53 protein-coding genes and 1 tRNA gene (2 of these 54 cut by a window edge) are annotated in these 55,481 nt (G+C 67.1%); 18 read left to right on the forward strand and 36 right to left on the reverse strand.

Features of this window, described 5'->3' with window-relative positions:
- The 10 genes from tam to BGO20_RS05875 form a co-directional block, all read right to left on the reverse strand.
- Positions 1–142: the beginning of a trans-aconitate 2-methyltransferase gene (tam, locus tag BGO20_RS05830; protein WP_291661951.1), read on the reverse strand. Its footprint begins 647 nt before the window's first position; 142 of the gene's 789 nt are visible here — the first part of the coding sequence; its start codon is at positions 140–142; the stop codon falls past the left edge of the window.
- Positions 143–241: 99 nt separating this feature from the next.
- Positions 242–1,399 carry an AGE family epimerase/isomerase gene (locus BGO20_RS05835; RefSeq protein ID WP_291661949.1) on the reverse strand — a complete coding sequence of 386 codons (1,158 nt, stop codon included), beginning with the start codon at positions 1,397–1,399 and terminating at the stop codon, positions 242–244.
- A gap of 8 nt (positions 1,400–1,407) precedes the next feature.
- Complete coding sequence (locus tag BGO20_RS05840; protein ID WP_291661948.1) at positions 1,408–2,193, reverse strand: amino acid ABC transporter ATP-binding protein; 786 nt, start codon at positions 2,191–2,193, stop codon at positions 1,408–1,410.
- 143 nt (positions 2,194–2,336) lie between these two features.
- Positions 2,337–3,173: a transporter substrate-binding domain-containing protein gene (locus BGO20_RS05845; RefSeq protein WP_291661947.1), complete on the reverse strand. Its 837-nt coding sequence runs from the start codon at positions 3,171–3,173 to the stop codon at positions 2,337–2,339.
- Between the two features lie 42 nt (positions 3,174–3,215).
- Positions 3,216–3,866, reverse strand: coding sequence for an amino acid ABC transporter permease (locus BGO20_RS05850; protein WP_291661946.1), 651 nt, complete (start codon positions 3,864–3,866; stop codon positions 3,216–3,218).
- Positions 3,867–3,873: 7 nt separating this feature from the next.
- Positions 3,874–4,542 (reverse strand): amino acid ABC transporter permease, encoded by a 669-nt coding sequence (locus BGO20_RS05855; RefSeq protein WP_291661944.1) that lies wholly within the window; start codon positions 4,540–4,542, stop codon positions 3,874–3,876.
- Positions 4,543–4,652: 110 nt separating this feature from the next.
- Entirely contained in the window at positions 4,653–5,414 is a 762-nt protein-coding gene (locus tag BGO20_RS05860; RefSeq protein ID WP_291661943.1) for a 3-ketoacyl-ACP reductase, read from the reverse strand.
- A gap of 1 nt (position 5,415) precedes the next feature.
- Positions 5,416–6,189 carry an enoyl-CoA hydratase/isomerase family protein gene (locus BGO20_RS05865; RefSeq protein WP_291661941.1) on the reverse strand — a complete coding sequence of 258 codons (774 nt, stop codon included), beginning with the start codon at positions 6,187–6,189 and terminating at the stop codon, positions 5,416–5,418.
- Positions 6,186–7,778 carry an acyl CoA:acetate/3-ketoacid CoA transferase gene (locus BGO20_RS05870; RefSeq protein ID WP_291661940.1) on the reverse strand — a complete coding sequence of 531 codons (1,593 nt, stop codon included), beginning with the start codon at positions 7,776–7,778 and terminating at the stop codon, positions 6,186–6,188. The genes BGO20_RS05865 and BGO20_RS05870 overlap by 4 nt, the downstream gene beginning before the upstream one ends.
- 21 nt (positions 7,779–7,799) lie before the next feature.
- Positions 7,800–8,852, reverse strand: a complete 1,053-nt coding sequence (locus BGO20_RS05875) for a LacI family DNA-binding transcriptional regulator (RefSeq protein WP_291661939.1) — start codon at positions 8,850–8,852, stop codon at positions 7,800–7,802.
- A gap of 166 nt (positions 8,853–9,018) precedes the next feature.
- Between BGO20_RS05875 and BGO20_RS05880 the strand changes: the two genes are divergently transcribed.
- From BGO20_RS05880 to BGO20_RS05915, 8 genes are all read left to right on the forward strand, one after another.
- The gene (locus BGO20_RS05880) at positions 9,019–10,182 is read left to right on the forward strand and encodes a dihydrodipicolinate synthase family protein (protein WP_291661937.1); all 1,164 of its coding nucleotides are present in this window, start codon (positions 9,019–9,021) and stop codon (positions 10,180–10,182) included.
- Between the two features lie 13 nt (positions 10,183–10,195).
- A complete protein-coding gene (locus BGO20_RS05885) occupies positions 10,196–11,344 on the forward strand; it encodes an acyl-CoA dehydrogenase family protein (protein WP_291661936.1) in 1,149 nt (382 codons plus the stop codon).
- A 313-nt stretch (positions 11,345–11,657) separates the two neighbouring features.
- Positions 11,658–12,695, forward strand: coding sequence for an ABC transporter ATP-binding protein (locus BGO20_RS05890; RefSeq protein WP_291661934.1), 1,038 nt, complete (start codon positions 11,658–11,660; stop codon positions 12,693–12,695).
- A gap of 54 nt (positions 12,696–12,749) precedes the next feature.
- Positions 12,750–14,039 carry an ABC transporter substrate-binding protein gene (locus BGO20_RS05895; RefSeq protein WP_291661933.1) on the forward strand — a complete coding sequence of 430 codons (1,290 nt, stop codon included), beginning with the start codon at positions 12,750–12,752 and terminating at the stop codon, positions 14,037–14,039.
- An 11-nt stretch (positions 14,040–14,050) separates the two neighbouring features.
- Positions 14,051–14,929: a carbohydrate ABC transporter permease gene (locus BGO20_RS05900; protein WP_291661932.1), complete on the forward strand. Its 879-nt coding sequence runs from the start codon at positions 14,051–14,053 to the stop codon at positions 14,927–14,929.
- Positions 14,926–15,789 carry a carbohydrate ABC transporter permease gene (locus BGO20_RS05905; protein ID WP_291661930.1) on the forward strand — a complete coding sequence of 288 codons (864 nt, stop codon included), beginning with the start codon at positions 14,926–14,928 and terminating at the stop codon, positions 15,787–15,789. The genes BGO20_RS05900 and BGO20_RS05905 overlap by 4 nt, the downstream gene beginning before the upstream one ends.
- Before the next feature lie 16 nt (positions 15,790–15,805).
- Positions 15,806–16,648 carry an endonuclease/exonuclease/phosphatase family protein gene (locus BGO20_RS05910; RefSeq protein WP_291661928.1) on the forward strand — a complete coding sequence of 281 codons (843 nt, stop codon included), beginning with the start codon at positions 15,806–15,808 and terminating at the stop codon, positions 16,646–16,648.
- Positions 16,645–17,469: an inositol monophosphatase family protein gene (locus BGO20_RS05915; protein ID WP_291661926.1), complete on the forward strand. Its 825-nt coding sequence runs from the start codon at positions 16,645–16,647 to the stop codon at positions 17,467–17,469. The genes BGO20_RS05910 and BGO20_RS05915 overlap by 4 nt, the downstream gene beginning before the upstream one ends.
- Positions 17,470–17,491: 22 nt before the next feature.
- On the opposite strand, the gene BGO20_RS05920 is transcribed toward BGO20_RS05915, so the two are convergent.
- The 4 genes from BGO20_RS05920 to exbB all read right to left on the reverse strand — a co-directional run bounded on the left by BGO20_RS05920 (position 17,492) and on the right by exbB (position 20,114).
- Positions 17,492–17,740, reverse strand: a complete 249-nt coding sequence (locus BGO20_RS05920; RefSeq protein WP_291661925.1) for a hypothetical protein — start codon at positions 17,738–17,740, stop codon at positions 17,492–17,494.
- A gap of 70 nt (positions 17,741–17,810) precedes the next feature.
- Positions 17,811–18,668: an energy transducer TonB family protein gene (locus BGO20_RS05925; RefSeq protein WP_291661923.1), complete on the reverse strand. Its 858-nt coding sequence runs from the start codon at positions 18,666–18,668 to the stop codon at positions 17,811–17,813.
- The gene (gene exbD, locus BGO20_RS05930) at positions 18,665–19,111 is read right to left on the reverse strand and encodes a TonB system transport protein ExbD (protein WP_291661922.1); all 447 of its coding nucleotides are present in this window, start codon (positions 19,109–19,111) and stop codon (positions 18,665–18,667) included. Before exbD ends, BGO20_RS05925 begins: the two co-directional genes overlap by 4 nt.
- Positions 19,112–19,115: 4 nt before the next feature.
- Positions 19,116–20,114: a tonB-system energizer ExbB gene (gene exbB / locus BGO20_RS05935; protein WP_291661921.1), complete on the reverse strand. Its 999-nt coding sequence runs from the start codon at positions 20,112–20,114 to the stop codon at positions 19,116–19,118.
- Between the two features lie 21 nt (positions 20,115–20,135).
- On the opposite strand from exbB, the gene BGO20_RS05940 reads away from it, so the two are divergent.
- Positions 20,136–20,594 (forward strand): hypothetical protein, encoded by a 459-nt coding sequence (locus BGO20_RS05940; protein WP_291661920.1) that lies wholly within the window; start codon positions 20,136–20,138, stop codon positions 20,592–20,594.
- Here BGO20_RS05940 and BGO20_RS05945 read toward each other — a convergent pair.
- Together BGO20_RS05945 and BGO20_RS05950 are read right to left on the reverse strand one after the other, a co-directional pair.
- A complete protein-coding gene (locus tag BGO20_RS05945) occupies positions 20,588–23,035 on the reverse strand; it encodes a penicillin-binding protein 1A (protein ID WP_291661919.1) in 2,448 nt (815 codons plus the stop codon). The two genes, BGO20_RS05940 and BGO20_RS05945, sit on opposite strands and share 7 nt — an antisense overlap.
- A gap of 137 nt (positions 23,036–23,172) precedes the next feature.
- On the reverse strand, positions 23,173–24,393 hold the full coding sequence (locus BGO20_RS05950) for an N-acetylmuramoyl-L-alanine amidase (protein ID WP_299856962.1): 1,221 nt from the start codon (positions 24,391–24,393) through the stop codon (positions 23,173–23,175).
- A 702-nt stretch (positions 24,394–25,095) separates the two neighbouring features.
- Here BGO20_RS05950 and BGO20_RS05955 point away from each other — a divergent pair.
- Both BGO20_RS05955 and BGO20_RS05960 read left to right on the forward strand, forming a co-directional pair.
- Positions 25,096–27,873: a ribonuclease E/G gene (locus tag BGO20_RS05955; protein WP_291661917.1), complete on the forward strand. Its 2,778-nt coding sequence runs from the start codon at positions 25,096–25,098 to the stop codon at positions 27,871–27,873.
- Between the two features lie 135 nt (positions 27,874–28,008).
- Positions 28,009–28,362, forward strand: a complete 354-nt coding sequence (locus tag BGO20_RS05960) for a hypothetical protein (RefSeq protein WP_291661915.1) — start codon at positions 28,009–28,011, stop codon at positions 28,360–28,362.
- Between the two features lie 4 nt (positions 28,363–28,366).
- Here the strand turns inward: BGO20_RS05960 and BGO20_RS05965 are convergent, their stop codons facing one another.
- The gene (locus BGO20_RS05965) at positions 28,367–30,658 is read right to left on the reverse strand and encodes a mechanosensitive ion channel family protein (protein ID WP_291661914.1); all 2,292 of its coding nucleotides are present in this window, start codon (positions 30,656–30,658) and stop codon (positions 28,367–28,369) included.
- Between the two features lie 110 nt (positions 30,659–30,768).
- On the reverse strand, positions 30,769–31,974 hold the full coding sequence (locus BGO20_RS05970) for a pyridoxal phosphate-dependent aminotransferase (protein ID WP_465245997.1): 1,206 nt from the start codon (positions 31,972–31,974) through the stop codon (positions 30,769–30,771).
- A 172-nt stretch (positions 31,975–32,146) separates the two neighbouring features.
- On the opposite strand from BGO20_RS05970, the gene BGO20_RS05975 reads away from it, so the two are divergent.
- From BGO20_RS05975 to accC, 3 genes are all read left to right on the forward strand, one after another.
- A complete protein-coding gene (locus BGO20_RS05975) occupies positions 32,147–32,956 on the forward strand; it encodes a DsbA family protein (protein ID WP_291661913.1) in 810 nt (269 codons plus the stop codon).
- A 341-nt stretch (positions 32,957–33,297) separates the two neighbouring features.
- A complete protein-coding gene (gene accB / locus BGO20_RS05980; RefSeq protein ID WP_291662585.1) occupies positions 33,298–33,756 on the forward strand; it encodes an acetyl-CoA carboxylase biotin carboxyl carrier protein in 459 nt (152 codons plus the stop codon).
- 29 nt (positions 33,757–33,785) lie between these two features.
- On the forward strand, positions 33,786–35,147 hold the full coding sequence (accC, locus tag BGO20_RS05985) for an acetyl-CoA carboxylase biotin carboxylase subunit (RefSeq protein ID WP_291661911.1): 1,362 nt from the start codon (positions 33,786–33,788) through the stop codon (positions 35,145–35,147).
- A 78-nt stretch (positions 35,148–35,225) separates the two neighbouring features.
- Here accC and BGO20_RS05990 read toward each other — a convergent pair whose 3' ends face one another.
- Positions 35,226–36,338, reverse strand: coding sequence for a M20 family metallopeptidase (locus BGO20_RS05990; RefSeq protein ID WP_291661910.1), 1,113 nt, complete (start codon positions 36,336–36,338; stop codon positions 35,226–35,228).
- A 404-nt stretch (positions 36,339–36,742) separates the two neighbouring features.
- Here BGO20_RS05990 and BGO20_RS05995 point away from each other — a divergent pair.
- Positions 36,743–36,816, forward strand: a tRNA-Gln gene (locus BGO20_RS05995).
- Between the two features lie 134 nt (positions 36,817–36,950).
- Here the strand turns inward: BGO20_RS05995 and BGO20_RS06000 are convergent.
- From BGO20_RS06000 to BGO20_RS06030, 7 genes are all read right to left on the reverse strand, one after another.
- Positions 36,951–37,781 (reverse strand): shikimate dehydrogenase family protein, encoded by an 831-nt coding sequence (locus tag BGO20_RS06000; RefSeq protein ID WP_291661908.1) that lies wholly within the window; start codon positions 37,779–37,781, stop codon positions 36,951–36,953.
- On the reverse strand, positions 37,778–38,833 hold the full coding sequence (locus BGO20_RS06005; protein ID WP_291661907.1) for a Gfo/Idh/MocA family protein: 1,056 nt from the start codon (positions 38,831–38,833) through the stop codon (positions 37,778–37,780). Before BGO20_RS06005 ends, BGO20_RS06000 begins: the two co-directional genes overlap by 4 nt.
- Positions 38,834–38,867: 34 nt before the next feature.
- Entirely contained in the window at positions 38,868–39,314 is a 447-nt protein-coding gene (gene aroQ, locus BGO20_RS06010) for a type II 3-dehydroquinate dehydratase (protein ID WP_291661906.1), read from the reverse strand.
- 31 nt (positions 39,315–39,345) lie between these two features.
- Positions 39,346–40,077 (reverse strand): amino acid ABC transporter ATP-binding protein, encoded by a 732-nt coding sequence (locus BGO20_RS06015; protein WP_291662583.1) that lies wholly within the window; start codon positions 40,075–40,077, stop codon positions 39,346–39,348.
- 67 nt (positions 40,078–40,144) lie between these two features.
- The gene (locus BGO20_RS06020; RefSeq protein ID WP_291661904.1) at positions 40,145–40,972 is read right to left on the reverse strand and encodes a transporter substrate-binding domain-containing protein; all 828 of its coding nucleotides are present in this window, start codon (positions 40,970–40,972) and stop codon (positions 40,145–40,147) included.
- A 58-nt stretch (positions 40,973–41,030) separates the two neighbouring features.
- Positions 41,031–41,672 carry an amino acid ABC transporter permease gene (locus tag BGO20_RS06025; protein ID WP_291661903.1) on the reverse strand — a complete coding sequence of 214 codons (642 nt, stop codon included), beginning with the start codon at positions 41,670–41,672 and terminating at the stop codon, positions 41,031–41,033.
- A 10-nt stretch (positions 41,673–41,682) separates the two neighbouring features.
- Positions 41,683–42,351: an amino acid ABC transporter permease gene (locus tag BGO20_RS06030; protein ID WP_291661901.1), complete on the reverse strand. Its 669-nt coding sequence runs from the start codon at positions 42,349–42,351 to the stop codon at positions 41,683–41,685.
- A gap of 283 nt (positions 42,352–42,634) precedes the next feature.
- On the opposite strand from BGO20_RS06030, the gene BGO20_RS06035 reads away from it, so the two are divergent.
- Positions 42,635–43,228 carry a TetR/AcrR family transcriptional regulator gene (locus tag BGO20_RS06035; RefSeq protein ID WP_291661899.1) on the forward strand — a complete coding sequence of 198 codons (594 nt, stop codon included), beginning with the start codon at positions 42,635–42,637 and terminating at the stop codon, positions 43,226–43,228.
- Between the two features lie 24 nt (positions 43,229–43,252).
- Here the strand turns inward: BGO20_RS06035 and BGO20_RS06040 are convergent, their stop codons facing one another.
- From BGO20_RS06040 to BGO20_RS06060, 5 genes are all read right to left on the reverse strand, one after another.
- Positions 43,253–43,696 carry a type II 3-dehydroquinate dehydratase gene (locus BGO20_RS06040; protein WP_291661897.1) on the reverse strand — a complete coding sequence of 148 codons (444 nt, stop codon included), beginning with the start codon at positions 43,694–43,696 and terminating at the stop codon, positions 43,253–43,255.
- Positions 43,697–43,824: 128 nt separating this feature from the next.
- Positions 43,825–44,556: an ABC transporter ATP-binding protein gene (locus tag BGO20_RS06045; protein ID WP_291661896.1), complete on the reverse strand. Its 732-nt coding sequence runs from the start codon at positions 44,554–44,556 to the stop codon at positions 43,825–43,827.
- Entirely contained in the window at positions 44,543–46,324 is a 1,782-nt protein-coding gene (locus tag BGO20_RS06050; RefSeq protein ID WP_291661894.1) for a branched-chain amino acid ABC transporter ATP-binding protein/permease, read from the reverse strand. The genes BGO20_RS06045 and BGO20_RS06050 overlap by 14 nt, the downstream gene beginning before the upstream one ends.
- Positions 46,321–47,196 carry a branched-chain amino acid ABC transporter permease gene (locus tag BGO20_RS06055; RefSeq protein ID WP_291661892.1) on the reverse strand — a complete coding sequence of 292 codons (876 nt, stop codon included), beginning with the start codon at positions 47,194–47,196 and terminating at the stop codon, positions 46,321–46,323. Before BGO20_RS06055 ends, BGO20_RS06050 begins: the two co-directional genes overlap by 4 nt.
- Positions 47,197–47,370: 174 nt before the next feature.
- On the reverse strand, positions 47,371–48,525 hold the full coding sequence (locus BGO20_RS06060; protein WP_291661890.1) for an ABC transporter substrate-binding protein: 1,155 nt from the start codon (positions 48,523–48,525) through the stop codon (positions 47,371–47,373).
- A gap of 162 nt (positions 48,526–48,687) precedes the next feature.
- Between BGO20_RS06060 and BGO20_RS06065 the strand changes: the two genes are divergently transcribed.
- Positions 48,688–50,067: a M20/M25/M40 family metallo-hydrolase gene (locus BGO20_RS06065; RefSeq protein ID WP_291661889.1), complete on the forward strand. Its 1,380-nt coding sequence runs from the start codon at positions 48,688–48,690 to the stop codon at positions 50,065–50,067.
- A 6-nt stretch (positions 50,068–50,073) separates the two neighbouring features.
- Here BGO20_RS06065 and BGO20_RS06070 read toward each other — a convergent pair whose 3' ends face one another.
- From BGO20_RS06070 to cyoA, 5 genes are read right to left on the reverse strand one after another with little or no spacing between them, the layout of a single operon-like run.
- Positions 50,074–50,832, reverse strand: a complete 759-nt coding sequence (locus tag BGO20_RS06070) for an SURF1 family protein (RefSeq protein WP_465245998.1) — start codon at positions 50,830–50,832, stop codon at positions 50,074–50,076.
- Positions 50,833–50,842: 10 nt separating this feature from the next.
- Entirely contained in the window at positions 50,843–51,226 is a 384-nt protein-coding gene (gene cyoD, locus BGO20_RS06075) for a cytochrome o ubiquinol oxidase subunit IV (RefSeq protein WP_291661888.1), read from the reverse strand.
- Positions 51,223–51,855, reverse strand: a complete 633-nt coding sequence (cyoC, locus tag BGO20_RS06080) for a cytochrome o ubiquinol oxidase subunit III (protein ID WP_440141857.1) — start codon at positions 51,853–51,855, stop codon at positions 51,223–51,225. Before cyoC ends, cyoD begins: the two co-directional genes overlap by 4 nt.
- A 9-nt stretch (positions 51,856–51,864) precedes the next feature.
- On the reverse strand, positions 51,865–53,865 hold the full coding sequence (cyoB, locus tag BGO20_RS06085) for a cytochrome o ubiquinol oxidase subunit I (protein ID WP_291661885.1): 2,001 nt from the start codon (positions 53,863–53,865) through the stop codon (positions 51,865–51,867).
- Positions 53,866–53,902: 37 nt separating this feature from the next.
- Positions 53,903–54,982 (reverse strand): ubiquinol oxidase subunit II, encoded by a 1,080-nt coding sequence (cyoA, locus tag BGO20_RS06090; protein ID WP_291661884.1) that lies wholly within the window; start codon positions 54,980–54,982, stop codon positions 53,903–53,905.
- Between the two features lie 179 nt (positions 54,983–55,161).
- On the opposite strand from cyoA, the gene BGO20_RS06095 reads away from it, so the two are divergent.
- Positions 55,162–55,481 carry the start of an MFS transporter gene (locus tag BGO20_RS06095; protein WP_291661883.1) on the forward strand. The gene runs 1,006 nt beyond the window's last position, so only the first 320 of its 1,326 coding nucleotides appear in the window; it begins with the start codon at positions 55,162–55,164; the stop codon falls past the right edge of the window.

Here is a 55,481-nt window from a genome sequence, read left to right on the forward strand (position 1 = left end):
TGTTGCCCGGACCGCAGCCGAGGTCGATGCAGCGCGCCGGCGCTGTCAGCCTGACGCCCTGGAGCAGATCCAGCGAGGGCCGCGTCCGCTCGTCCTCGAAGCGCAGATACTGATCGGCATCCCAATCGACCTTGGCGCTCATGGCGCATTCCCATCCGGAGTTCGAGCGGTCCGCGCCCAGCGCGTCGGAGCCGGCGCAATCTAGGGCCGCGGCCAGCGCGAGGCCAGCCGCCGGGGCAGCCTAGGACGCCGCCCTGACCGGCGCCGGAGGCAGGACACGCAGGGCCTCGGCCAGACACAGGAAGAGATGGTAGAGGACCCGGCTCGGCAACACGACCGGCAACGGCGTTCCCGCACGATCGAGCTGGTTGTGCCAAAGCCCCGTCGACGCGTCGACGAAGTACCGGAAGATCAGGGCGAGATGACCGGGCAGCCTGCTCGTCGCCGCCTCGTCGCCGGCAAATTCGATGCGTGCGGCGAGCGCCTTGACGAACTCGGTCTGCGGCCAGAGCAGCTTCGTCGCTGCGACCACGGCGCCGTCGGGCTCGATACCGTCGAGCACGAGCGGCGCGCAGCCGGGCGCGCGGTCGATGCCGTGTGCAAGGCCGAAGCGATGGAGCCCCTCGGCCAGCGCTCGTGCCGTTTCGCAGCCGGTCAGGCGATGGTGGTGATACAGCAGCCAGACCCACTCGAACTGGTGGCCGGGTTCGCGCAACCGGCCGGGAGCCCCGGCGACAGGCTGCCAGATCGTATCGAAATACTCTCCCAGCGTACCGTTCGCGTCGATGAAGCGTTCCGCCGCGAGCCGGACGATGCGACCGGCGGCGTCAAGCCAACGCTGATTGCCGGTCGCCTCCGCCAGGGCGTGGAACGCTTCGAGGAGGTGCATATGCGGGTTCTGGCGCCGCGGCAGCGTCCCCAGATCGTCCTCCGCATAGCCGCCATGCGGGGCGGTGAGCTCGCTCTCGATCCCGTCCATCGTCGCCTCCGCCAGGCGGATGGCCGCGGCCTCGCCGGTCGCCCGGTGATAGTGGGCGCAAGCGAAGAGCACGAAGGCGAGATCGTAGAGGTCGCGGCGCGGCACGCTCGCGCTCCCGTCCGGTCGAAAGCGCTTCGGAACATAGCCGTTCGCAGTCTGCGCTTTCAGCAGTAGCGCGAAACCGTGGCGGGCCGCCTCCAGCGCGCCCGCATCGCCGCGCAGCCGGCCGGCGTGGCTGAAGGTGTAGGTCAGGCGTGCCGTCGTCAGCGCGCCGCGATCCGGCGCTGCAACCGGTCGCCCATCCGCCGCGAACTCCTCGACGAATCCGCCGTCGGCACGATCGACCGCGCGCGCGATCCAGGCCGGAATCAGCGTCCCATAGGTCCAGCGCTCCAGACCGTCAGGCGAAAGATCGAGCATCGACCGGCTCAATGGGCCTGGGTCTGCGCGTGCAGGATCTGGCCGAGGAACTTGCGCGTCCGCTCGTTCTCCGGTGCCGAGAAGAAGCGTTCAGGCGGGGCGACCTCGACGATTTCGCCGGCGTCCATGAAGATCACCCGGTCGGCGACCTTGCGGGCAAAACCCATCTCATGGGTGACGCAGAGCATGGTCATGCCGCTCTCGGCCAGCTCGACCATGACGTCGAGCACCTCGGAGACCATCTCGGGGTCGAGCGCCGATGTCGGCTCGTCGAACAGCATGATCTTCGGATTCATGCACAGCGAACGGGCGATGGCCACGCGTTGCTGCTGCCCGCCCGAAAGCTGGACCGGGTATTTGTTTGCCTGTTCCGGGATATGGACGCGCTCGAGGATCTTGCGGGCGTTCGCCTCGGCTTCCGCCTTCGCAATGCCACGCACCCGCATCGGCGCGAGCGTGCAATTCTCCAGGGCCGTCAGATGCGGAAAAAGGTTGAAGCTCTGGAAGACCATGCCGATCTCGCGGCGAATGTCCTCGATACCTTTGAGCTTCGCGTGGACAGCGGTGCCGTCAATGACGATCTCGCCATTCTGGTGTTCTTCGAGCTGGTTGAGGCAGCGGATCAGCGTCGACTTGCCGGAACCCGACGGCCCGCAGATGACGATGCGCTCGCCGCGCGAGACCGTCAGGTCGATGTCGCGGAGAACATGGAAGTCGCCATAGAACTTGTCGACATGGCGCATCTCGATGATCACGTCGCCGATTGCATGATCGGCGGGGGCGCTGGCGGTCATCTGGAAAACCGTTCGGTACGGGGTGATGGAAGATGCGCCCGGCCGCAGCCGGGCGCATCCGTCTTTGCGATGTCGCAGCGATCCTGCAGAGCAGCCGATCTTCCTCGGTCAGGCCCGAGGCGAGGCCGCCGCTCCGCCGGACATCACCACTTGTCGCCGGAGAACTTCGGCATCGGCGGCAGCTTCTTGAGCGGGATGCCGAACCACTTCTGGTTGATCTTCGAGAGCTCGCCATCGCCCTCGATCTTGGCGATGAAGGTGTTGGCATACTCGGCCAGCGCCGTGTCGGCCTTGCGGAAGGCCATGCCGTTGGCCTGCTCCTTCAGCGTGATCTTCGGCTCGATGCCGAGCTGCGGATAGTCCTTGTTGAGCTGGGCCAGGATGGTGTTGCTCGCGCCCATCGCCTGGACCTGGCCGGAGATCAGGGCCTGCAGGGCGGTGGCGTCGTCGTCATAACGCTTCAGCGGCGTGCCCTGAGGCGCGATCGCGCTGATCGCGATGTCCTGCGTCGAGGCGCGGGCGACGCTGATCGTCACCGACTTCAGGTCTTCCGGCTTCTCGATCTTCAGGCTCTTGGGCGCGAGGACGTAGATCGTCAGCGTGCTGTAGGGGTTGGAGAACAGCACCTGCTTCTGGCGCTCCGGCGTGATGCCGAAGGTCGCGATCAGCACGTCGACCTTGTTGGTCAGCAGATACGGGATGCGGTTCGGTCCGGTGACCGGGACGAGCTCGAGCTTGACGCCGAGGTCCTTGGCCATCAGCGCCGCGACGTCGGCATCGTAGCCTGCCGGCTGCTGGTTGGCATCGGTGCCGCCGAAGGGCGGATAGTCGGTCAGCACGCCGACCATCAGCTTGCCGCGGGCCTTGATCTCGTCGGGCGTCGCCGCCTTGGCCGGCGCCGTATTGAGCGCCGAGGCGGCTAGGCCGGCGAGGACCAGCGCGCCGAAGCCACGCCGGCAAATCGATTTAAACAGGGACATGGGTCGTTCTCCTCTAGGTAGGCTGGTGTTGCGTCGACGTGTTCAGCGCGCGGCGACGAGGAGCTTTTGCTCCATCCTCTTGCTGTAGGCCGAGAGCGGCCGGCAGATGACGTAGTAGACCAGCGCGACGAGCGCGAAGATCGTGAACGGGCGGAAGGTGGCGTTGTTGATGATCTGTGCCGCCCGGGTCAGCTCGACGAAGCCGATGATCGAGGCGAGCGACGTGCCCTTGATGAGTTGCACCAGGAAGCCGATCGTCGGCGGAATCGCAATGCGGATCGCCTGCGGTGCGATGACCAGCACCATCTTCGGCCAGTAGCGCAGGCCGAGCGAGGTCGCCGCCTCCCATTGTCCGCGCGGTACCACCTCGATCGCACCGCGCCAGATCTCGCCGAGGAAGGCGCTGGCATGCAGCGACAGGCCGAGCGCCGCCGCCGTCCAGGGATCGACCGACCAGCCGAACAGCCCCGGCACGAAGAAGGCGAGGAAGAGCTGCATCAGCAGCGGCGTACCCTGGAAGAGCTTGATGTAGCCGGTCGAGACGATCCTCAGCCATTTGAAATCGCTGGTACGGGCGAGCGCGACCAGCGCACCGCCGAGCGCCCCGCCGAGGAAGGCGACGAGCGAGAGCAGCAGCGTCCAGCGGACCGCCATGATGATGTAGATGATGTCGCCTGATCCGAGCGTGCGCATGGGTCACCTACCGTGTCGGCTTGCGCAGGAAGGCGCGTTCGATCCCGGCGAAGACCGTCCAGAAGAAGACGGACAGCGCGAGATACAGGCATGTGGCGACGAAATAGACCTCGAAGCTGCGGAAGGTGCGCGACTGGATGTCGCCCGCCACCGCCGTCAGCTCGCTCGCCGCGATCGCCGAGCAGACGCTGGTGTTCAGCATCAGCAGGATGAACTGGCTGGTCAGCGACGGATAGATCGCCTGAATCGCCGGTTTCAGGATGATGTAGCGGAAGATCTGGAGCGGGCGCATGCCCAGGGACTTGCCCGCCTCGACCTGGCCCTTCTGGATGCTCTCGATCCCGGCGCGGATGATCTCGATGCCGTAGGCGCCGACATTGACGACGAGCGCGAGCAGCGCCGCGCCGTTCGACGAGAACTTCAGGCCGAAGGTCGGCAGGCCGAAATAGATCACGAAAATCTGGATCAGGAACGGCGTGTTGCGGATCAGCTCGATATATTCGTCGATGATCCGGCGCAGCCAGGGCGGACCTGATGTCTTGCCCAGCGCGCCGGCAACCGAGAGCACCATGCCGATCGCCATCGCCAGGGCCGACAGCACCAGCGAGTTGACCAGTCCCTGCAACAGCTCCGGCCAAGCCGCGAAGACGTCGGCGAAGTCGAATTCATAGCTCATGCTGGCCGCCCGCTCCGGGCGGCGAAAGCGGGATTGCCTTCATGCGCCTTCCTCTACAAGTCCATCCGGGCCGGCTTCCGCGCCGGTCTCTTCTTGCCGCCGCAGAAACCCTACAATCGGGGAATGAGCAACCCGCCATCGACGTTGATCACCGTTCCCGTCGCATAGGCGAATTGCCCTGACGTCAGGCCGGCGACCGCAGCGGCGACGTCGTCACCCTCGCCCCAACGTCCGGCCGGGATCAACCCCTCCGCGATTCGGGCATCGTATCGGGCGGCCACCTTCGCCGTCATGTCGGTCCGGATGACGCCTGGCCTGACCTCGAAAACGGGAATTCCCTCCGGCGCCAGTCTCACGGCCAGCCCCCTGGCCCACATCGAGAGGCCGAGCTTGGAGACGCAGTATTGCGCCCGGTCGATCGAGACCAGTTCCGTCGAAGCCGAGGTGATGAAGATGATGGCGGGACGCTCCGGCCTGTCCGCGAGCATCGCCTTCGCGACCTCCTGGCTCAGGAAGGCGGCGCCGCGCAGGTTGATGTCCATCACGAGGTCGAAGCTCTCCTCGGTGATCTCCAGCATGTCGCCGCGCATCGGCGCGCCGATGCCGGCGTTGGAGACGAAGAGGTCAAGCCGGCCGAAGGCCGTTTTGACATTCGCGACCAAGCCGGGATGGCTCGGAACCGCCGCGACATCGTGCCTGAAGAACCGCGCCTTCGCGCCTGCGGCTTCGAACAGATTCGCGGCTTCGGCAACCGCTTCGTCCTCGGCGATGTCGGTGAAGGCGATGTCGTGCCCGGCCTTCGCGAGGGCTACGCCGATGGCGCGGCCGATGCCACGCCTTGCGCCAGTAACGAGAGCAACGGGGCGCGTCATCTCATTCCCCCCGATAGGTCGGCGTACGCTTTTGCTGGAACGCCGTGACACCTTCCTTCACGTCGTCCGTATAGGAGACGAGCGAGCTTGCCAGCGTCTCCATGATCGCGCCGCTATCCTCGTCCTCCGCCGCATTGATGAGCTGCTTGACGACGAGGTTCGCGACCGGCCCGCGCTGGCAGATGCGCTCGGCCATGGCCTGCGCGGCGGCGAGCGCCCCGCCCTTCTCGACGACCTGATCGATGATGCCGAGCGTCAGGGCCTGCTCGGCCGTGACGATCTCGCCGGTCAGCGCCAGGCGCCGCGCTACCTGCCCGCCGAGACGGCGGACCAGACGCTGCGTGCCCGACCAGCCGGGGATCATGCCGAGCCCGGTCTCGGGCAGGCCGATCTTGGCCTGCGCCTCGCAGATGCGGATATCGGCGGTGACCGCGAGTTCGAGCCCGCCGCCGAGCGCATGGCCGTTCATCGCGGCGATGACCGGCGGCTTCATCCGCGCCAGCTTGTCGAAGACGCGATGGCCGGAGCGGACCCAGCCCTGGCCCATCTCCAGCGGCGAAAGCCCGCCCCAGACGACGATGTCGCCGCCGGCGCAGAAGGCCTTGCCCTCGCCCGTCAGGATGACGGCACGCACCGAGCGGTCGGCGTCGATCGCGTCGGCGAAGCGGCCGAGCAGCCCGACCATGACGTCGTCGAGCGCATTGAGTTTTTCCGGTCGGGCGAGCGTGATCGTCGCGATGCCCGAGGCGATGTCGAGGCGGACAGGGTCGCTCATGCCGCCCTCGCGGGGAGTTCGAGGCCGATCAGCGCCTCATCGAACAGCGCGGCGTCCATCAGCTTCGGCGGCTTCGGCACCAGCAGCGGGAACTCGCTCTGGCTGAGGATATCGCGCTCCAGATCGACGCCGGGGGCGATCTCGGTGACGACGATGCCGTCCTTCGTCAGCTTCATCACGCAGCGCTCGGTGACATAGGTGATGTCCTGGCCCTGTGCGATCGCGCGCGGGCCGGAGAAGGAGATATGCTCGACAGCCTCGACCAGCTTCTTCACCTTGCCCTCCTTCTCGATGACGAGCTTGCCGTCCGCGATCGCGAGCTTGGCGGCGGCGCTGAAATAGCCGGAGAAGACGATGCGCTTGGCCCGCGCGGTGATGTCGATGAAGCCGCCGGCGCCGGCGGTGACGTGTGGACGCACGCCGAGCTTCGAGACGTTGACGCAGCCCTGGCGGTCGATCTGCAGGAAAGAGAGCAGCGACATGTCGAAGCCAGCCCCCTGGAAGTAGGTGAACTGATAGGGCGAGGGCACGATCGCCTCGGCATTGGAGGCGCAGCCGAACTGGAATTCGAGCAGCGGCACGCCGCCGACGGCACCCTGCTCGATCACCCAGGTGACGGCGCCGTGACGGCCTTCCTCGATCAGGATGCGCGGGACATTGGCCGAAATTCCGAAGCCGATATTGACGGCATCGCCGTAGCGCAGCTCTTGCGCAACCCGGCGCGCGATCACCTTGGCGACGTCGAAGGCCGGCGTCTCGAAGCTCGACAACGGGCGGCGGACCTCGCCGGAAATGGCGGGATCGTAGACAGTCTGCGTCGTCTGCATCTGGTCGGGCGCGACCACGATCGCATCGACGAGAATGCCGGGAACGAAGACGGCCTGCGTGTTGAGGCTGCCGGCCTCGACCACGCGCTTCACCTGCGCGATGACGATGCCACCATTGTTACGGACCGCCAGTGCCTGATCGAGCGGGCCGAGCAGGCCGCCCTCATGTTCGTAGGAGAGATTGCCGCGCTCGTCGGCCGTGGTGGCGCGGATGATCGCGACCTTCGGCACGATGCTGCGGAAATAGAGCCAGTCCTCGCCGTCGAATTCGACGCGGGACACGATCGGTTCGGCCATGGCGCGCGCATTCATGGCGCAGCCCTGGTGCTTGGGATCGACGAAGGTGTCCATGCCGATCTTGGTCAGCACGCCCGGGCGCTTGGCCGCGGCCTCGCGATGCATGTCGAACAGGATGCCGCTCGGGATATTGTAGGCCGGGATCTCGTTGCCAGTGACCATCTTCCAGATCGCGGGCGGCTCGGCCGAGGACGGGCCGGAGGGGTAGGAACCGCCCATGATCCGCGCGAGCAGGCCGGGCTTGGCGATATGGTCGACGCCCTTGACGCCCCACATGTCGCCGGCCGCGATCGGGTGCAGCGTCGTCAGGTTGCGGGGATGGCCGGAGGCGTCGAAGCGCCGGCCGATGGCAGCCAGCACGGCATCGGGACAGCCGAGGCCGGAAGAGGAGGAGACCGTGACGATCGCGTCGTCCGGGATCAGGGCAGCAGCTTCGTCGGCTGAAAGGATGCGGGGAAAGGCCATGGATCTTGTCTCTGATGGAACTCAACCGGCTGCGGCGAGCGCGCGCTGATAGGCGCCGCAGGATTCGCGGATGACGAGATGGGCGGGGCCGATGAAGCTTTCCGGCTCGGCGGCGGGGTCGGCAATCTGCTTGAGCAGCAGCGCTGCGGCGCGCTCGCCCAGGCCGACGGGATCGACCGCGACGGTGGTGAGCGCGGGTGAGACATGGCGCGCCTCGCTGGTGTCGTCGAAGCCGACGATGGCGATGTCGCGCCCCACGACGAGGCCATGCCGCGCCGCCGCCAGCATCGCGCCGATGGCGGTGACATCGTTGTAGCAGACGACCGCGGTGGGCCGGTCGGCGAGCGAGAGCACGGCGCTCATCGCGCCGAAGCCGCCGTCGCGCGTTGGCATGCTCTCGAGGTTCAGCGCCGGATCGACCCTGCAGCCAGCCTCCTCCATCGCAGAGAGGAAGCCGCCATGCCGCTCCTGCCGGACGACCATGGAATGCATGCCGCCGAGAAAGGCGATGCGCTCATGGCCGAGATTGATCAGGTGGCGAGTAACGCGACTGGCACCGGCGAGGTTCTCCGGCACCACGACGCTGGTATCGGCGCCGGGCAAGCGGCGGATTGCCACCAGCAATGCTGTACCGGCCGCCCTCACCCAGTCGAGATGCTCGGGCCGCGTATCCAGCGCCGGGCACAGGATGATGCCGCCGGCGCCGTGCTCGCGCATCATCCGCATCACCTGCTCCTGCCGCACCACGCTCTCGGCGGTGTTGGCCATGAAGGCGACATAGCCGGCCATCTGCAGCACCTTCTCCACGCCGATCGCGAATTCCGCGAAGAACGGGTTGGAGAGGTCGTTGAGCACGAGGCCGACGATGCGGGACTGCGCATTGCGCAGGTTGGCGGCGCCGCGGTTGTAGACATAGCCGAGCCGGTCCATCGTCTGCAGGACATGCTGGCGGGTTTCGGGCTTCACTGCGCCGCGGCCGGTGAGGACGAGCGAGACCGTCGATTTCGAGACGCCGGCAGCGTCTGCGATCTCGATGATCGTCACCTTCCCCTTGCTGCCTTTCGGCTGCGACATGGTTTCGTCCCTGATGCGCGTCGCGCTGTTCTTATCTTGGAACGTTCCATTATCAGCGAATGGCACCGCGTGCAATATCGCTCTTTCAAACGATTTTATGCGGCTGTATAAGACTGGAAATACGTTTCTTTGTTGGAACGTTCCAATAAATTCGATGGAGGAAGCGATGGTCGAGATCAGCCTGCCCTGCCCCGACGGCAGCAGCGCGCGCTACAGGCTGGCGCCGCCTTCGCCTTTTCCGCAGACGGCCACGCCCAACGGCATCCGCACCGTCTATGCCGCCGCCCATGTCGTCGCCGACCCGCTGAAGCTGGTCGATCCCTGGCGCGAGCCGGCCGTCGACTGGGATGCGACGCTAGCCTTCCGGCGCCATCTCTGGGGCCTCGGCTTCAAGATCGCCGAAGCGATGGATACCTCCCAGCGCGGCATGGGGCTGGACTGGCAGAACGCAGCCGAGCTGATCACCCGCGTGCTCGCCGAGGCCAAGGCCACACCCGGCGCCGACCTCGCCTGCGGCGCCGGCACCGACCAGCTTGCTCCGCAGGAGGCGCACAGCCTCGATGACGTGATCCGCGCCTATGAGGAGCAGATCGGCCATATTGAAGAGCATGGCGGCAAGATCATCCTGATGGCGAGCCGCGCGCTCTGCCGGGTCGCCAAGAGCCCCGACGATTATCTCGCCGTGTACGGCCCCCTGATCCGGCAGTGCCGGGGCAAGGTGATCCTGCACTGGCTCGGCGAGATGTTCGATCCGGCGCTCGCCGGTTATTGGGGCAGCCGCGATTTCGAGCCGGCCATGGAGACGGTGCTCACCCTGATCCGCGAGCACGCCGACAAGATCGACGGCATCAAGATCTCGCTGCTCGACGCCGGCAAGGAGATCACCATGCGGCGGTGCCTGCCTGAAGGCGTCGCGATGTATACCGGCGACGACTTCAACTATGCCGAGCTGATCGGCGGCGACGATCGGGGCTTTTCGCACGGCCTGCTCGGCATCTTCGACCCGATCGCGCCGGCAGCGGCTGCGGCCTTCGCCAAGCTGGAGGCGGGCGACCGCGCCGGCTTCCACGCCATCCTCGATCCGACCGTCGCGCTTTCGCGCCGGCTCTTCGAGGCGCCGACGCAGCATTACAAGTGCGGCGTCGTCTTCCTCGCCTGGCTCAACGGCTTCCAGAACCATTTCCGGATGGTCGGCGGCGCAGAATCCGCGCGCGGCATCCTGCATTATGCCGATCTCTTCCGCCTCGCCGACCAGTCGGGGCTGCTGATCGATCCCGAATTGGCGGCGCGGCGGATGACGCATCTCTGCGCCCTCAACGGCGTCGCCTGAGGGAGGGCAAGCCATGTATGCCCCCCTGCTCGACAGCGAAATCTACGACCAGATCCGCGAGACCGCCCGGCGCTTCGCCGCGGATGTCGTCAAGCCCGCCGCCGCCGATCTCGACCGCGACGAGGCCTTCCCGGCCGATATCTACCGCCAGATGGGCGCGCTCGGCCTGTTCGGGATCACCGTGCCGGAGGAGCATGGCGGCGCCGGTCTCGATACCTATGCGTATTCCATCGTCATGGAGGAACTCTCGCGCGGCTATTCCTCGGTTGCCGATCAGTGCGGCCTCGTCGAACTGATCGGCACGCTGCTGACCCGCTACGGCACGCCCGACCAGCTCAAGCGCCTGCCCGACATCCTCGCGGGCAAGACGCGCGTCGCCTATTGCCTGACCGAGGCCGAGGCGGGCTCCGACCTTTCCAATGTCCGCACCACCGCGCGCGAGACGGCTGAAGGCTACGTCATCGACGGCGGCAAGCTCTGGATTCACAACGCTCCCGTTGCCGATCTCGGCTTCGTGCTGGCCTCGACCGACCTCGCCGCCGGCCATCGCGGCATGAGCATCTTCCTGGCCGATCTGCATGCCCCCGGTGTCTCGCGCGGGCCGAAGGAGCACAAGATGGGGCAGCGCGCGAGCCAGGTCGGCGCGCTGACGTTTGATGGCGTCACTGTGCCGCGCGAAGCGCTGCTCGGCCCCAAGGGGCGCGGCTTCCACATCATGATGAGCGTGCTGGAGAAGGGTCGCGTCGGCATCGCCTCGCTGGCGGTCGGCATCGCGCAGGCGGGGCTGGAGGCGGCGCTTGGCTATGCCCGCGACCGGCGCCAGTTCGGCAAGCCGATCCTCGACAACCAGGGCCTGCAATGGCTCCTGGCCGACATGGCCAAGGATATCGCTGCCGCCCGGGCACTGGTCGAGCGCGCCGCCTTGCTGATCGATCACGAGAAGCCCGCGACCTCCGCCTCCTCGATGGCGAAGTGTTTCGCCAGCGATATGGCGGTGGCGCAGACGGCCAATGCGGTGCAGGTCTTCGGCGGCTCCGGCTATATCCGCGGCTTCGAGGTTGAGCGCCTCTATCGCGACGCCAAGATCACGCAGATCTACGAAGGCACCAACCAGATCCAGCGCACCATCATCGCGCGCGAGCTGGTGAAGAACGGCGCCTGACGCCCAATACGATCGGTCGGGCCGGACAGCCGGCGGCCGATCCATCGCCCTTGCGAGGCGGACGTTGCCGAGGCTGCCTCGCGTGAGGTGGGTTGCGGCCCATTCCGCCACCTCTTCCGCCGCCGCCTCGGCCTGACGCCAAGCACCAGCAAAGTCGTGAAAGGCGCGTTCTCTCACAGCAACCATGCGCGCCGGGAGCGAGCCGCTCTTGTCTCGACGCGAATTTTGGCATCAAGCTCGCCCGCTCACGGAGCCGCCGGCAGCGATCTCTTGCGCCGGCTTACCATGGATTGCAGGAACGGCCGGGTCGCGAATGGTTTCGGTAGAACTCAAGGCCGTGTCGAAAAGCTGGGGCGGCGCGGCCGCCGTGGACGGCATCAGCTTCACGGTCGAGGGAGGCAAGCTCGTCGCCCTGCTCGGCCCCTCCGGCTGCGGCAAGTCGACCACGCTCAGGCTGATTGCCGGGCTGGAGGACTCGAGCGGCGGCACCATCGCCATCGGCGGGCGCGACGTGACACATGCCGCCCCCTCGCGCCGCGGCATCGCGATGGTCTTCCAGAACTATGCCTTGTTCCCGCATCTCTCGGTCGCCGAGAACATCCTGTTCGGCCTGAAGGTGCGAAAGGTCTCCCGTGCGGAACGGGACGCCCGCCTCGCCCGCGCGGCCGCCATCCTCGGGCTCGCGAACCTGCTCGACCGCAAGCCTTCCCAGCTCTCGGGCGGCCAGCAGCAGCGTGTCGCGCTCGGCCGCGCGATCGTCGCCGAGGCACCGGTGTGCCTGATGGACGAGCCGCTCTCCAATCTCGACGCGCAGCTGCGCGTCGAGATGCGGCGCGAGATTCGCGAGCTGCAGCAGCGGTTGGGCATGACCATGGTCTACGTCACGCACGACCAGGTCGAGGCCATGACCATGGCCGACCAGGTCGTGCTGATGCGCAACGGCCGCATCGAGCAGGATGCCGCACCGGACGCCCTCTACGAGAACCCGCAGACGATCTTCGCCGCCCGCTTCGTCGGCACGCCGCCGATGAACGTGCTGCCGCTGACGTCCGTGCAGGCACACGGCGGGACAATCACCCCACCCCCCGCCCTGGATCCGGCTGCGCTGTCCGTCGGCATTCGCCCCGAAATGACGGAGATCGGCGAAAGCGGCATCGCAGCCGAGGTGGTGACGGCTGAATATCTCGGCGCCGACACGCTGATCGAGACGCGCATCGACGGCCATTCCTTCATCGTCAAGCGCCCGGGCAAGATCCGCGCGACGGCCGGCGAGACCATCTACATCAGATTGTCACAAGCGGCGCTGCATTGGTTCGACCAGGCGTCGGAACGGAAGGTGGTTCGAAACTGAACCGGCCGCGCGAGTCGGACGCTCGAACCATCCCAACAAGGGAGAGAGGGTATAATGGACAGGCGTGAATTTCTCGGCGGCAGTGCCGCTCTTGCCGGCGCAACGGCCTTTCCCGCAATCGCGCGGGCGCAGGACGCGGAGCTCTCCTTCTTCTATCCGGTCGCGGTCGGCGGTCCGATCACCAAGCTGATCGACGCCTATGCCGCCGGCTTCGAGAAGGAAAATCCCTCGATCAAGCTGAAGCCGATCTATGCCGGCACCTATCAGGAGACGATCGTCAAGGCGCTGACCGCGCATAAGAGCGGCACGCCTCCGGTCACCTCGGTGTTGCTCTCCACCGACATGTTCACGCTGATCGACGAAGAGGCGATCGTGCCCTTCGACGACTTCATCAAGACCGAGGACGACAAGAAGTGGCTTGCCGGCTTCTATCCCGGCTTCATGGAGAACAGCCAGACCGGCGGGAAGACCTGGGGCATTCCGTTCCAGCGCTCGACCATCGTGCTCTACTGGAACAAGGAGCTGTTCAAGGAGGCCGGGCTCGACCCCGAGAAGCCGCCGCAGACCTGGGCCGAGCATCTCGCCTTCGCGCGGAAGCTGACGAAGCGCGACGCGTCCGGCAACGTCACGCAGTGGGGCACGCAGATCCCGTCCTCGGGCTTCCCCTACTGGCTGTTCCAGGCGCTGACGACGGAGGCCGATGCCATCCTGATGAACCCCACCGGCGACACCACCTATTATGACAAGCCGGGTGTCGTCGAAGCGCTGCAGTACTGGGTCGACCTTGCGCAGAAGTACAAGGTGCATCCGCCCGGCATCGTCGAATGGGGCACCACGCCGAAGGACTTCTTCGAGAAGAAGGTCGCGATGATCTGGACGACCACGGGCAACCTCACCAACGTCCGCACCAACGCGAAATTCCCCTTCGGCGTCGCGATGCTGCCGGCCCACAAGCGCCGTGGCTCGCCGACCGGCGGTGGCAACTTCTATATCTCGAAGAAGGCCACGCCGGCCCAGCAGCAGGCCGCCTTCAAGTTCATCAAGTGGATCACCCAGCCCGAGAGGGCGGCGCAATGGTCGATCGACACCGGCTACGTCGGGGTCAGCAAGGCGGCCTACGAAACCGAGGCGATGAAGAAATACGTCGCGGAGTTCCCGCCGGCCGCCGTCGCGCGCGACCAGCTGGAATTCGCCGTCGCCGAGCTCTCGACCCATGAGAACCAGCGCGTCACCAAGGCGCTGAACGACGGGTTGCAGGCCGCGCTGACCGGCACCAAGACGCCGCAGAAGGCGATGGAGGACGCGCAGGCCGAGGCCGAGCGCATCCTCAAGGCCTATCGCTGATCCGGAAGCCGATGACGAACCGCGCGACCGCGACGATCCATGGCTGGCTGCTCCTGCTGCCGGCCATGGCGTGCCTGGCCCTGTTCACCCACTGGCCCGCGGTCGCGAGCTTCATCGAGAGCTTCTACTCGACCCCGAAGGCGCGCCGCCCGGCGCGCTTCGTCGGGCTCGACAACTATCAGCAGATGCTGGCCGACCCGATCTTCTGGAAGGCACTGAGCAACAACCTCTGGTTCGCGCTCGGCACCATCCCGACCTCGATTGCGCTGGCGTTGTTGATGGCGGTCTGGGTCAACGACAGGATCGCCGGCCGCACGCTCGTGCGCATGGCCTATTTCACGCCGACGATCCTGCCGATGATTGCGGTCGCGAACATCTGGCTGTTCTTCTACACCCCCCAATACGGCTTACTCGAGCAGGTCACGGGCCTGTTCGGCGCGCGCTCGACCAACTGGCTGGGCTCGCCGGATACCGCCCTCTACGCCATCACCATCGTCGCGATCTGGAAGGAAGCCGGCTTCTTCATGATCTTCTACCTCGCGGCGCTGCAGGCGATCCCGCCGAGCCTCGGCGAGGCGGCGGCGATCGAAGGTGCCTCGCGCTGGACCTTCTTCCGGCGCATCCAGTTCCCGCTCCTGATGCCGACCACGCTGTTCGTGCTGATCAATGCCGTGATCAACGCCTTCCGCATGGTCGACCATATCGTGGTGATGACGCGCGGCGGCCCGGACAATGCGACGACGCTGCTGCTCTACTACATCTATCAGGTCGGCTTCGGCTTCTGGGACACCGCCTATGCGGCGACGCTGACCTGCGTGCTCTTGGCGCTGCTCGCGCTGGTCGCCTTCGTCCAGTACGGCTGGCTCGAACGCAGGACGCACTATCAATGAGCGCCGCGCAACGTCCCGCCCCGGCCGCGACGCGCGCCGACCCCTACGCGCCGAAGGGCCTCGCGCTCACGCTGGAATCGGCGGGAGCGATCCTGCTCGCTTTGCTCTGGGTGCTGCCGCTGGCCTATGCCGTCTGGGCGGCGTTCCACCCGGCCGAATACACCACGCGCTTCGTGCTGACCGCGCCGCTCACGCTCGACAACTTCACCCGCGCCTGGGCGGCCGCGCCCTTCGCCCGCTATTTCCTCAATACCTTCATCCTGGTCACGATGATCCTGGCCTTCCAGATCGTGCTGGGCACGCTCGCGGCCTATGCCTTGGCGCGGCAGGATTTCTGGGGTCGCGACATCGCCTTCGTGCTGATCCTGGCGCAGCTCATGATCATGCCGGACGCGCTGATCGTCGAGAACTACCGCACGCTCGCCAAGGTCAACCTGATCGACACGATCCCCGCGATCGCCCTGCCCTATATCGCCTCGGCCTTCGGCATCTTCCTGCTGCGGCAGACCTTCAAGACCGTGCCGAAGGAACTCGACGACGCCGCGCGCGTCGAAGGCGCGAGCCCTTTGCAGGTGCTGATGCGGGTCTATGTGCCGCTGGCGAAGCCGACCTATATCGCCTACGGCCTCGTCTCGGTCAGCTATCACTGGAACAACTTCCTCTGGCCGCTGCTGGTGACCAATTCCGTCGAGTCGCGGCCGCTGACGGTCGGCTTGCAGGTCTTCTCCTCGGCCGACCAAGGCATCGACTGGGCGGTGATCTGCGCGGCGACCCTCATGACCTCGGCACCATTGCTCGTCGGATTCCTGCTGTTCCAGCGCCAGTTCGTGCAGAGCTTCATGCGCGCCGGCATCAAGTGACGCCGAGGCTGATCCGATGAAGCTGATCACCTGGAACATCCAGTGGGCCCGTGGCGTCGACGAGAAGGTCGATCCGCATCGCATCATCAACCATGCCCGGCAGATGGCGGATTTCGACGTGCTCTGCCTGCAGGAGGTCGCGGCCAACTTCCCCGATCTCGACGGCAATGACCGCACCGACCAGTTCGCGCTGTTCGGCGAACTCCTGCCGGGCTTCACCGCGATCGAGGCTGTTGGCGTCGATGTCCCGGATGGGGCGGGTGGCCGCAAGCGCTTCGGCAATCTCATCTTGTCGCGATTGCCGGTGGCGCAGGCACTGCGCCACGTCCTGCCCTGGGAGGCGGCCGCAACGCGCAACATGCCGCGCGTGCTCGTGGAGGCGATGGTCGAGACGCCCTTCGGGCCGCTCCGGGTGATGACGACCCATCTTGAGTATTCCTCGCCCGTGCTACGTTCGGCCCAGATCGAGGGCATCAGGCAAATCCACCGCATGGCCGCAGCGAGACAGGCGACTCCGCGTGCGCCGGGCCCGCACACCTATGCGCCGACACCGAACGCGGCGAACGCCATCCTCACCGGTGACTTCAACATGCGGCCCGACGATGCCGGGCTGGCCGAGTTGCTCGTTCCGTTCGCGGGCGATGTCCCGCCGCTGCTCGATCTGTGGCCTGTGCTGCGGGGCGATGAGCCGCATCCGCCCTCCGCCTTCATCTGCGACCAGACCTATGGCCCGCCCGGCTGCCTCGACTATGTGCTGGCAACGCCGGACCTCGCCGAGCGGGCGCGCTCGATCACCTACGACATCGAGACCCGCGCCTCGGACCACCAGCCGATCCTGGTCGAGTTCGATCTCGGATGATCTTCACCCGGCAGGACCATGAGCGGCTCGACGCCATCCTGCGCGAGGCGGCACGGCGCGAGGTGATGCCGCGCTTCCGGCGGCTGGCAGCGGGCGATATTCGCGCCAAGCAGAACCCGGTCGACGTCGTCACCGAGGCCGACGAGGCCGCCGAGCGCTTCATCTGCGCCGAGCTGGCCAAGGCTTTCCCGGGCGCGGCGCTCATCGGCGAAGAGGCCGTGACGGAAGATCCCTCCCTCCTCGCCAACCTGGGACAAGCCGACCTCGCCATCGTCATCGACCCGATCGACGGCACGCTGAACTATGCCAGCGACCTCTCGCTCTTCGCCGTAATGGCCGCTGTCGTCGTCCGGGGAGAGACCGTCGCCGCCGTGATCCACGATCCAACAGCCGACGACAGCGCCATGGCCCTGCGCGGCGAAGGAGCATGGATGGCCTCCGCGGACGGCGCGAGCCGCGACCTGCGCGTCGCAGCTGCCATCGCGACGCGGCAGATGAACGGCATGGCGAGCTGGCAATATTTTCCGGAGCCGCTGCGCAGCACGCTTCCCGGCCGTTTCCCGGCCTTCCTCGAAGTCGGCTCGCTGCGCTGCTGCGGGCAGGAATACCGGCTGGCGGCTGCCGGACGCTTGCAATTCCTGCTCTATGGCGTGCTCAATCCCTGGGACCATGCGCCGGGCGTGCTGCTCTACAGCGAGGCCGGCGGCCATGCACGCCTGCTCGACGGCCGGACTTATTCGCCGGCCGGGCGCCCGGCCGGCCTGCTCTGCGCGCCCGATGCCGAGAGCTGGCGAGCCATACGCTCCGTTCTGCTCGGCTAAGGCGGTAAAGGACTGCAGGCCGCTACCAGCGCCGCCAGTGATACCACGGCCCCCCGCCGAAATCGGCATCGAAGCGCTCGAACTGGTAACGCCGCTCGGCCGAACGGTCGAGGTCGACCTGCAGCAGGCAATTGGCGAACCCCTCCGTGCCCGGCCGGAACCCATAGGAACGGCAGCGCGCCTCGTCGGCCGCGCGCCGCTCCTCAAGCGTGACGCAGCCGCTGCAGAGGAGCGCCAGCAGGAGGCCGGCGGCGAGTTTCGGTCCGATCATCCCAGTCTCCTCTCCGCGCTTTCGGGGATTAACCGCCGGACGGCGCCACGGTTCAACCCCAGCCACTGTCCTATCGCGAGAATCTGATCGGCACGGCGAGCGCGATCGAACTGCCTCCAAGGCCGTCCGGCGGTGCCGGAACCGGACTCGCCCGGCGGATCATGGCCACCGCCTCCTCGTCCAGCGCCGCATCGCCCGAGCCGCGTACCAGCCGCGCCGACAGCACGCGTCCGCGCCTGTCGATGCTGAAGGCGACCTGCACAGTGCCGGGACTGGCCCCGCTCGGAAAGCGCTTGAAGCGATTGAGGTGCGCGATGAGGCTCCCGCGCCAGCTCGCCGCCGCCGCCGGCGAGGCCGTGGCTGCACCGGCCGCCGGAGCCGCAGCGCGCGCGGCCGCCTGCGCCTGCGCGGTCGGCGCGGATGTCCGCTCCGCCCGGGGCTTGTCGGGGTTCACCGGTTTTTTCCGATGCACGACCTTCGGCCGCGGCGGCGGCTTGCGCTTGACCTCCTTGGCCGGCGGCGGCTCCTGCTTCGGCGGGGGCGACAGCAGCGCCAGCGGATCAGGCAATGGCGGAAGCTCCGGGACCTTGATCTCCGGCTCCGGCAGCGCCACCGGTTCCGGCTCGTCCTGCGGCAGTGGCTCCACATCCTTGGGTGGCTCGACGGGATCGGGCAGCGGCTCGGGTTCCGCCTCCGTCATCTGCGGGCCGGGCGCGATATCCTGCTGCGGCGTTTCCGGCGCCACCGCGAGCGGGGCGAGCTCGATCATCACCGCCGCGGGCGGTGCCCCGGCCGCGGCCTCGGCGGGCTCCCAGCTCGCGACCAGCCAGCCGGCGGCGCCATGAACTCCGGCCACCAGGAACGCCGCGGCGCCCCAGCGCAGCGCAGCAGGCCAAATGCGCGCCGGGGACGGACGTCGCAGGCTCATGGCTTCGCCGCCGTAGCGCCCTGCCCGGTATCCTCGAGACCGACCAGCGCGATCTTGAGGTAGCCGGCATTCCGCAGCAGGTTCATCACGTCCATCAATTCGCGGTAGGCGACTGCGCCGTCCGCCCGCAGGAAGATGCGCTGCTCGCGGTCCTGGCCGGTGCGCTGGTCGAGCGTCGCCTGCAGGGCCTCCCGCGGCACGGCGTCGTTGCCGAGCGTGAGCGACAGGTCGCCCTTCACCGTCAGGAACACCGGCGTCTCGGGCCGCGGCTGCGGCTGGGCGTTCGAAACCGGCAGGTCGACCGCGACATCGACCGTCGAGAGCGGCGCCGCCACCATGAAGATGATCAGCAGCACCAGGATGACGTCGATGAAGGGCGTGACGTTGATGTCGGCGACCTCGCCGAGATCGCCGTCCTGCGGGTCCTTGAGTGAGACGGCCATCTGCTTACTCCGCCGGAACGCGCGGGAGGGCCGCCGGCGCCACCGCCTGCAGCGGCGACCGCGGCGGAGCGGCGACAGCGGCGCGTTGGCGCCGCTCCAGGTCCCGCGAGAGGTGGCGCAGGATCTCTCCGGAAGCATCCGACAACGTCGCCCGGTAGCCGGTGATGGCGCGGGCGAAGACGTTGTAGATAATGACGGCGGGAATGGCTGCGACCAGGCCGATCGCCGTCGCCAGCAGGGCCTCGGCGATACCTGGCGCGACGACGGCTAGATTGGTCGTCTTCGACTGGCTGATGCCGATGAACGAATTCATAATGCCCCAGACCGTGCCGAACAGGCCGACGAAGGGCGCGGTGGAGCCGATCGTCGCCAGCAGTCCCGTGCCACGCGCCATCGCCCTGCCGGCGCGTGCCTCGACCCGGGAGAGCGCGATCGCGGCTCGCTCCTTGATGCCGTCCTCGCCGAGATCGGCGGAGCGGCGCGTCTCGTCCCCGGCAGCGGCCAGCAAGGCACCCACGGCCCCGCGCAGCCTGCCATCCTTGCCGGAGACGGTGCGGGTCGCGTCGCCGAGGTCGTCGGCGGCCTCGATCCGCCGGAGGGCGCGCCGAGCTCCCGCCTTGGCGGCCGCAAGCTCCATCACCTTGGCGAGCCAGATCGTCCAGGTCACCAGCGACGCGAAGGCGAGGCCGATCATCACCGCCTTCACGACGATGTCGGCGGCCATGAACATGCCCCAAGGCGACAGGTCGTGCGGCAGCATGGCCATAGCGGGCGTATTGGCGGCCGCGGCCTCGGTCGCCGGGAGTGGTGGATGGGCAGCGCTCGGCGGTGCGATTCCCATCTGTGGTGCAGCCGGCGGCAGCGGGTTCATCGGCCCCGTGGCGGGAGCCGAAGGCTCGGAGGACATCGACTGTCCTGGCGACGCGGGGGCTTGAGCCAGGGTGCCCGAAGCCGGCAACAGCAGATTCAGCGCGACGAGTGCCGAACGAAACAGCTTTGTCATGACCAGTCCTGCATCCACCGCATGATCGTCGTCATCCCTGCCCGACCTCGGAGCAAAGCGGCCGGCTCCGACCTTCGCGAACGAACCGGCGGCATGGCGCGCACAGCGGCGGATCTCACATTGGAACAAATAAAAAAAGCACGCATTATCAGCGACTTGCGAGCCGCACGAGTGTTTCAAACCGCGTGTCGTGTCAAGGCTTCGCTGCGCGACGGGACGCTGGTCCGCACCAGGCGAATGGTGCGCCTGCCGGAGGTGTCGGCGCGTGACACGTCGCGTCGCCGCATCGAGCCGGCGACGATCGGCCCGGCCCCGGGCCGGTTTCCGCGTCCATGCTGTCAGCGGATTGTCGCGCTCGCGCCGGCCATGCCGCATGCGCGACCGGCCGGCCGCTGCTGCGCCCGCATCTTTCGGGTTCTTGCCGACCTTGCTGGCGACGCTGCCGGCCCGACCCTGTCGGGCCGGGGCAGATCTCAGTAGAGACCGCCGGTGCCCGAGCCGATAGCGCGGCCGCCGCCGGACGGGGCGCCGGGCAGGCCGCCGCCATCGCCCGCTGCCCCGATCACCGAATAGCTGTCGGGCGGTGCGGTGCCGGGCTTGAAGGCTTCGAGGATGCCGCCTTCCCCGCTGGTGCGCATGCCGGTCTTCGGATCGACGCGGATCAGCTTGATGCCGGCCGGCACGCGGAACGGCGTCGCCGGCTTGTCCTTCAACGCCGCCATCATGAAGTCGCGGAAGATCGGCGCGGCGTACTGGCCGGCCGTCGCAGACGAGCCGAGCGACTTGGGCTTGTCGAAGCCCATATAGACGCCGACGGCGAGGTCCGGCGAGAAGCCGCAGAACCACACGTCCTTGGCGTCGTTGGTCGTGCCGGTCTTGCCCGCCAGAGGCTTGCCGACCGACTTCACCACGGTCGCCGTGCCGGCGTTCACCACGCCTTCCAGGATCGAGACCATCTGGTAGGCCGTCAGCGGGTCGATCACCTGCTCGCGATTGTCGATCAGGCGCGGTTCGGGCTGGTTCGCCCATTTGTCGGCGTTGCAGCCCTCGCAGGTGCGCTGGTCGTGCCGGAAGATGGTCGTGCCCGTGCGATCCTGGATGCGGTCGATCAGCGTCGGCCGGATGCGCTTGCCGCCATTGACCAGCATCGAATAGGCCGCGGTCATCCGCATCACGGTGGTCTCGCCCGCGCCGAGCGACATCGACAGCACCGGCTGGAGATCGTCGTAGATGCCGAAGCGGCGGGCATATTCCGCGATCAGCGGCATGCCGACATCCTTGGCGAGACGCACCGTCATCAGGTTCTTCGAGTACTGGATGCCGTAGCGTAGCGTATGCGGGCCGCTGAACTTGCCGCCGTAGTTCTCCGGCCGCCACATGCCGAGACCGCCGCCCTGGTCGATCTCGATCGGCGCGTCCAGGATGATGCTGGACGGGGTGTAGCCGTTGTCGAGCGCCGTCGAATAGACGAAGGGCTTGAAGGACGAGCCCGGCTGGCGCATTGCCTGCGTCGCGCGGTTGAACTCCGACTGGTCGTGCGAGAAGCCACCGACCATGGCGAGGACGCGGCCGGAGAACGGGTCCATCACGACGATCGCGCCGTTGATCTCCGGAAGCTGGCGCAGGCGGGCATAGCCCGGACGGCTCGTCATCGGCTCGACATAGACCACGTCGCCGACCGAGACCGCCTGCGAAACGCGCGCGCGCCGGGTCCACTTGATGCCGTCTCCGGCCAGCGTGACGGTCTCGCGCTTCGGGTTGAGGTTGCCGGCATTGTCGCGCAGCGGGTGGAGGCCGAGCTTGGCGCTGTCGCCGTTGACGTCGAGCACCACGGCGAGCCGCCAGGGCGCGACGTCGCCGAGCACCGGCAATTCGCCGAGGGCCTTGCCCCAATCCTGCCCGGCGATGTCGAGCTTCTGGATCGCGCCGCGCCAGCCGCGCGCCTCGTCGAAGCGCACGAGCCCGTCGACCAGCGCCTTGCGGGCCATCAGCTGGATCTTGGGATCGACCGTGGCGCGCACCGAGAGCCCGCCCTCGAGCAGCTTCTTCTCGCCGTAGCGATCCTGCAGCTCGCGGCGGATTTCCTCGGCGAAATAGCCGGCGGCGATGTTGTTGGGCGAGACCTGGCGCGGATTGACGCCGAGCGGCTGCTTCTTCGCCGCCTCTGCCACGTCGCGCTTGACGTAGCCGTTCTCGACCATGCGATCGATCACGTAGTTGCGGCGCTCGATCGCGCGGTCGGTATTGCGGAAGGGCTGCAGGTCGCTCGGCGCCTTCGGAAGCGCGGCGAGATAGGCGGCTTCCTGCAGGTTCAGCTCGTGCACCGACTTGCCGAAATAATTCAGCGCCGCCGCGGCGATGCCGTAGCTTCCGAGGCCGGGAGCCGGCGCACCGAGATAGATCTCGTTGAGGTAGAGCTCAAGGATCTTGTCCTTCGAATAGGTCGATTCCAGCTTCAGCGCGACGAGCGCCTCGCGGATCTTGCGCTCGTAGGATTGCTCGGGGCTCAGGAAGAAGTTCTTCGCCACCTGCTGGGTGATGGTCGAGGCGCCCTGCTGGCGGCGATTGGTGCCCTTGTTGCGGAAATTCGAGATCGCAGCGCGAACGAGGCCCTCGGGATCGACGCCGATATGCTTGTAGAAATTCTTGTCCTCGGCGGAGATATAGGCGTCGACGACCAGCTTCGGCACGGCCTGGATCGGGATGTAGAGCCGCCGCTCGCGCGCGTATTCGGCGATCAGGCTGCCGTCGCCCGCATGGACGCGGGTCATCACCGGCGGTTCGTAGTTCCGCAGCTGGGCATAGTCGGGCAGGTCCTGCGAATAGTGCCAGATCACACCGCCGGCCACGGCGGCGCCGACCACGAAAGCGATCGCACCCGCGGCGAACAACCACCCGAAGATTCGCAGGATAAACCGCATTTCAGGTCCCGGACCCCATCTTTCCACCCGGCGGACGCCCGGTCGAGGCGCTTCGCAACGCGAAGCTATAGCATGATCGAGATGGCGGAACCGTGGCCTCACGACCACAATTCGGTTCAACTCGAACGTTTCGCGAACTAAGGCGCGTGCCGGTTCTCGGCCGCCTGCCCGACCGAGGCGCGTTCGCGGGCGAAGTATTCGTCGACCGCTGCCCCGACGGCACCGACGGCTTTTCCGCGCCATTCGGCCGAAGTCAACAGCGCGGCGTCCTTCGGGCTCGACATGTAGCCCAGCTCGATCAGGACCGACGGCACGTCCGGCGCGCTCAGAACCCAGAAGCGCGCGGAGCGCAGCGGAATCTTGTGCATCCGGACCGAGGCACCGAGCTTGTCGACGAGGTTGCGGGCGAAAACGCCCGAGAAGGTCCGTGTCTCCCGCCGCGCCAGGTCGATCAGGATGCCGGCGACGTCCTGGACCTCCTCGCTGGTCTCGAGTCCCCCGGCGGCATCCGCCTCGTTCTCCTTGGCCGCGAGCTTTGCGGCCTCGGCGTCGGTCGCCCGCTCCGAGCGGGTATAGACGGTCGCGCCCCGCACCTCCTGCGCCTGCGTCAGCGAATCGGCATGGATCGAAATGAACAGGTCAGCCTTCTCGTCCTGTCCGATCCTCACGCGGTCGGCGAGCGGCACGAAGCTGTCGTCGTCCCGGGTCATCACCACGCGGTACCGGCCCGAGGACTCGAGCTGCTCCTTCAGGGCCAGCCCGAAATTCAGGACGACCGATTTTTCGGCGATCGACGCGACGACCGTGCCGGGATCGATGCCGCCATGCCCGGGATCGATGACGATCGTGCGCCGCGTCTCGCCGGCCGACCTAGGCGGCGCCGGTGCCACCATCGCCCGGCTCGCCGGCCTGGCCTTGGCGGCCTCGGCGAGAAACTCGGCGCGGCCGACCTTTCTGAGTTCGATCGTGAGTTCGCCGAGGCCGCCCCGCGCGGTGCGGGCCTCGGCCTTCACGATCGTCGCAGGCTGGGACAGGTCGATGATGATTCGCGCCTTGTCCGTCGTGAACAGCCCGTAGCGATACCCGCTGACGAAGCCGGCATTCTTGCGGGCGCTCGGCTGGATCTGGAAGTTCGTCGACGGGAGCTCGACGATGACGCGGTCGGGAGCGGCCTGCACCCAGGCCTCCACGGGCACGACCTCCGAGAGCGCCAGCGACAGCCTGACGGTCTCGCCGTGCTGCTCGATCCGCATGTCCGTCGCGACCGGAAACTCGCTCTGCTGCCGGGCGGGTTCGCCGCGGGCCGGCAGGATGCCGAGAACGGCGCACAGCCCCGCCATGGCAGCCAGCGAACGCAACCGGACGGAAACCGCCCTCCGGCGCCCGGCTGCGGCGAATTTGCCGTACTCGCTCTGACAAATGCGTGAAAACAGCTTAAAAATCCCGCCTGCCGTCACCAATGCTTAACCATAGGCGACCCGAATCCCTAACAGGGCGTTACCACGCCACGGGGGCGCGATGAACCGCCTCGCCATGCGCGGGACGCGATCCGGTTGCGATGTGACTTGCAAATCACTGTAACCTATCTGTAATGGGACAAGGTTGCCCTCCAGCCTGCCCGCGGGACACATCCGGATCGAACCATCCGTCGGCGTCCGGTGCAGACTGGGCCTTGACCCGTTCGGGGTTCAAGGCAGCAGGTCGACCATAACGGATCGTCCGCAGAGGACGGGCCGGGGTTGCGAGTTCTGCGCCCGGCCCTGTCTCGCGAGCGTGCAAACGCGGTCTGCCCATCGTGAGAGGGGCGTGCCGCAGGTCAGGGCAGATGACGGGGCAAGCGACGCCGCACGTATCATCGGTGAAGCGTTCAATCCTGCGGAATGGCGCCGGGCGTTTCGTCCGCTGGGCCGCTCCGAACCGCGTTCCTGTCCAGACCGACCTCCCCCTCCTGCAACATGCCGGCTCCGGCCGGCGCTTCAGCGGCGCCCACGCTCGCGGCAGCGGATTTGCTTCCGCTGCCTCGCGGGCCTTGGCGGCGGCCGCGCCTATGGAAATTTCTGATGGCCAACAAAATGCTCATCGATGCCACCCACCCGGAAGAGACCCGGGTCGTGGTGGTGCGTGGATCACGCGTCGAGGAATTTGATTTCGAGTCCGCCAGCCGCAAGCCTCTCCGCGGCAACATCTATCTCGCCAAGGTGACCCGGGTGGAGCCCTCGCTCCAGGCGGCCTTCGTCGAGTATGGCGGCAACCGCCACGGCTTCCTCGCCTTCTCCGAGATTCATCCGGACTACTACCAGATCCCGGTCGCCGACCGGCAGGCGCTCCTCGATGACGAGGCCCGCGCCGAACGCGACGAGGAGCGCGACGAGGAGCGGCGCGAGAAGCGCGGCCGCCGGCGCGGCCGTGGCGACCGCGACAACCGTGCCAAGAAGGCGGCGGCCGACGAGACGGTGACGGCAGAGGTCGAGGCCGAAGCCAACGGCGACGAGCGCGTCGAGACCGACGGCAAGGAAGCCGCCATGGTCAACGAAGGCGCGCCCGCCTTCGGCGAATCCTTCGCCCCGGACGTCGCCGAGTCGGCGACCGAGGACGCCGCTGAGAACGCAGCGCCCCTGACCTTCGAGACCGTGGCCGCGCCGCAGCTCGACGCCGGCGAAGAGAGCCGCTCCGAGGAAGCTCAGGCCGAAGCCCGCAAGCCGGGCGAGGACGAGAACGGCGAGGATGAGGGCGACGAGCATGAGGAGCAGCCCGAGCAGCTCGGCGGCGGCGACGCCCTCGACGACATGCCCGAGCGCCCGCAGCGTCATTCCCGCCGCCAGTACAAGATCCAGGAGGTGATCAAGCGCCGCCAGATCATCCTCGTCCAGGTCGTCAAGGAAGAGCGCGGCAACAAGGGCGCGGCGCTCACCACCTATCTCTCGCTCGCCGGCCGTTATTCGGTGCTCATGCCCAACACCGGCAAGGGCGGCGGCATCTCGCGCAAGATCACCAATGCCGAGGACCGCAAGCGCCTGAAGGAGATCGCCCAGGAACTGGAGGTCCCGGAGGGGATGGGCCTGATCCTGCGCACGGCCGGCGCCTCGCGCACCAAGGTCGAGATCCGGCGCGACTACGAATATCTCATGCGGATGTGGGAGAGCGTGCGCGAGCTGACGCTCGCCTCCGTGGCGCCCGCGCTGGTCTACGAGGAGGGCAACCTCGTCAAGCGCTCGATCCGCGACCTCTACAACAAGGACATCGACGAGGTTCACGTCGCCGGCGATGAGGCCTATCGCGAGGCCAAGGATTTCATGCGCATGCTCATGCCGAGCCATGCCAAGAGCGTGAAGCCCTATCGCGAGCAGACCCCGCTCTTCGCGAGCTTCGGCGTCGAGAGCCAGCTCGACGCGATGTTCTCCAACACGGTGACGCTGAAGTCCGGCGGCTACCTCGTCATCAACCAGACGGAAGCGCTGGTCGCGATCGACATCAACTCGGGTCGCTCGACCCGCGAGCACAATATCGAGGACACCGCCCTCAAGACCAATCTCGAAGCGGCGGAGGAGATCTCCCGCCAGCTGCGCCTGCGCGACCTCGCCGGCCTCATCGTGATCGATTTCATCGACATGGAGGAAAACCGGAACAACCGCGCCGTCGAGAAGAAGCTGAAGGAGTGCCTGAAGGACGACCGCGCCCGCATCCAGGTCGGCCGCATCTCGGCCTTCGGCCTGCTGGAGATGTCGCGCCAGCGCATCCGCACCGGCGTGCTCGAATCCTCCTCGGTGCCCTGCCCGCACTGCGCCGGCGCCGGCATGATCCGCTCGACCCCGTCGGTCGCGCTGCAGATCCTGCGCGCGCTGGAGGAGACGCTGATCAAGAGCGCCTCGCACAACCTCACCGTCCGAACCCGGCCGGAGGTCGCGCTCTACGTCCTCAACCAGAAGCGCGCGCATCTGGCTGATCTCGAAAACCGCTTCGCGATTGCGATCACGATCTCGACCGACCCGAATCTGCTCGGCACCCGCTATTTCGAGGTCGAGCGTGGCGAGTTCGTCGGCAACGAGGCTCGCGTGGTGCCGTCTCCGTTCAAGGCGGAAGCGATCGCCGCCGATGTCGACGATGAGGCGCTCGATGCCGCCGCCGAGGCGGCAGCCCTCGATGCCGAGGCAGGCGACAGCGAGACCGCGGCCGGCGACGCCCAGGGCGAGCGCGGCGATGCCGAAGGCCGCGATGGCCGCCGCCGCCGCCGTCGCCGCCGCCGGCGGCGGGGTGGCGAGCGTGACTCGCAGGGCCTTCAGGGCGAGGGTTCCGCTGGCGAGGATGGCGAGAGCGACGACGAGGCGGACGATGACGGCGAGGATGCCGCCGCCGAAGCCGTCGTGGTCGAGGTTGCTGCCGAGGCGCCGGTCTCCGAGGTGACTGAGCCGGTTGCCGCCGAGGCGGCCGCACCTCCCGCCGAGGAGGCCAAGCCGAAGCGCAGCCGCGCCCGCAAGCCCAAGGCGGCCAAGGAAACGGAGACCGCCGAGGCTGCCAAGGCCCCCGAGGCTGCCGAGCCGGTCGCGGCAGAAGCCGCCCCGGCCGAGAAGCCGAAGCGCAGCCGGTCGCGCAAGAAGGTCGTACCGATCACGGAAGACGGCGCACCGGCCGCCGCGCCTGCGGCGTCCGAAACTGTCGCCGAAACGCCTGTCGAAGCGGCCACCGAGCCGATGGCCGGCGAGCCGGCGCCTGCACCTGAGCCGGAGGCGCCCGCCCCGCGCGCCCCGGCGGAGGAGCCCGTTGCGGTTGTCCTGACAGAACCGGATCCGACGCGCCCGAAGCGTGGTGGTTGGTGGAACCGCCTCGCCGGCCGTTCCTGAGCCGAGGCGACATCCTACGAATGAAGAAGGCCCGCTGTCCTGCAGCGGGCCTTTTTCTTGGAAAGCTCCGTTGGCGGCGACCGCGAAACCCGGCATCGTCCTCAGGTCGCGTGATGGTGCCTTGACGGAGTTCGCATGCCCCCGCCACGCCGCCCGGAACGTCTCGCTCTGACAGCCCTTGCGGTGGCGGCGCTCCTTGCGCTTGCCGTCCTCGCCTGGCGTGCCGCCGGCTGGTTCGGCGTCGGCGTCCTGGGTCTTCTCGTCCTGTTCCTTTCGGTGCGGGCCGAGCTGGACGGCGACCGCGCCGTCGGCTCGCAGATCACGCCCGGCCTCTACGCCGAACAGTTTCGCGTGGAGACGGAAGCGGACCGGAGCACGAGCGCAGGCCGCCGCACCGAGCGGCGCGCAATGATTTCGGCGGCGCGCCAGGCACGCTTGTTCGGGGCCGCTCTGGAGATCGCCGGTTTCGGTCTGTTCCTGCTGCTCTGAGCGCTCAGCCAGCCGCGGGTGCAAGCGGTGTCGGCGGCGGCACGGCCGAGATCGCCGCTGCGGCACTGGCCCCGGACTTGTTGTCCTGGTCGCCGCCGCGCACCGTGACGGCATTCGAGGCGAAGGGGATGCGGGCATCGTTCAGCGCCCGGTAGACCCGCTTCAGCGCCTCGCGCTGCAGCATCGAGGCCTGGTTCGGCTTGCCGGTGAATTTGAGCCGGATGACGATGGCGGTGTCGGTGATGTCGGCCACGCCCTGCATCTTCAACGGCGCGATGAAATGCGGCCCGTATTCCGGGTCCTCCATCAGGGCGATGCCGGTCTTCTTGATCGCCTTGCGCGCCTGTTCGAGATCGGCCGAATGGTCGAGGCGGACGTTGAACTTCACCGTCGCCCAGTCGCGGCTGGCATTGGTCAGCGAGGAAATCTGGCCGAACGGCACGGTGTGGATCTGGCCGCTCTGGTGGCGGAGCTGGATTGAGCGCAGCGAGATCTTCTCGACCGTGCCCTTGAGCCTGCCCGTATCGACGTATTCGCCGACGCGGAAGGCGTCCTCCAGCATGAAGAACACGCCCGAGACGATGTCGCGCACCAGCGTCTGCGAGCCGAAGGAGAAGGCGAGGCCGAGAATGCCGAAGCCGGCGAGCAAGGGGCCGATATCGACGCCGAGCCGGGCGAGCACGACGAGCACGGTGAGGCCGATCACGGCGCCGAGGACGACGCCGCGCAGCACCGGCAGCACCGTGGCGAGGCGGCTCGGTACCGCATCGCCATGAATCTCTTCATCATCCCCCATGGGACCGACGACGTGGCGCTTCGGCGCATAGGCATCGAAAAAGGAGCGCAGGAAGACCAGGGCCACCCAGCCCGCGAAGCCGAGGAAGGCCACGCCCGCCGCCTGACGCGTGAAGGCGGTGAACTGGTCCGAGCTGACCCCCAGCAGCAACCCGGCCCAGAGCCGGGCAATGATGAAGAAGCCAGCCGCCCAGATCACTCCGACTGCCGCGGCTCCCACCGCGGCCCCGCCAGCCTGCGTCAGCGGCGTCGCGCTGCCGGACATCTGGCGATGCATGGCGCGGCAATGCAGCAGGCTGGAGATGCCGACGACCAGGATCGGCAGGATCACCAGAGCGGCCTCGGTCAGGGCCGCGGCCTCGGCCCAGCGCCCGCCATTCGACATCATCGCCGCCCCGGCCTCGACCGCCCAGAGCAGCGCCGTCGTGGCGATGTAGAACCAGGCTATCCCGGAGGCGAAGATGCGCCGTACCGGGCCGGGCGTCTCGGAGCCGGAGAGCACGAGGGCCGCGAGGTCGTGGCGCATGTCGTGAAACCACCACAGCTTGAACGCCGTCGTGGCGAAACCCGTGAGCGTGATCAGACCGGCCGCCGGCAAGGGATCGTGGCTGATGTGGTGGGTCAGCAGGATGGCGACGACGACGATCGGCGTAAAGATGGCATAGAGGGTCAGCAACCGGAAGTGGCGCTCGGTCCTCGGCAGCGGCATGATGCGCCGTTCCGGCACGCCAGGCGACAGCAGGAAACGGCCGATGGCGATGTAGAAAGCCCCGATCGCGGCGCCGTTGGCGGCCGTCGTCAGGCTGATCGAGGCGAGGTCGTTTTCAGGCAGCCAGGTATTGCGCGCGATCCGCACGACCAGCAACGCCAGTATGATCGTCAAGACGTCCTGGGCGAGACCATAGGCCGAAGCGACGAAGCGCGGCGTGAAGGCCGGGCCGGCGGGCACGCGCTTGCGCGCGAACCAGCCGGCCAGAGCGATCCGGACGGCCAAGGTCAGCGCCAGCGCCAGCGCCACGATCAGCAGGATCCGCCAGCCGGCCGAAAGCCCGGTTCGCCCGTTGACGTTCCTCGCCCAGGCGGACTGCCAGTCCCCAGGCAGCTCGGCGATGCTGGGGATGGCCTTGTTGCCGTAGCTGACGCCTTCCACGACCTGGTCGAGCAGCGCGTCGATCTGTCCGGACAGCATGTCGTCGCCGGTCGCCGGCATCGCCACCGGCGCGGGTTTGGCGGGCTTTGCCGGCTTGGCACCTTTCGCGGGCTGCTCGGCGGGAACCGGAGTCTCGGGCGCGGCCTGCGGCGCGGTTCCCGACAGCCGGATCTCGACCTGCCGTCCCCCGGCCGACAAGGCGTTGACCATCCTGGCGATGGTGTCCGCCGTCTCGTCGCCGCGCAGGGTCAGGACGATCGGCGCCTCGGCCCGCGCCGTGGGCGCCGCGAGCAGGGCGAAACAGGCCACGAGCAGCACGGCCACCCGCTTCAGGACCGTCAGGCCAGCCATGCCATGTTTCATGGACGTCTCCGATCGGCGGCCACCGCCCCCGCGGCCCGCCCGGTGAGAGAATGCTGACCTTCCGGGAATTATGGCAAGAGCCAGTTGCGGCCTGGGCTTCAGCGGGCCCCGAGCCAGCCTCCGAGGCGCGCAACAGCCTCCTCGCATTCGGCGAGCGAACCGGCGAAGGAAAGCCGGACCGTCCGCGCCCCGCGCCCCTCGTCGAAGTCGAGGCCGGGCGTGATCGCGACACCGGCCTTTTCGAGAGCGTCGCGGCAGAAGCTCATCGAATCGTTCGAATGCCGGCCGATGTCGAGATAGATGTAAAAGGCACCGTCGACGGGCAGGAAATCGCCCAGGCCGATCTGCGGCAGGGCCTCCAGCAGGAAGGCGCGGTTGGCGGCATAGCCGGCCTTGATCGCTTCGCATTCCTCCGTCGCGTCGAAAGCCGCCTCGCCGGCCACCTGGCTGAGATAGGGCACGGAGATCGAGAAATTCTGCTGCAGGCGCTCGATCGTCCGCACCAGCCGCTGCGGCACGATGAGCCAGCCGACGCGCCAGCCAGTCATGCAGTAGTACTTGGAGAAGGAGTTGACGATGATCGCGTCGGGATCGGCGGCGAGCGCCGTGGTCGCCGGCGCCTCGTAGGTCAGGCCGTGATAGATCTCGTCCGAGATGTACCACAGCCCGAGCTGGCGGCAGCAGGCGGCCACATCGGCGATCGCCTCGGGCGACATCACCACCCCGGTCGGGTTGGCGGGGCTCATGGTCAGTACGCCGGCCAGCGGCTTCTCGCGATGCGCCCGCTCGATCAGCTCCGGCGTCAGCGCGAAGCGGGTCTCCGGTCCGACCTCGATCGCGACGGGCTCCAGGCCGAGCGCGATCAGGATGTTGCGATAGGCCGGATAGCCCGGCGCGGTGATCGCGACACGCGCGCCGGGCTGGAAGCAGGCGAGAAAGGCGAGGATGAAGCCGCCCGACGACCCTGTCGTCACCACGACGCACTCCGCCGCCACCTCGACGCCATAGCTCTCGCGATAGTGACGGGCGATGCGAGCCCTCAGCGAATCCGTCCCCAGCGCCTGGGTATAGCCGATCCGTCCGTCCTCCAGCGCGTGCGAAACCACCGTTCGGATCGAGCGCGGCGTCGGCGCCGAGGGCTGCCCGACCTCCATGTGCACGACCGAGCCGCCCCGGCGTTCGATCGCCGCGGCCTGGCTCATCACGTCCATGACGATGAAGGGCGCGACACGGGCGGCCCGCTCGGCGAGAGCCGGCAGGCCGGCCGGCGGCATTGCTTCGGGCGGAAGGGCTGGCTTCTGCATCGTCATGTCCGGTTCGGGCGGTCCGCCGGCGGGCGTAGCCGAGGCCGCCCTCGCCTGCAACCGCTGGCAAAGCTGTGATTTGACGCTAGCCCGCCGAACCACCACAAGCACGGGCTGAACCGCTTCTGTGCGGGCGTCCCTTTCGGGATGCCGCAAGCGAAAGGATGACGAGATGGCTTTCCCGACCTTCACCAGCCTGACGCGCGCCTGCCTGCGCCCCGCCGGGCTCGCGCTCGGCCTCTGGCTCGCGTCGGTCGCCGTCCCCGCGATGGCGCAGGGCCAGCCTCCCCTGACCACCGAGCAGCGCAAGGCGATCGTCGACCTCGTCCGCGAAACCATCGTCAAGAACCCTGAGATCATCCAGGACGCGCTGGTCGAGCTCGAGCGCCGCAACACCGTGGCGCAAGCGGAGGCCCAGCGCAGCGCCGTCTCGGCGGAGAAGGCCAGGCTCACCGATCCGGCTACCTCGGTGATCATCGGCAACCCGGAGGGCGATCTGACCCTCGTCGAGTTCATGGACTACAATTGCGGCTTCTGCAAAAGGGCGATGCAGGACGTGACCGCCCTGTCCAAGGCGGACCCGAAGCTGAAAGTGGTGCTCAAGGACTTTCCGATCCTCGGCCCCGATTCGGTCGAGGCGAGCCGCGTCGCCATCGCGGTCAAGAACCAGCTGCAGGGGCCGAAATACTTCGATTTCCACAACCGGCTGATGGGCGTCAAGGGACGGGTCAACGGCGCAAAGGCGCTCGAGATCGCCAAGGAACTCGGCGTCGATGTCGAGCGCGCCCGCAAGGACATGGACGCTCCCGCCACCAAGGCTTCGATCGAGGACACGGTGGCGCTGGGCGACCGGCTGGGCCTGACCGGCACGCCGGCCTTCGTCATCGGCAACGAGGTGGTCTTCGGCGCCGTCGGCCAGGAGGCGCTCAAGCAGAAGCTCGATTCCGTGCGGCGCTGCGGCAAGACCGAGTGTGCGGGCTGAACCGTTTCGGCGCGCCCCGCCCCTGCACGAGCCGGCGAGGAAGCCTTCAGGCTTCCCCTGCCGGCTCGCAGCGTTTATGAGGACGGCGTCCGCCGCCTCGCGCGGTCCCTGGAATCCACGTCCTTCATGGTCGCCCAGCCTGTGCCGCATGGCTCTCCCCTCGTCCTAACGACGCGATCCAGCCGCGGACACCCCGCTGCTTCATCCTGTCGTCCGGAGCCGAGGACCGGTGCGACCCCGGGGACGAACCCCGCGGCATTCGCCGCCTGAACCGAAACGACCGGGATGACGGCGCGACCGTCGCCCCGAGCACTCATCCGAAGAAGACGGTGACATCCGCCATGGCGACCAAGAGCCCGATCGATCCAGACCTCGTCCGCGAGCTCGCCGAGCTGCTGAACCAGACCGATCTCACCGAGATCGAGGTGGAGAAGGGCGATCTGCGCGTGCGCGTCGCCCGCAGCCTCGCGACGACCGTTCACGTGCCGGCTGCCGCGCCGCTGCCGGTGGCGGTCGCCGCTCCGGCTGCTGCCCCGACGGCCGAGCCTAAGCCGGGCGCCGCCCATCCCGGAGCCGTCACCTCCCCCATGGTCGGCACCGCCTATCGCCGCCCCTCGCCCGAGGCGAAGCCCTTCGTCGAGATCGGCACCATGGTGAAGCAGGGCGAGCGCATCCTGCTCGTCGAGGCGATGAAGACCTTCAACGACATCGTCGCGCCCCGCGCCGGCAAGGTCACCGCCATACTGGTCGAGGACGGCCAGCCGGTGGAGTACGGCGAGCCGCTGCTGGTGATCGAGTGAGGGCGGCACGCAACGACGGCGAGATCAAGATGTTCGACAAGATCCTGATCGCCAACCGCGGAGAGATCGCGCTGCGGGTGCTGCGCGCCGCCAAGGAGCTCGGCATCGCCACCGTCGCGGTCCATTCCACCGCCGACGCCAACGCCATGCATGTGCGCCTCGCCGACGAGAGCGTCTGCATCGGCCCGCCGAGCGCGCGCGAAAGCTATCTCAACATCCCCGCGCTGATCGCCGCCTGCGAGATCACCGGCGCCGATGCGGTCCATCCCGGCTACGGCTTCCTGTCGGAGAATGCCCGCTTCGCCGAGATCCTGGAGCAGCACGACATCACCTTCATCGGTCCCAAGGCGGAGCACATCCGTAGCATGGGCGACAAGATCGAGGCCAAGCGCACGGCCAAGCGCCTCGGCATCCCCTGCGTGCCAGGCTCCGAGGGCGGCATCTCCGACGACGCCGAAGCGCTGAAGATCGTCCGCGAGATCGGCTTCCCCGTCATCATCAAGGCGGCGTCCGGCGGCGGCGGCAAGGGCATGAAGGTGGTGCGCAACGAGGAGGAGCTTTCGGTCCTGCTCGCCACTGCCCGCAGCGAGGCCAAGGCCAATTTCGGCGATGACGCTGTCTATATCGAGAAATATCTCGAGAAGCCGCGTCATATCGAGATTCAGGTGCTCGGCGACGGCCGTGGCAACGCCATCCATCTCGGCGAGCGCGACTGCTCGTTGCAGCGCCGCCACCAGAAGGTCTGGGAGGAAGGCCCCTCGCCTGCCCTCAATGCCGGCGAGCGCGACCGCATCGGCGAGATCTGCGCCAAGGCGATGTCCGAACTCGGCTATCTCGGCGCCGGCACGATCGAATTCCTCTATGAGGACGGCGAGTTCTATTTCATCGAGATGAACACCCGCATCCAGGTCGAGCATCCCGTGACCGAGATGATCACCGGCATCGACCTCGTCAACGAGCAGATCCGGATCGCGGCCGGCGCGCCGCTCTCGCTCAGGCAGGCGGACATCGTCATCGAGGGCCACGCCATCGAATGCCGGGTCAATGCCGAGCACCCGGCGACCTTCCGTCCCTCCCCCGGCCGGATCCAGTCCTTCCACACGCCGGGCGGCCTCGGCGTCCGCGTCGATTCTGCGGCCTATCAGGGCTACATGATCCCGCCGAACTACGATTCGCTGGTCGGCAAGCTGATCGTCCACGGCCGCAACCGCGACGAGTGCCTGATGCGCCTGCGCCGCTCGCTCGACGAATTCGTCGTCGACGGCGTCGATACCACGCTGCCGCTGTTCCGGACCCTGGTGCGCAACCCGGACATCCTCAACGGCGACTACAACATCCACTGGCTCGAGAAATTCCTTGCGGCCGGCGGCATGGACGAGCCGCAGGCCTGAGCGAACGCCCGTCGGAATCGAGAAAGCCCCCCGCATCGCGAGGGGCTTTTTTGTTGAAGCGATCCGGCCTTCGCCGGATCAGATCGTCTCGAGCAGCCCCTTGATCAGGGCCTGGCGCGGCGCGATCGACGCGATCGACGCATATTCCTGCAGCGTATGCGCGCCATCGCCGTCGATGCCCAGCCCGTCGAGCGTCGGCACGCCGAGCGCCGCGGTGAAGTTTCCGTCGGAGCCGCCGCCCGTCATCGGGCAATCCTGCAGATCGAGACCGATCCCGGCGGCAACCTCGCGCGCGACCTCGAACAGAGCCGCGACCGCCGTCGACTTCTCATAGGGCGGCCGGTTCATGCCGCCGGTGATCCGGATCGTCACGTCCGGATCATGCGGCTTCAGGCTGAGAATGCGATTCTCCATCATCGCGCCGTCGGCAAGGCTCGTGACGCGGCAATCGACGCTGAACCAGGCATGCTGCGGAATGACGTTCGCAGCCGTGCCGCCGCCCATCAGCGCGACGCTGGTGGTGATGCCGCGGGCATAGTCGGTCATCGCCTCGACCGCCAGGATCTGGTGCGCCGCCTCGCGGATGGCGCTGCGACCGTCGGCATGGCGCGAGCCGGCATGGGCAGGACGTCCTTCCAGCTTGACCTCGAAGCGGCCGACGCCCTTGCGGGCGGTCACGATCTTGCCGCCGAGCCGGGCCGGCTCGGTGACCAGGACGGCGGCCGCGCCCCGCCCGATCTCCTCGATCATGCCGCGGCTGGTCGGCGAGCCGATTTCCTCGTCCGGCGTGAACAGGAACACCATCGGCCGCTTGGCCGTGCCGGCCGTCGCCACCTGCTTGAACGCCTGCAGCGCGAGCCAGGCCCCGCCCTTCATGTCGTAGACGCCCGGCCCGTAAAGCCTGTCGCCTTCGATGCGCACCGGCAGGTCCTTCGCGCTCGTGCCGACCGGGTGGACGGTGTCGAGATGCGACATCAGCGCCACGGTCGGCTTGCCGTTGTCGGCGCCGGCCCGCAGCGCCACCATGTCACCGAGCCCGTTCCGGCCGGCGATCCGTTCGACCGCGATCGGCAGGCCCGCGACCTCCCGCGCGACCAGGTCCATCATGCCGTTGACCCCGGCCGGATGATTTGTGGGACTCTCGAGCGCAACCCAGATGGAGAGCGCGGCGGCGGCATCGGCTTGTGTCATGGCTCGATCTATCACGAAGATGCCGCCGCGGAACAAGTGCCCCCAGGAGGGCGCAGGCGCGCCGCGGACGCATGGCGCCCCGGGTCCCGGCGGCCATGGCGACCAACCTGATCGCGATTGCCCCGCCGGCCGCCTTACGCCGTTCTGCAAAGCCGGCATCGCCGGAAAGCCGCCCCGCGCCACCAGGCAAGCCGGTGCAGCGGCGGCGCAGAGATGCCGACGCTGCGGGAAGTGGCCAGCCTCCGGAAGCGTCTCCTGCAGCCTTTCCGACGGCGCGGCACAACGAGGTCGGCGTTTCGTGCAGCCTTCCACCGTCGATCCGCATTTCTACTCTTGCCAAGGCGAGACGCATTGATTAGACCCCGGCTCACCAACGCGGCGCGGCATCGCAAGCGCCCGATCGTTGGGGGATCGTCTAACGGTAGGACCCCAGACTCTGACTCTGGTTGTCTAGGTTCGAATCCTAGTCCCCCAGCCACTTCCCTAAGTGGCCCATTCTCAAGACAAAATCTGGATAGCTGTAGCAGCCGAGTGACGTGTCATCGGGTCTCGCTCGCCGGGCTTCGCTTACGCCGCGCCATGTCAAGCAAGGCACCGTCGCCGAGCGCTCCTTCACCCCAGACGGGCGACGTTCCGCAGGTCCTCGGCCGTCGTCGAGGGCAGGCCGAAGAACTCGAGATAGGCGGGAATCTGCTCGAAAAGCATGTCCTTGCCGACCTGGACCGCACATCCCCGCGCGCCCGCCGCGGCCAGGAAGGGCGTGATCTCCTCCGCCATCACCACCTCGCCGACAAAGGTCGCTGCATCGAGACGTGCGATGTCGAGCGGCAGCGGGTCGCCGGGCTTCATGCCGAGCGGCGTGGCGTTGACGACGATGTCGAAGCCGGCAGGATCGTTCGAGCCGAGCGAGAGAGCGAGCGCCGGGTAGTGGCGCAGGAGCCTCGCTGCCAGTGCCTCGGCGGCGGCGCTGTTGAGGTCGTAGAGCCCGAGCGCGCTGACGCCAGCCTTGGCCAGCGAGGCGGCGATGGCGGATCCGACCCCCCCTGAACCCAGCACCAGCGCCCGCGCCCCGGCGATGACGCGGCCCTTGCGGAGCATGCCGCGCACGAAACCCTCGCCATCGAACATCTCGCCGGTCAGCCGGCCGTCCGCCTCCCGGCGCACGGCGTTGCACGCCCCCGCGATGGCCGCCGTCGGCAGCACCTCGTCGACCAGGCCGGTCGTCGTGACCTTGTGCGGCATCGTCACAAGCGCTCCCTGGATATTGGAGAGCCGGAAGACCAGCTTGAGAAACGCCGGATAATCCTCGGACCGGCACCCCATCGGAACGACGACGGCGTCGATGCCCTCCCGCTCGAAATAGGGATTGTAGATCATTGGCGCCTTGAAGCTCTCGGTCGGATAGCCGAGATGGGCGATCAGCCTTGTCGTGCCGGTTATCATGCCGCGCTCGCGGCAGGTGCGGACAGGGCGACGGTCTCGCCGGAACGGGCGGCGCGCTTCACCGCATCGATCACCGCCAGCGTCGCGAGGCCCTCGCGGCCCGACGCGATCGGAACCGCGCCATTGCGGATCACGTCGCAGAAGTGCTGGACCTGACGCGCGAGAGGATCTTCCGGAACGAAAGGCACGCGCTCGCGCACCAGCGGCTCCCACCAGCTGCGCTTGTCGCGGTTCGACCAGACTTCGAGCTGCGGGATGGTCAGCGCGCCATGAGTGCCGCCGATCTGGTAGCAGGACTGGTCCTGCTGCGGATAGGCGGGGTTCTCGCCCGTTGTCAGCTCCCAGCTCCACGGCGCGACGATCGTGTCGGAGACGGAGATGGTTGCGAGCACGCCGCTGGCGAAGCGCAGCAGAATCGCCGCCGTCTCCTCCGCCGCATGGCCCCTGACGGCATTCGCGCTCAGCGCCTGGACCGAGACGACCTCGCCGCAGAGATAGCGGAACAGGTCGACGTCGTGGATCAGGTTGAGCAGGATCGGCCCTGCGCCGTCCTCCCGCCGCCAGGCGGTGTCGAAATAGTCGTCCGGCTTCATCAGCCAGAAATGGCCGTGAATGGCCAGCACGCGGCCGAGCCGGCCGCTGTCGACGATCTCCTTGGCCTTCGCGATCATCGGATTGTAGCGCCGGTGATGCCCGGTGAGCAGCGCGACCCCTGCCCTCTCGGCCGCTTCGACGAGACGTCGGGCGCCGGCGAGATCGTCGGCCAGGGGTTTCTCGACGATGGCGGGAATACCGGCCTCGATCGCCTCGAGACCGTTCGCGACATGGAGCTGGTTCGGCGTCGCGATGATGACGCCCTCGGGCCGGTCGGCTGCGACGAGCTCGGCGAAGCTGCGATACCAGCGCGTGCCCAGCCGCTGCGCCAGCTCGCGCCCGCCGTCGGACGGATCGACGATCGCCGAAAGAAGCGCACCCGGCTCGCGCGCGACATGCTCGGCGTGGCGCTTGCCGATCAGCCCGGCGCCGACGATCGCGAGTTTGACCGGTGCCATGGTCAGCTCCGTTGAATTGCACCCGAGCGCGGCATCACTTCGCCTCGTCGATCAGCGTCGCGATGCGCCGGAGCCCGAGCTGATAGCCTTGCGTGCCGAAGCCGGCGATCACGCCGTCGGAGCGCAGCGAGACATAGGAATGGTGCCGGAAGGCCTCGCGCTTGTGCACCTGCGAGATATGGCACTCGATGACCGGCCCTTCGAAGGTGTTGAGCGCGTCCAGCAGCGCGACCGAGGTATGGGTGAAGGCGGCCGGATTGATGACGATGCCGGCGCCGTCCTCCCGGGCCTCGTGGATCCAGTCGATCAGCTCGTATTCGCGGTTGGACTGGTGGAAGCGCAGCTCCAGCTTCAGTTCCTCGGCGAGCTTGCGGCAGTCGCGCTCGACATCGGCCAGGGTCTCGTGCCCGTAGATGTGCGGCTGGCGCTTGCCGAGCAGGTTGAGGTTCGGTCCATTGAGGACATAGACGAGGCGGGACATGGAACGCGATCCGTGGCTGATGTGACGATCTTCAGTGCTTCTGCAGGATCTCGCCGAGGAACTTGCGCGTCCGCTCGTGGCGCGGCGCGCTGAAGAACGCCTCGGGCGGCGCCTCTTCGACGATCGCCCCACCCGCCATGAAGATGACGCGGTCGGCGACCTGGCGGGCGAAGCCCATCTCGTGGGTGACGCAGATCATGGTCATGCCCTCTTCCGCCAGCGCGATCATCGTGTCGAGCACTTCCTTGACCATCTCGGGGTCGAGCGCCGAGGTGGGCTCGTCGAAGAGCATCACCTTCGGCTTCATGCACAGCGCACGGGCGATCGCGACGCGCTGCTGCTGCCCGCCCGAGAGCTGGGCGGGGTATTTTTCAGCCTGCTCCGCGATCCTGACCCGCTGCAGCAGTTCGCGGGCCGTCGCCTCGGCCTGCGCCTTGCCGACGCCGAGCGAGCGCATCGGCGCCAGCATGCAGTTCTGCAGCACGGTCATATGCGGGAACAGGTTGAAGTGCTGGAAGACCATGCCGACTTCGCGACGCACCGCGTCGATCGTCCTGGCATCGTCTCCCAGCCTGGTGCCGCCGACCCGGATCTCGCCCTTCTGGTAGCCCTCCAGATGGTTGATGCAGCGGATCAGAGTAGACTTGCCGGAGCCGGACGGCCCGCAAAGCACGATCTTCTCGCCCTTGCGGACGGACAGGTTGATGTCGGTCAGGGCCTGGAAGTCGCCATACCACTTCTCGACATGGAACATGTCGATCATGGCGTTCGCTGGCGCGGCGGCGCTGGTGGCGGCTTCGTTCATGGCCCTGTCTCCGGCTCCGCGATTCTCAGCTCGCGGTGAAGGGCACGCCTTCGACGCTGTCCGGGAACTTGTGCACCGGCACCTTCATCCACTTGTCGTAGACCTTCTGCAGCTCGCCATTGGCCTTGATCTTGTCGATGAAGCTGTTGATCGCCGCGTTGATCTCCTTCTCCCCGAGACGGGTGCAGGCGCCGTTGTAGAGGTTCTGGAATTCGAGCTTGTTCTCGAATTCGCCCGGCCGCCCCTGCTCGATGCGCTGCATGTAGAAGATGTTGCCGCCCAGAGCCTGAACCTGGCCGGAGACCAGCGCCTGGATCGACGGCGCGTCGCCGTCATAGCGGCGGATGACCGTGCCGGCCGGCGCGTTCTTCGTCACCTGCGTATCCTGAGCCGCGCCCTTGGCGACGCCGATCGTATAGCGCCCCATATCCTCGTTCTTGGTGATCTTGTCCTTCTTGGGCCCGATCAGCACGATGGTGTTGGCGACATAGGGCTTGGAATACTGCACCGCCTTGGCGCGCTCGGGCAGCATCGCCATGGTGGCGAACAGGACGTCGACCCGGCCGGTGGTCAGGGCCGGAATGCGGTTGTTGACCTCGAGCGGCACGAATTCGACCTGGACCCCGAGCTCCTTGGCGAAGAGCGTGGCGATGTCGGCATCGAGCCCGTCCTGCTTGCCGGCGCTGGTGACGAAGCCCCATGGCGGATTGTCGCCCTGGATGCCGACGATGATCTTGCCTCTGGCCTTGATCTCGGCCGGCGTGATCGCCTGGGCGGGGCTGCCGAGCAAGGCCGGCAGCGCGAGCGCCGCGGCGCCGGCGGCGAGGAGGCTTCTGCGTGTCGTCTTGTTCATGTTTCTCTCCCTCTTCGAGCTTTTGCGTTGGTCTTCTGCGGTGAACTTGTGGTGGGCCTCAGCGCGAGGCGGTCGCCATGCGGCGCTCCAGATGCGCCCCGTAGAGCGAGAGCGGCCAGCAGATCAGGAAATAGAGGATGCCGACGATCCCGAAGACCAGCAACGGCTTGAAGGTCTGGTTCGAGATGATGTTTCCGGCGCGCGTCAACTCGGTGAATCCGACGATCGCGGCAAGCGAGGTTCCCTTGATCAGCTGGACCAGGAAGCCGACCGTCGCCGGCAGTGAGATGCGGATCGCCTGGGGCAGGATGACGTCCTTCATCCGCGAGAGATAATGCAGGCTCAGCGCCTTGGCGGCCTCGGTCTGCCCTTTCGGCACGGCCTCGATCGAGCCGCGCCAGATCTCGCCCAGATAGGCGCTGGCATGCAGCGTGAAGCCGATCGCCACCGCGACCCATGCGTCGAGTTTCAGCCCGATCAGGGCAAGCCCGTAGTAGACCACGAAGAGCTGCATCAGCAGCGGCGTACCCTGGAACAGCGCGATATAGCTGGCCGTGCCGCGCTCCAGCGGCGCGATGCCCGAGGTACGCAGCAGCGCGACCGCGAGCCCGAACACGCCGCCGCCGATGAAGCCGACAAGCGACAGCAGCACCGTCCATTTCAGGCCGGTCAGCAGAAAGAGGAATTCGGCCTCGCCCATCGCCCCCTCCTCACTTCACCGGATAGCTGAAGTAGCGCTGCGAAATCGCTGCGAAGAAACGCATCATCACCCAGGAGATGATGAGGTAGAACAGCGTGATCGTGCCGTAGACCTCGAAGGAGCGGAAACTGTCGGATTCGATCCGCTGCGCCACCGAGGTCAGCTCATAGGCCGAGATCGCCGAGCAGACGCTGGTCGTCAGTGTCAGCAGCACGAACTGGCTCGTCAGCGACGGAAAGATCGCGCGCAGCGCCGGCTTGAGCACGATCAGCCGGAAGACCTGCGCCTTGTGCAGCCCGAGCGCGAGCCCCGCCTCGATCTGCCCCTTGCCGATCGACTGGACGCCGCCGCGGATGATCTCGATGGCATAGGCGCCGCCGTTGATGCCGAGCGCGATGATGGCCGTCGGCGTCGGGTCGAGCCGGACGCCGGCCAGCGGCAAGGCGAAATAGATGAAGAAGATCTGCACCAGGAAGGGTGTGTTGCGCACCAGCTCGACGAAACCCTTCACCAGCCAGCGCAGCGCAGCGACGCGCGAGTCGCGCAGGATGACGCCGCCGATGCCGATGACGATGGCGAGCGCCATGCCGCCGAGCGCCAGGCCGAAGGTGCCGAGGCAGGCCAGCAGAAGCTGCGGCATCCCCTCGATCACGGGCGTGAAATCGAGCTTGTAGTTCATTCGCTCTCCCTGAGACGGTCGACCTTCTGCCGGGTCGGTCCGGGACGTTCCTCGCTGAAGCCTCTTGGCGGGCTTCCGTCTTCCGCATGGCTTGCGCCAGCGTGACGGGATGATAAATGTACTAACCGGTTCAATTGGTCAAGCGCAATGTACCGACCTGTCCATTTGACGGCGCGACTGCCTTCCGGCCGCCGAATCCCGTAAGCGAGGCCTTGTGACGAACCCGGTCGATTCCCGCTCAGGCAAGCGCCGCCAGGCATCCTGGACTCAGGATCCCGAGGGCGTGCGTCGCGATATCCTGGAGGTCGCGCGGGCCGAGTTCGTCGAGAACGGGCTGAGCGGGGCGCGCGTCGACGACATCGCCGCCAAGACCGCGACCAGCAAGCGGATGATCTACTACTATTTCGGCGACAAAGAGGGGCTCTACCGCGCCGTCCTGGAAGGGATGTACGATCGCATCCGCAGTTTCGAGCGCAGCCTCGACCTCGATACCCTTGCGCCCGAGGAGGCGATCAGGCGGCTGACCGAGGCCACCTTCGACTATCACATCGACAATCCCGACTTCGTGCGGATGGTGATGGTCGAGAACGTGCATCATGCCCGGCATCTGCGGGCGTCACGTACCATTGCCGACCTCAACAGCTCCGTTGTGGACGTCACGCGCCGCATCTACGAGCGAGGGATCGCGGCCGGGCTGTTCCGGCCCGGGCTGGAGCCGCTCGACATCTCGCTGACGATCAGCGCGCTGAGCATCTACAACGTGTCGCACCGCGCCACCGTGGGGCAGGTCTTCGGCTACGACATGTGCACGCCGGAAGCGCTCGCGCGCCGCCGCAGCATGACCGTGGCCGCCGTGCTGGGCATGTTGCGAGGCTGAGCGGCCGGCTGTTACCGCTGCGGCTCAACCGCGCTCGACGAGGCCGGCCATCGCCTCGATGGCGAGCTCGTAGCCGGCAGCGCCCAGCCCGGCGATGACCGCCGTCGCGGTACGGGAGACCAGCGAGTTGTGGTAGATCGCCTCGCGCGTGTGGATGTTCGAGATGTGCAGCTCGATCTTGGGCCCGTCGAACATCTTCAGCGAATCCAGCAGCGCGACCGAGGTGAAGCTGTAGCCGGCCGGGTTGATGATGATCCCGCAGGCCTCCTGCCGTGCCTGATGCACGCTCTCGACCAGTTCGCCCTCGAAATTCGTCTGGCGGAAATCGATCGCGTATCCGAGCCCGCGCGCCTTGGTCTCGCAGCGCATCTCGATCTCGGCGAGTGTCGTGGTCCCGTAGATCGCCGGCTCGCGCTGACCGAGAAGGTTCAGGTTGGGACCGTTCAGGACGAAAATGCGTTTGCTCAACGCTGCCTCCAAGAATGACGCCGCCTTCGGCGCGTGCCGACCGTGGACCGGGCGATCGGATTTGACCAGCCGCCGGGCGAAGAGACGCGCGGCTCCCCCCCTCGCCTCCCGGCCTTCCGTAGCGCGCCTCAGGCGGCGGCGGTCCTGCCGCCGAGATAGGCCGCGCGGATTTCCTCGTTCGACCAGAGCTGGTCCGGCGTGCCCGACAGAACCAGTTTGCCGGTTTCGAGCACATAGCCGCGATCGGCGACGGAGAGACCCATCCTGGCGTTCTGCTCGACGAGCAGCACGGTCGTCCCGCGCCGCCTGATCTCGGCAATGATCGCGAACACCGCCTGCACGATGACCGGCGCCAGCCCGAGCGAGGGTTCGTCGAGCAGCAGGATGCGCGGTTTCGCCATCAGCCCGCGCGCCACCGCCACCATCTGCTGCTGTCCGCCCGAAAGCGTCCAGCCGAGGGCGTTGGCAAAGCGGCGGATGTCGGGGAAGAGGTCGAACATCTCGTCCGCCTCCTTCTTGATCTGCGAGGTCTTCAGCCCGCTGCGGTTGGAGGCGCCGAGCATGATGTTCTCACGCACGCTGAGGCCGGGGAAGACGTGCCGCCCCTCGGGCACATGGGCGATGCCGCGGCGGACGATCTCCTCGGGTCGCAGGCCGGCGATGGACTGGCCCTCGAAGAGAATGTCGCCGGCCGCCGGCTTCGCCAGCCCGGAGATGGCGCGCAGCGTCGTCGACTTGCCGGCGCCGTTCGACCCCAGCAGCGTGACGACCTCTCCGGCCTCGACGACGAGCGAGATGCCGTCGACGGCCTCGACCTCGCCATAGCGAACGACGACGGACTTCAGTTCAAGCAGCGGCATCGGGACCCGTCCCCAGATAGGCGGCGATCACGTCGGGATGTTTCAGCACATCGGCCGAATAACCGTCGGCGATGCGGCGCCCGAAGTTGAGCACGGTGATGTGCTGGGCGACCTCGCTGACCAGCGTCATGTCGTGGTCGATGATGAGGATGGTCAGTCCGCGCGCCGAGATGCGCTTCAGCAGGTCACGCAGCTCGACCTTCTCCGAGGAGTTGAGGCCGGCGCCGGGCTCGTCGAGCAGCAGCAGGACCGGATCTCCGGCGAGCGCACGGGCAATCTCGACCGCCCGCTGGTGCCCGTAGGAGAAGCTCGACACCACCTCGTCGGCACGGTCCTCGAGCTCGACGAAGGCGAGCGCCGCCCGCGCCCGCTCCGCCAATGCGGCCGGGTCGTTGCCCGCGGGGCTGCCGGGGCGCTCGGCGCCGACCATCACGTTCTCCAGCGCCGTCATCGAGCGCCAGAGCCGGATGTTCTGGAAGGTCCGGCCAAGCCCGGCCCTGGTGCGCGCATGCGGCGGCAGCCCGGTGATGTCCTGCCCGTTAAGCACGATGCTGCCGGCAGTGGCCTTGTAGAGGCCGGAGAGCACGTTCAGCGTCGTCGTCTTGCCCGAACCGTTGGGGCCGATCAGCGCATGCACCCCGCCGCGCCTGATGGTGAGATCCACCTCGTCGACCGCCTTGAGCCCGCCGAAATGCTTCGACAGTCCGCGCACCTCCAGGACGGTCTCGCTGCCCTGGCCGCCACCGGAGAGCTGCAGCGCGGCGCTTGTCCTCGTCGGCAGCACCGCACGCTTGAAGCGGTCGAGCAGGCCGCGCAGATAGCCCCAGATGCCGTCCGGCATGAAGACGACGATCAGGATCACCGCCGCGCCGTAGATGGCGAGGTAGAGGCCGGGGATGCTCTTGAGGAAACGTAGCCATTCCGGGATCAGGATGAGCAGCCCGGTGCCGATCACCGCGCCGATCGGCGAGGCGACGCCGCCGAGCAGCACCATGGTCAGGAACACCACGGATTCCGCAAAGGAGAACTGATCCGGGCTGACATAGGAAAAGCCACCGGCGAAGAGGCCGCCGCCGATACCGCCCAGAATCGCCGAGAGCGCGAAGGCCGTGACCTTCGTCCGATAGACGTCGATGCCCGCGACCCCGGCCGCGAGCTCGTTGTCGCGCACCGCCCGCATCGCCCGGCCGAGCCGCGTGTCGCGCAGGTGCCAGACCAGGAAGCCAAGGGTGCCGAGCGCCGCTATGCAGAAGGCGAGATAGATCGAGCCGTCGGAGAGGAAGCCCGGACGCGGAATGGCGCGCACGCCATCGGGGCCGTTCGTGACGGGAATCCAGTTGATCAGCACCAGGGTCACGATCTGCTGGAAGGAGATCGTGACCATCGCGAGGTAGTGCCCGCCGAGCCTCAGGGTCGAGGCACCGAGCAGCGCCCCGAAGCCGGCCGCGACGCAGGTGCCGATCAGGAGGCAGACCCAGAAGTTGACGCCGTAATGCGTCTGGCCGAGCCCGACCGCATAGGCGCCGAGGCCGAAGAAGGCCGCCTGAGCCAAGTTGATCTGGCCGCACAGTCCGAGCACGATCGTCAGCCCGAGCACGGCGATGGCATAGGTCGTCGCCTGCAGGGAGATGTTCAGCACATAGCCGGTTTTGGGGACGACGATGGCGATCGCCATGGCCGCGAGGACGAGCAGCACATAGGCCGGGACGCCCCAGCGCAGGCGCGGCCGGATGTCGCCGGGAGCGGTGGTGGTCTCGCTCGTGCTCATGCTTTTTCCGCCACCCGCTCGCCGAAGATGCCCTGCGGCCGGAAGATCAGGAAGGCGATCAGCACCAGGAAGGCGAAGCCGTCCTTGTAGGGCACCGAGATATAGGCGGCACCGAAGGTCTCGATCACGCCCAGAGCCAGGCCCCCGATGATCGCCCCCGTCACGTCGCCGAAGCCGCCGATGATCGTCGCGGCGAAGGCCTTGAGCGCGATCGTCGCACCCATGCCGATCGAGACGAACAGGACGGGCGCCACGAGGATGCCGGCGATGCCGCCGATCACGGCCGAGTAGATGAAGGTGATCATGATCATGACGGCCACGGGAATGCCGAGCAGCGAGGCCATCTCCTTGTCCTGCGAGGTCGCCTGCAGCTTCTTGCCGAGCAGGGTGTGCTCGAAGAACCAGTATTGCAGCGCCACCAGCAGGGCAGTGACGACGATGATCAGGACGTACTGGTTGTCGAAGTAGACCGGCCCCAGCATGAAGCCGGGCGTGTCGAACCAGCCGGACAGCACCTCCGGTTCGGGCCCGTGGATCGCCAGCGTCGTGTTGGCCATGAAGATCGAGGCGCCGATGGTCGAGATGATGACCGGCAGATAGGTCCGGTGACGCAGCGGGTAGTAGACCGCCAGATTGAAGACGGCGCCGAGCCCCGCCATGCCGATCAGCGCGACGACGAACGCCATCCAGTAGGGCAGTCCGATCTTGACCGAGAACACCACCATCAGGAAGGCCGCCACCATCGAGAACTCGCCCTGGGCGAAGTTCACGACGTTGGTGGCCCGGAAGATCAGCACGAAGCCCAGCGCGACCAGCGCGTAGACCGAGCCGATGCCGATGCCGGTGAAGAGAAGCTGAAGAACGAGATCCATCTGTCTACCGCGCTAGCGTGAGGCCGGCCGCTTCGTCGCGGCGGACAGCGGGAAGCCGTCCGCAGCGGAAGCGTGTTGCGAGATGCAGGACGTGCCCTTCCGGGGCCCGCGGCTTCCGTCGGCCAAGCCGATCGGCGGCCGGTTTCCCGGGCGAGATCGGGCGCCCTGGCGGGCTCAGCCCAGGTTCGGCGGGAAATCGATCCGCTTGTCGAACTTGATGTCGCCCTTCTCGTTCTTGACGATGTTGTAGCCGTGCAGGCCGTCGCCGTTCTTGTCGAAGTTGTATTCGCCCTCGGCCCCCTTGTGGCCACGGATCGCCAGCATGGCCTGGCGGACCTTTTCCGGCTCGGTCGAACCCGCCTTGTTCATCGCCATCGCCAGGCAGGTGACGGCATCGTAGGTCCAGGAGGACTGGTTGTCCGGCGCGACCTTGCGGACATCACGATAGGCCTTGCCGAAGGCCTTCGAGGCCTCGCTCGAATCCTCGGCATAGTCGGCGACGCCGTAGGTGTTGTAGAGCGCCGGCCCGGCGAGCTTGAGAGCCGAGATGTTGACGATCGAGGGAGAGCCGACCCAGGGAATGTTGACGCCGAGCTGGCGCAGCTGCCGGGCGAAGATGCCGAGATCGGTCTCGAAGGTGAAGTAGGTGCCGAGGATCTCGGCGCCCGACTGGCGCACCGCCAGCACCACGGGAGTGAAGTCCTGGCTCTGGTTGGCATAGCCCTGCTTGAGGGCCATGGTCGCGCCGTTGCCGGGCAGCGCATCCTCGAGCGCCTTCGCGCCGGCCGTGCCGAAGGCGTCGGTCGAGTGCACGATCGCCCACTTCTTCTTGCCGAGTTCCTTGGTGCCGTATTGGGCGATCACCTTGCCCGAATAGGAATCGTTCGGGCGGAAGCGGAACAGCCAGGGATTGCCGAGCTTGGTCAGGTTCGGATCGGTGCCGCCGAAGCCGACAGGCTTGCCCGCCTTGAGCATGTCGGGCGCCATCGCGTGCATCTGCGTGGAGCGGATCGAGCCCAGGAAGGCGACGATGTCGGACTGGCTGGCGAGCTTCGAGAAGGCGAGCACCGCGCCGGGATTGGTGGTCTGGTCGTCCTCGAACACGAGCTCGAGCGGCTTGCCGAGCACGCCGCCGGCCTTGTTGACCTGCTCGAGCGCGATCTTGGCGCCGGTCTGGGCGAAGGAGCCGGATTCGGCCGCTGCCCCGGTCATCGGCACGACCATGCCGATCTTGACCGTGGCGCCCTGGGCATAGGCTGTGCGAAGGACGGCCGGAGCCGCAATGGTGCCGGCAAGACCGGTCGTAAACCTGCGACGGGTCAAATTCATCGTTACCTCCCGTTTTAATGGATTAGATCGGGTCTTGCAGCCCGGCTTCGACTATTGTGTATCCTGTCGGCTGGCGGCAAAACACCGCAACGTCTCATCCTTTAGGATGAGACGCCCGCCCGTCTCCGGCGAAAATCCCTCCAGCTTTCCAGGCAGGATTCCATGGCTTCCTCCGCCGCTCTGGCCCCGGTTTTCGAGCATATCGAAGCGAACCGGCCGGCTTTTCTCGATCGCCTGATCGACTATCTGCGCCATCCCAGCATCAGCGCGGAGAACATCGGCATCGCCGAGGTCGGCAATCTGCTGCTCCGGATGCTCGGCGACATCGGCCTCGAGGCCAGCCTGATCCCGACCGAAGGTCACCCGATGGTGATCGGGCGCTGGGAGAAGGCGCCGGGCAAGCCGACCGTCCTGCTCTACGGCCATTACGACGTGCAGCCCGCCGATCCGCTCGACAAGTGGCTCTCCCCGCCCTTCGAGCCGACGATTCGCGACGGGCGCCTCTACGCCCGCGGCGTCGGTGACAACAAGGGGCAGCACTTCGCCCAGATCCTCGCGATCGAATCGCATCTCAAGGTCCATGGCGAGCTGCCCTGCAACGTCATCCTGCTGCTCGAGGGCGAGGAGGAAATCGGCAGTCCCCGCATCGCCGGCTTCGTGCGCGCCCATTCGCACCTGCTGAAGGCCGATCTCGCCGTCACCGCCGACGGCCCCCGCCATGCCAGCGGAGCCCCGACCATCAAGTTCGGCTCGCGCGGCGTCGTCTCCTTCGATCTGCGCTGCCGCCACGCGAGCCGAGACGTCCACTCCGGCAACTTCGGCGGCGTCGTGCCGAACCCGATCTGGACGCTGGTCCATCTGCTGGCGACGATGAAGAACGCCGATGGCGAGATCACCATCGAGGGGCTGCACGACGATGTCCTGCCGCCCACGGCCGAGGACATCGAGGCGATCGCGCGCCTGCCGCTCGACCTCGACGCCTTCAAGCAGGGCCTTGGCCTTTCCCGCCTCGACGCGCCGCTCGAGCGCCCCTTCTATGACCGCCTCTGCTTCCAGCCGACGCTGACGATCAACGGCTTCCACGGCGGCTATGGCGGGCCCGGCACCAAGACCGTCCTGCCGAACGAGGCGCTGGTGAAATGCGACATCCGGCTCGTCGAGGCGCAGGACCCGCAGGACGTGCTGCGAAAGGTCAGGGCGCATGTCGAGAAGCATGCGCCCGAGGTCGAGTTCATCGTCGAGGAAATGGGCATGCAGCCGTCCAAGACGCAGATCGCCTCGCCCTACACCGCACCGCTGCGCCGCGCCTTCGTCGCCGCCCATGGCGAGGAGCCGCTGCTGATCCCGGCCGGCTTCGGCAGCCTGCCGAACTACGTCTTCACCAAGATCCTCGGCATCCCGGCCTTCGTCACGCCCTACGCCAACCATGACGAGGCGAACCACGCCCCGAACGAGAACATGACGCTGGACTGCTTCCACAGCGGCGTCCGGACGGGTGCGGCGCTGCTGCATGAACTGGGGCAGATGAAGGCGCCGGCCTGACCGGCCTCAGCCCTCCTTCTCCCCCTCCGGGCGCCTGCGCAGGAGCTGGAAGCCGGCCCAGGCGCTCATTCCGGCCAGGCAGAACCAGGTCAGCGCATAGATGAGGTGGGTGTTGCGGAAGCTGACGACGGTCAGCCCGCCCAGCGGCCGCGGGCCGGGCTCGGATTCGGCATCGGCATCGACGAAATAGGGCGCGACGGTGCCGAGCCCCCTCGCCTGCGCGATCGCGGCGACGTCACGCGAATACCAGCGCCCGCCGGCCGGGTCATTGCTGCGCAGGAAGCCGCCGCCGGGTTCGCTCAACCGCAAGAGCCCGGCGAGGTGCGTCCGGCCGCGCGAGACCGCGCCGCTGCGCGCCGACGGGTCGCTCCGTCCTTCCGGCACGAAGCCGCGATTGACCAGGACGGTGAACCCGCGCTCGCTGCGGAACGGCGCCAGCACCCAGAAGCCGGGGCCCTTAACCGTGACGGCTTTCACCAGCGTTTCCGGACCAGGCAGATAGACCCCGTCCAGCGCGACCTTGCGGTACTCGGCGTCGGCGGGCTCGAGGCCGGGCCAGTCCCCCGGTCCCGGCGCCGGCACCGCCTGCGCATGGATGCGGGCATCGACGCGCGCGATCAGATCGAGCTTCCAGCTCCGCCGCTCGATCTGCCAGAGCCCAAGGCCGACGAACACGCCCGTCAGCAGGCCGGCCAGCGCGAGGATGCGAAAGCGGCTCATCCGCGACGGCGGGCCACCCTCGACCCGCCCTGCCGGCGCCGCCATGGCCGCGCCCTCACATCGGGTGATCGCCCGGCGCCATCGGCATCATGTTGCTGTTGAGGTGGTACATCACCCAGAGCGAACCCGAGAGCGCGATCGCCACGATGACGATGGTGAAGATCAGCGCCATCATGGTCCAGCCGCCCTCCGAGCGCGAATTCATGTGGAGGAAGTAGATCATGTGGACGACGATCTGCACCGCCGCGAAAGCCATGATGACGATCGCCGTCGTGGTCGCGTTGCCGAGCACGTCGGCCATGACGAGCCAGAACGGGATGGCCGTCAGGATGGCGGCCAGCACGAAGCCGGTGAGATAGCCGCGCAGCGTCGCATGGGAGGCGCCGTGCTCGCCGTGATCGGCGCCATGGGCATCCGAATGGTTCTGCGGTCCGCTCATTTCAGCACGCCCATCAGGTAGACGAAGGTGAAGACGCCGATCCAGACGACGTCGAGGAAGTGCCAGAACATGGAAAGGCACATCAGTCGTCGGCGATTGGCCTCGATCAGCCCGCGTTGCGACACCTGCACCATCAGCACGGTCAGCCAGATCAGGCCGAAGGTGACGTGCAGCCCGTGCGTGCCGACCAGCGTGAAGAAGGACGACAGGAAGGCGCTGCGCATCGGCGTCGCACCTTCCAGGATCATATGGTGGAACTCGTAGAGCTCGATTCCAATGAACGCGAGGCCGAACAGGCCGGTCACGAGCAGCCAGCCCTGCACCGCCGCCTGCCGCCCCTTGTCCATCGCCAGCATGGCAAAGCCATAGGTGATCGAGGAGAACAGCAGCATGGTGGTGTTGACCGCCACCAGCTTCAGGTCGAACAGATCGGCGCCCGATGGCCCGGCCGCATAGCTGCGCCCGAGTACTCCGTAGGTCGCGAAGAGGACTGCGAAAACCAGGCAGTCGCTCATCAGGTACATCCAGAAGCCGAGCATGGTCGAGCCGCCGGAATGCTCGTGCTCGTCCTCCGTGAGATGGAAGACCGGAACGTCGGCCTTGTCTTGCTGGGCTGTCGCCGTCGTCATCGCCATCCCTCAGGCCCGCGCGAGCTGTTCGGTGCGCAGGTCTTCCTCGCGCAGGACCGTCTCGGCCGGGATATGAAAGTCCCGATCGTAGTTGAAGGTGTGCGCGATCGCCATGACGATCACCGCCGCGAAGCTCAGCGCCGCCAGCCACCAGACATACCAGACCAGCGCAAAGCCGCAGATCGTCGCGAAGGCGGAGATGATCAGGCCGGCGCCGGTGTTCTTGGGCATGTGGATCGGCCTGAACCCGTCGAGCGGACGCTGGTAGCCGCGCTTCTTCATGTCGGCCCAGGTATCGTGGTCGTGGATCACCGGCGTGAAGGCGAAGTTGTAGGCCGGAGGCGGCGAGGAGGTCGACCATTCCAGCGTGCGCCCGTCCCACGGATCGCCGGTGACGTCGCGCAACCGGTCGCGATGCTGGATGCTCACGGCGATCTGGATCAGGAAACACAGGATGCCGAGCGCGATCAGCACGGCGCCGAAAGCCGCGATGACGAACCAGATCTGCAGCGACGGATCCTCGAAATGGTTGAGGCGCCGGGTCACGCCCATCAGGCCGAGCACGTAGAGCGGCATGAAGGCGACGTAGAAGCCGATCACCCAGAACCAGAAGGAGAGCTTGCCCCAGAACGGGTCGAGCTTGAAGCCGAAGGCCTTGGGGAACCAGTAGGTGATGCCGGCGAAGGCACCGAAGACCACGCCGCCGATGATCACGTTATGGAAATGCGCGATCAGGAACAGGCTGTTGTGCAGGATGAAGTCGGCCGGCGGCACCGCGAGCATCACGCCGGTCATGCCGCCGATGACGAAGGTCAGCATGAAGGCGATGAGCCACATCATCGGCAGTTCGAAGCGGATCCGCCCACGATACATCGTGAACAGCCAGTTGAAGATCTTCGCGCCCGTCGGGATCGAGATGATCATCGTCGTGATGCCGAAGAACGAATTCACGCTGGCGCCCGAGCCCATCGTGAAGAAGTGGTGCAGCCAGACGAGGTAGGACAGGATGGTGATGACCACCGTCGCATAGACCATCGAGGTGTAGCCGAAGAGCCGCTTGCCCGCGAAGGTCGAGGCGATCTCCGAATAGATCCCGAAACAGGGCAGGATCAGGATGTAGACCTCGGGGTGGCCCCAGATCCAGATCAGGTTCACGTACATCATCGGGTTGCCGCCGAGATCGTTCGTGAAGAAGTTGGTGCCGACATAGCGGTCGAGCGTCAGCAGCGCGAGCGTGCCGGCCAGGACCGGGAAGCTGGCGACGATCAGCACGTTGGTGCACAGCGCCGTCCAGGTGAAGACCGGCATCTTCATCATGTCCATGCCGGGCGCGCGCATCTTCACGATGGTCGCGATCAGGTTGATGCCCGAGAGCGTCGTGCCGACACCGGCGATCTGCAGCGCCCAGAGGTAGTAGTCCATGCCCACCCCGGGCGAATAGGCGGCCCCCGACAGCGGCGGATAGGCAAGCCAGCCGACCTTGGCGAACTCGCCGACGAAGAGCGAGGCCATGACCAGCACGACGCCGCCGACGGTCATCCAGAAGCTGAAGTTGTTGAGGAAAGGAAAGGCGACGTCGCGCGCCCCGATCTGCAGCGGCACGACATAGTTCATCAGCCCCGTGACGAGCGGCATGGCCACGAAGAAGATCATGATCACGCCATGCGCCGTGAAGATCTGGTCGTAATGGTGCGGCGGCAGATAACCTTCGTTGGCGCCAAAGGCGATGGCCTGTTGCCCGCGCATCATCAGCGCATCGGCGAAGCCGCGCAGCAGCATGACCACGCCCAGCACCATGTACATGATGCCGATCTTCTTGTGGTCGACGCTGGTGAACCACTCGTTCCAGAGATAGCCCCAGGCCTTCATTCGCGTGATCACGGCGATGAGCGCCAGGCCGCCGATCGCCACCGCAGCGAAAGTCGCGAGCAGGATGGGCTCGTGATACGGGATCGCTTCGAGGGTGAAGCGTCCGAATACGAGCTTCCACCAGTCGGGATAGGAATTCATGGCTTCCTCGGATCGCTAGGCTTGGCCAGGCGGCCGTTCAATTGGAGGCGCGGGCGATCTCGCCCTTGCCGTAGACATCGGCCGGCGTGCAGATCGCGGTCACGAACGGACGCGGCGGCATGGGCGCGCCGCCGCGGCGCACCGATTTGTCGTATTCGAGAGCCATCACGGTGGAGATGCCCTCCTTGCCGCCGCCGCCCTTGGCGTCCATCGCCATCATGTCGCGCATGCACATCTTCGCGCGGTCGACGCACATGTTGAGAATGAGGTCGAAGAGATTCGGCGCGACATTGCCGAACTGGCGGGCGGGCTCGCGCTCGCTCGGCCGCTCGAGCACCAGATACTCCTCGCGGCCGAGCTTGTCGCCCTTGTCGCGCGCCGCCTTCACCCAGTCCTCGAAGCCGTTGCCTTCGAGGCCGCGGAAGCGGAAGCGCATGCCCGAGAAGCCCTCGCCGCTGTAATTCGCCGAGAAGCCCTCGAAATCACCGGGATGGTTGATGACCGCGTTGAGCTTGGTCTGCATGCCCGGCATCGCATAGATCTGGCCGGCGAGCGCAGGGATGAACAGCGAGTTCATCACCGAAGAGGCCGTGATCCGGAACTCGATCGGCTGGTTGACCGGCGCCACGACCTCGTTGACCGAGGCGATGCCCTGCTGCGGGTAGAGGAACAGCCATTTCCAGTCGAGCGCCACGACCTGGATGACCAGCGGCTCCTTGCGCGCCTGGGTGCTCCCCGCCTGCGCGGTCGTGATCGGCGTCGCGGCGCTGATCCGGTTGAGCGGCCGGTAGGGATCGAGCAGATGCGTACCCATCCAGGTCAGGGCGCCGAGGATGACGATGATCAGCAGCGGCACCGCCCAGATCACCACCTCGAGCGGCAGCGAATGGTTCCAGTCCGGATCGTAGTCGGCCTTTGCCGAGGCCCGGTAGCGCCAGGCGAAGAACACCGTCAGCGCCATCACCGGGATGATGATGGTCAGCATCAGTGCCGTCGAGATCAGCATGAGATTGCGCTGCTGCAGCGCAACATCGCCTGACGGGGACAAAAGCACCGCCTGGCAGCCTCCCAGCAGGGAGAGAAGCGGCAACAGCGCCAGAAAACGACGGTTTTTCAAGAGACCAAGCCCTCCGTGACCGGAAAGTTGCCGCTCTGTCTATCGTATTCTTTCGCACTGCACAGAGGACAGAATGTCCCATTGGCAGATGGCGGCCAGTTCGCTTTTATCCGGCGCATCCATGGCGTCCGGAGCCAGGGAATGTTATCCCTTTTCCGCGCGAACGAGGAAGCCCCCGAATGAGCGCCCATGCGGCAAGCCCGGCATCGACCCATCTGACGGACGAGCACGGCAGGGATCACGTCTCGCCCGGCGAGATCGCCATCGGCGTCATCATCGGGCGCACGTCGGAGTATTTCGACTTCTTCGTCTTCGGCCTCGGCTGCGTGCTGGTCTTCCCGCAGCTGGTCTTTCCCTTCGCCGATCCGCTGACGGGGACGATCTATTCGTTCGGCATCTTCGCCCTCGCATTCCTGACGCGCCCGATCGGCTCCGTCCTGTTCATGACGATCGACCGCATCTACGGCCGCGCCACGAAGCTCACCGTGGCGCTCTTCAT

Source organism: Allobosea sp. 67-29 (genome assembly GCF_001898115.1).
GTDB lineage: Bacteria > Pseudomonadota > Alphaproteobacteria > Rhizobiales > Beijerinckiaceae > Allobosea.

What these genes read in the sequence shown, in the direction of transcription:
- BGO20_RS05835 (WP_291661949.1), bottom strand. Translation starts at nt 1,399, where the DNA reads ATGCTCGATCTTTCGCCTGACGGTCTGGAGCGCTGGACCTATGGGACG.
- BGO20_RS05840 (WP_291661948.1), bottom strand. Translation starts at nt 2,193, where the DNA reads ATGACCGCCAGCGCCCCCGCCGATCATGCAATCGGCGACGTGATCATC.
- BGO20_RS05845 (WP_291661947.1), bottom strand. Translation starts at nt 3,173, where the DNA reads ATGTCCCTGTTTAAATCGATTTGCCGGCGTGGCTTCGGCGCGCTGGTC.
- BGO20_RS05850 (WP_291661946.1), bottom strand. Translation starts at nt 3,866, where the DNA reads ATGCGCACGCTCGGATCAGGCGACATCATCTACATCATCATGGCGGTC.
- BGO20_RS05855 (WP_291661944.1), bottom strand. Translation starts at nt 4,542, where the DNA reads ATGAGCTATGAATTCGACTTCGCCGACGTCTTCGCGGCTTGGCCGGAG.
- BGO20_RS05860 (WP_291661943.1), bottom strand. Translation starts at nt 5,414, where the DNA reads ATGACGCGCCCCGTTGCTCTCGTTACTGGCGCAAGGCGTGGCATCGGC.
- BGO20_RS05865 (WP_291661941.1), bottom strand. Translation starts at nt 6,189, where the DNA reads ATGAGCGACCCTGTCCGCCTCGACATCGCCTCGGGCATCGCGACGATC.
- BGO20_RS05870 (WP_291661940.1), bottom strand. Translation starts at nt 7,778, where the DNA reads ATGGCCTTTCCCCGCATCCTTTCAGCCGACGAAGCTGCTGCCCTGATC.
- BGO20_RS05875 (WP_291661939.1), bottom strand. Translation starts at nt 8,852, where the DNA reads ATGTCGCAGCCGAAAGGCAGCAAGGGGAAGGTGACGATCATCGAGATC.
- BGO20_RS05880 (WP_291661937.1), top strand. Translation starts at nt 9,019, where the DNA reads ATGGTCGAGATCAGCCTGCCCTGCCCCGACGGCAGCAGCGCGCGCTAC.
- BGO20_RS05885 (WP_291661936.1), top strand. Translation starts at nt 10,196, where the DNA reads ATGTATGCCCCCCTGCTCGACAGCGAAATCTACGACCAGATCCGCGAG.
- BGO20_RS05890 (WP_291661934.1), top strand. Translation starts at nt 11,658, where the DNA reads ATGGTTTCGGTAGAACTCAAGGCCGTGTCGAAAAGCTGGGGCGGCGCG.
- BGO20_RS05895 (WP_291661933.1), top strand. Translation starts at nt 12,750, where the DNA reads ATGGACAGGCGTGAATTTCTCGGCGGCAGTGCCGCTCTTGCCGGCGCA.
- BGO20_RS05900 (WP_291661932.1), top strand. Translation starts at nt 14,051, where the DNA reads ATGACGAACCGCGCGACCGCGACGATCCATGGCTGGCTGCTCCTGCTG.
- BGO20_RS05905 (WP_291661930.1), top strand. Translation starts at nt 14,926, where the DNA reads ATGAGCGCCGCGCAACGTCCCGCCCCGGCCGCGACGCGCGCCGACCCC.
- BGO20_RS05910 (WP_291661928.1), top strand. Translation starts at nt 15,806, where the DNA reads ATGAAGCTGATCACCTGGAACATCCAGTGGGCCCGTGGCGTCGACGAG.
- BGO20_RS05915 (WP_291661926.1), top strand. Translation starts at nt 16,645, where the DNA reads ATGATCTTCACCCGGCAGGACCATGAGCGGCTCGACGCCATCCTGCGC.
- BGO20_RS05920 (WP_291661925.1), bottom strand. Translation starts at nt 17,740, where the DNA reads ATGATCGGACCGAAACTCGCCGCCGGCCTCCTGCTGGCGCTCCTCTGC.
- BGO20_RS05925 (WP_291661923.1), bottom strand. Translation starts at nt 18,668, where the DNA reads ATGAGCCTGCGACGTCCGTCCCCGGCGCGCATTTGGCCTGCTGCGCTG.
- exbD (WP_291661922.1), bottom strand. Translation starts at nt 19,111, where the DNA reads ATGGCCGTCTCACTCAAGGACCCGCAGGACGGCGATCTCGGCGAGGTC.
- exbB (WP_291661921.1), bottom strand. Translation starts at nt 20,114, where the DNA reads ATGACAAAGCTGTTTCGTTCGGCACTCGTCGCGCTGAATCTGCTGTTG.
- BGO20_RS05940 (WP_291661920.1), top strand. Translation starts at nt 20,136, where the DNA reads ATGATCGTCGTCATCCCTGCCCGACCTCGGAGCAAAGCGGCCGGCTCC.
- BGO20_RS05945 (WP_291661919.1), bottom strand. Translation starts at nt 23,035, where the DNA reads ATGCGGTTTATCCTGCGAATCTTCGGGTGGTTGTTCGCCGCGGGTGCG.
- BGO20_RS05955 (WP_291661917.1), top strand. Translation starts at nt 25,096, where the DNA reads ATGGCCAACAAAATGCTCATCGATGCCACCCACCCGGAAGAGACCCGG.
- BGO20_RS05960 (WP_291661915.1), top strand. Translation starts at nt 28,009, where the DNA reads ATGCCCCCGCCACGCCGCCCGGAACGTCTCGCTCTGACAGCCCTTGCG.
- BGO20_RS05965 (WP_291661914.1), bottom strand. Translation starts at nt 30,658, where the DNA reads ATGGCTGGCCTGACGGTCCTGAAGCGGGTGGCCGTGCTGCTCGTGGCC.
- BGO20_RS05970 (WP_465245997.1), bottom strand. Translation starts at nt 31,974, where the DNA reads ATGCAGAAGCCAGCCCTTCCGCCCGAAGCAATGCCGCCGGCCGGCCTG.
- BGO20_RS05975 (WP_291661913.1), top strand. Translation starts at nt 32,147, where the DNA reads ATGGCTTTCCCGACCTTCACCAGCCTGACGCGCGCCTGCCTGCGCCCC.
- accB (WP_291662585.1), top strand. Translation starts at nt 33,298, where the DNA reads ATGGCGACCAAGAGCCCGATCGATCCAGACCTCGTCCGCGAGCTCGCC.
- accC (WP_291661911.1), top strand. Translation starts at nt 33,786, where the DNA reads ATGTTCGACAAGATCCTGATCGCCAACCGCGGAGAGATCGCGCTGCGG.
- BGO20_RS05990 (WP_291661910.1), bottom strand. Translation starts at nt 36,338, where the DNA reads ATGACACAAGCCGATGCCGCCGCCGCGCTCTCCATCTGGGTTGCGCTC.
- BGO20_RS06000 (WP_291661908.1), bottom strand. Translation starts at nt 37,781, where the DNA reads ATGATAACCGGCACGACAAGGCTGATCGCCCATCTCGGCTATCCGACC.
- BGO20_RS06005 (WP_291661907.1), bottom strand. Translation starts at nt 38,833, where the DNA reads ATGGCACCGGTCAAACTCGCGATCGTCGGCGCCGGGCTGATCGGCAAG.
- aroQ (WP_291661906.1), bottom strand. Translation starts at nt 39,314, where the DNA reads ATGTCCCGCCTCGTCTATGTCCTCAATGGACCGAACCTCAACCTGCTC.
- BGO20_RS06015 (WP_291662583.1), bottom strand. Translation starts at nt 40,077, where the DNA reads ATGATCGACATGTTCCATGTCGAGAAGTGGTATGGCGACTTCCAGGCC.
- BGO20_RS06020 (WP_291661904.1), bottom strand. Translation starts at nt 40,972, where the DNA reads ATGAACAAGACGACACGCAGAAGCCTCCTCGCCGCCGGCGCCGCGGCG.
- BGO20_RS06025 (WP_291661903.1), bottom strand. Translation starts at nt 41,672, where the DNA reads ATGGGCGAGGCCGAATTCCTCTTTCTGCTGACCGGCCTGAAATGGACG.
- BGO20_RS06030 (WP_291661901.1), bottom strand. Translation starts at nt 42,351, where the DNA reads ATGAACTACAAGCTCGATTTCACGCCCGTGATCGAGGGGATGCCGCAG.
- BGO20_RS06045 (WP_291661896.1), bottom strand. Translation starts at nt 44,556, where the DNA reads ATGCCGCTGCTTGAACTGAAGTCCGTCGTCGTTCGCTATGGCGAGGTC.
- BGO20_RS06050 (WP_291661894.1), bottom strand. Translation starts at nt 46,324, where the DNA reads ATGAGCACGAGCGAGACCACCACCGCTCCCGGCGACATCCGGCCGCGC.
- BGO20_RS06055 (WP_291661892.1), bottom strand. Translation starts at nt 47,196, where the DNA reads ATGGATCTCGTTCTTCAGCTTCTCTTCACCGGCATCGGCATCGGCTCG.
- BGO20_RS06060 (WP_291661890.1), bottom strand. Translation starts at nt 48,525, where the DNA reads ATGAATTTGACCCGTCGCAGGTTTACGACCGGTCTTGCCGGCACCATT.
- BGO20_RS06065 (WP_291661889.1), top strand. Translation starts at nt 48,688, where the DNA reads ATGGCTTCCTCCGCCGCTCTGGCCCCGGTTTTCGAGCATATCGAAGCG.
- BGO20_RS06070 (WP_465245998.1), bottom strand. Translation starts at nt 50,832, where the DNA reads ATGGCGGCGCCGGCAGGGCGGGTCGAGGGTGGCCCGCCGTCGCGGATG.
- cyoD (WP_291661888.1), bottom strand. Translation starts at nt 51,226, where the DNA reads ATGAGCGGACCGCAGAACCATTCGGATGCCCATGGCGCCGATCACGGC.
- cyoC (WP_440141857.1), bottom strand. Translation starts at nt 51,855, where the DNA reads ATGACGACGGCGACAGCCCAGCAAGACAAGGCCGACGTTCCGGTCTTC.
- cyoB (WP_291661885.1), bottom strand. Translation starts at nt 53,865, where the DNA reads ATGAATTCCTATCCCGACTGGTGGAAGCTCGTATTCGGACGCTTCACC.